This is a genomic window from Cupriavidus sp. D384, from assembly GCF_001652915.1.
Taxonomy (GTDB): domain Bacteria; phylum Pseudomonadota; class Gammaproteobacteria; order Burkholderiales; family Burkholderiaceae; genus Cupriavidus.
On record NZ_BBQI01000039.1, the window covers coordinates 1 to 56,797 of the forward strand.

General features: G+C 65.8%; 52 protein-coding genes and 1 tRNA gene (1 of these 53 cut by a window edge). 32 read left to right on the top strand and 21 right to left on the bottom strand.

Annotation, left to right across the window (positions count from 1 at the left end):
* A partial coding sequence (glpK, locus tag A9J21_RS11980) for a glycerol kinase GlpK (RefSeq protein ID WP_082926371.1) occupies positions 1-1,333 on the bottom strand: 1,333 nt, incomplete at its 3' end.
* Between the two features lie 33 nt (positions 1,334-1,366).
* On the opposite strand from glpK, the gene A9J21_RS11985 reads away from it, so the two are divergent.
* The gene (locus A9J21_RS11985; protein ID WP_156545822.1) at positions 1,367-2,224 is read left to right on the top strand and encodes an NUDIX hydrolase family protein; all 858 of its coding nucleotides are present in this window, start codon (positions 1,367-1,369) and stop codon (positions 2,222-2,224) included.
* A 47-nt stretch (positions 2,225-2,271) separates the two neighbouring features.
* Positions 2,272-3,138, top strand: coding sequence for a formyltetrahydrofolate deformylase (purU, locus tag A9J21_RS11990; RefSeq protein WP_066735811.1), 867 nt, complete (start codon positions 2,272-2,274; stop codon positions 3,136-3,138).
* A 72-nt stretch (positions 3,139-3,210) separates the two neighbouring features.
* On the opposite strand, the gene A9J21_RS11995 is transcribed toward purU, so the two are convergent.
* Complete coding sequence (locus tag A9J21_RS11995; protein ID WP_197497493.1) at positions 3,211-3,981, bottom strand: DeoR/GlpR family DNA-binding transcription regulator; 771 nt, start codon at positions 3,979-3,981, stop codon at positions 3,211-3,213.
* Between the two features lie 158 nt (positions 3,982-4,139).
* Here A9J21_RS11995 and A9J21_RS12000 point away from each other — a divergent pair, with 158 nt between their 5' ends.
* From A9J21_RS12000 to A9J21_RS12030, 7 genes are all read left to right on the top strand, one after another.
* Entirely contained in the window at positions 4,140-5,258 is a 1,119-nt protein-coding gene (locus tag A9J21_RS12000) for an ABC transporter ATP-binding protein (protein ID WP_066735814.1), read from the top strand.
* A gap of 1 nt (position 5,259) precedes the next feature.
* Positions 5,260-6,360: an ABC transporter ATP-binding protein gene (locus tag A9J21_RS12005; RefSeq protein ID WP_066735815.1), complete on the top strand. Its 1,101-nt coding sequence runs from the start codon at positions 5,260-5,262 to the stop codon at positions 6,358-6,360.
* Positions 6,357-7,241 (top strand): carbohydrate ABC transporter permease, encoded by an 885-nt coding sequence (locus A9J21_RS12010; RefSeq protein WP_066735816.1) that lies wholly within the window; start codon positions 6,357-6,359, stop codon positions 7,239-7,241. Before A9J21_RS12005 ends, A9J21_RS12010 begins: the two co-directional genes overlap by 4 nt.
* Positions 7,234-8,064: a carbohydrate ABC transporter permease gene (locus A9J21_RS12015; protein ID WP_066735817.1), complete on the top strand. Its 831-nt coding sequence runs from the start codon at positions 7,234-7,236 to the stop codon at positions 8,062-8,064. The genes A9J21_RS12010 and A9J21_RS12015 overlap by 8 nt, the downstream gene beginning before the upstream one ends.
* Before the next feature lie 9 nt (positions 8,065-8,073).
* On the top strand, positions 8,074-8,382 hold the full coding sequence (locus A9J21_RS12020) for a DUF2160 domain-containing protein (protein WP_066735819.1): 309 nt from the start codon (positions 8,074-8,076) through the stop codon (positions 8,380-8,382).
* Positions 8,383-8,557: 175 nt separating this feature from the next.
* Positions 8,558-10,288, top strand: a complete 1,731-nt coding sequence (locus A9J21_RS12025; protein WP_066735936.1) for an ABC transporter substrate-binding protein — start codon at positions 8,558-8,560, stop codon at positions 10,286-10,288.
* 182 nt (positions 10,289-10,470) lie between these two features.
* A complete protein-coding gene (locus A9J21_RS12030; protein ID WP_066735821.1) occupies positions 10,471-11,751 on the top strand; it encodes an AAA family ATPase in 1,281 nt (426 codons plus the stop codon).
* Here the strand turns inward: A9J21_RS12030 and A9J21_RS12035 are convergent.
* Positions 11,700-13,664, bottom strand: coding sequence for a diguanylate cyclase domain-containing protein (locus tag A9J21_RS12035; protein ID WP_082926364.1), 1,965 nt, complete (start codon positions 13,662-13,664; stop codon positions 11,700-11,702). The two genes, A9J21_RS12030 and A9J21_RS12035, sit on opposite strands and share 52 nt — an antisense overlap.
* A gap of 264 nt (positions 13,665-13,928) precedes the next feature.
* Positions 13,929-14,789 (bottom strand): LysR family transcriptional regulator, encoded by an 861-nt coding sequence (locus tag A9J21_RS12040; RefSeq protein WP_066735825.1) that lies wholly within the window; start codon positions 14,787-14,789, stop codon positions 13,929-13,931.
* Positions 14,790-14,875: 86 nt separating this feature from the next.
* Here A9J21_RS12040 and A9J21_RS12045 point away from each other — a divergent pair, with 86 nt between their 5' ends.
* Positions 14,876-15,490: a cysteine hydrolase family protein gene (locus tag A9J21_RS12045; protein ID WP_066735826.1), complete on the top strand. Its 615-nt coding sequence runs from the start codon at positions 14,876-14,878 to the stop codon at positions 15,488-15,490.
* Positions 15,491-15,657: 167 nt separating this feature from the next.
* Positions 15,658-16,677, top strand: a complete 1,020-nt coding sequence (gene waaC / locus A9J21_RS12050) for a lipopolysaccharide heptosyltransferase I (RefSeq protein ID WP_066735828.1) — start codon at positions 15,658-15,660, stop codon at positions 16,675-16,677.
* Here the strand turns inward: waaC and A9J21_RS12055 are convergent.
* The 6 genes from A9J21_RS12055 to A9J21_RS12080 all read right to left on the bottom strand — a co-directional run bounded on the left by A9J21_RS12055 (position 16,650) and on the right by A9J21_RS12080 (position 22,717).
* Positions 16,650-17,327, bottom strand: a complete 678-nt coding sequence (locus tag A9J21_RS12055; RefSeq protein ID WP_066735830.1) for a hypothetical protein — start codon at positions 17,325-17,327, stop codon at positions 16,650-16,652. The genes waaC and A9J21_RS12055 overlap by 28 nt on opposite strands.
* A gap of 156 nt (positions 17,328-17,483) precedes the next feature.
* Positions 17,484-18,698, bottom strand: a complete 1,215-nt coding sequence (locus A9J21_RS12060; protein WP_066735835.1) for a cytochrome c — start codon at positions 18,696-18,698, stop codon at positions 17,484-17,486.
* 21 nt (positions 18,699-18,719) lie between these two features.
* On the bottom strand, positions 18,720-19,502 hold the full coding sequence (locus A9J21_RS12065) for an ABC transporter ATP-binding protein (RefSeq protein WP_066735836.1): 783 nt from the start codon (positions 19,500-19,502) through the stop codon (positions 18,720-18,722).
* Positions 19,496-20,542 carry an ABC transporter permease gene (locus A9J21_RS12070; RefSeq protein ID WP_066735837.1) on the bottom strand — a complete coding sequence of 349 codons (1,047 nt, stop codon included), beginning with the start codon at positions 20,540-20,542 and terminating at the stop codon, positions 19,496-19,498. The genes A9J21_RS12065 and A9J21_RS12070 overlap by 7 nt, the downstream gene beginning before the upstream one ends.
* Before the next feature lie 15 nt (positions 20,543-20,557).
* A complete protein-coding gene (locus A9J21_RS12075; protein ID WP_066735838.1) occupies positions 20,558-21,589 on the bottom strand; it encodes an ABC transporter substrate-binding protein in 1,032 nt (343 codons plus the stop codon).
* Positions 21,590-21,625: 36 nt separating this feature from the next.
* The gene (locus A9J21_RS12080; protein WP_066735840.1) at positions 21,626-22,717 is read right to left on the bottom strand and encodes an LLM class flavin-dependent oxidoreductase; all 1,092 of its coding nucleotides are present in this window, start codon (positions 22,715-22,717) and stop codon (positions 21,626-21,628) included.
* A gap of 201 nt (positions 22,718-22,918) precedes the next feature.
* Between A9J21_RS12080 and A9J21_RS12085 the strand changes: the two genes are divergently transcribed.
* The 4 genes from A9J21_RS12085 to A9J21_RS12100 all read left to right on the top strand — a co-directional run bounded on the left by A9J21_RS12085 (position 22,919) and on the right by A9J21_RS12100 (position 27,234).
* Positions 22,919-24,127, top strand: a complete 1,209-nt coding sequence (locus A9J21_RS12085; protein ID WP_066735842.1) for an acyl-CoA dehydrogenase family protein — start codon at positions 22,919-22,921, stop codon at positions 24,125-24,127.
* Between the two features lie 87 nt (positions 24,128-24,214).
* Positions 24,215-24,835: a cysteine dioxygenase gene (locus tag A9J21_RS12090; protein ID WP_066735847.1), complete on the top strand. Its 621-nt coding sequence runs from the start codon at positions 24,215-24,217 to the stop codon at positions 24,833-24,835.
* A complete protein-coding gene (locus tag A9J21_RS12095) occupies positions 24,832-26,433 on the top strand; it encodes a rhodanese-related sulfurtransferase (protein ID WP_066735850.1) in 1,602 nt (533 codons plus the stop codon). The genes A9J21_RS12090 and A9J21_RS12095 overlap by 4 nt, the downstream gene beginning before the upstream one ends.
* A gap of 183 nt (positions 26,434-26,616) precedes the next feature.
* Entirely contained in the window at positions 26,617-27,234 is a 618-nt protein-coding gene (locus tag A9J21_RS12100) for a DUF6932 family protein (protein WP_066735851.1), read from the top strand.
* A 154-nt stretch (positions 27,235-27,388) separates the two neighbouring features.
* Here the strand turns inward: A9J21_RS12100 and A9J21_RS12105 are convergent, their stop codons facing one another.
* The 7 genes from A9J21_RS12105 to A9J21_RS12135 form a co-directional block, all read right to left on the bottom strand.
* Positions 27,389-27,847 (bottom strand): MEKHLA domain-containing protein, encoded by a 459-nt coding sequence (locus A9J21_RS12105; protein ID WP_066735852.1) that lies wholly within the window; start codon positions 27,845-27,847, stop codon positions 27,389-27,391.
* A gap of 24 nt (positions 27,848-27,871) precedes the next feature.
* Complete coding sequence (locus A9J21_RS12110; protein WP_082926365.1) at positions 27,872-28,102, bottom strand: hypothetical protein; 231 nt, start codon at positions 28,100-28,102, stop codon at positions 27,872-27,874.
* Between the two features lie 28 nt (positions 28,103-28,130).
* Positions 28,131-28,406, bottom strand: a complete 276-nt coding sequence (locus A9J21_RS12115; protein ID WP_231906895.1) for a DUF3562 domain-containing protein — start codon at positions 28,404-28,406, stop codon at positions 28,131-28,133.
* Between the two features lie 193 nt (positions 28,407-28,599).
* Complete coding sequence (locus A9J21_RS12120; protein WP_066735857.1) at positions 28,600-28,965, bottom strand: response regulator; 366 nt, start codon at positions 28,963-28,965, stop codon at positions 28,600-28,602.
* 45 nt (positions 28,966-29,010) lie between these two features.
* Positions 29,011-29,562, bottom strand: a complete 552-nt coding sequence (locus tag A9J21_RS12125; protein ID WP_231906896.1) for a hypothetical protein — start codon at positions 29,560-29,562, stop codon at positions 29,011-29,013.
* Positions 29,559-30,278, bottom strand: a complete 720-nt coding sequence (locus A9J21_RS12130; RefSeq protein WP_066735859.1) for a methyl-accepting chemotaxis protein — start codon at positions 30,276-30,278, stop codon at positions 29,559-29,561. The genes A9J21_RS12125 and A9J21_RS12130 overlap by 4 nt, the downstream gene beginning before the upstream one ends.
* A 91-nt stretch (positions 30,279-30,369) precedes the next feature.
* A complete protein-coding gene (locus tag A9J21_RS12135; protein ID WP_066735861.1) occupies positions 30,370-32,751 on the bottom strand; it encodes an ATP-binding protein in 2,382 nt (793 codons plus the stop codon).
* A 255-nt stretch (positions 32,752-33,006) separates the two neighbouring features.
* Here A9J21_RS12135 and A9J21_RS12140 point away from each other — a divergent pair, with 255 nt between their 5' ends.
* The gene (locus tag A9J21_RS12140) at positions 33,007-33,789 is read left to right on the top strand and encodes an AadA family aminoglycoside 3''-O-nucleotidyltransferase (protein ID WP_066735938.1); all 783 of its coding nucleotides are present in this window, start codon (positions 33,007-33,009) and stop codon (positions 33,787-33,789) included.
* Between the two features lie 121 nt (positions 33,790-33,910).
* Here A9J21_RS12140 and A9J21_RS12145 read toward each other — a convergent pair.
* The 4 genes from A9J21_RS12145 to A9J21_RS12160 all read right to left on the bottom strand — a co-directional run bounded on the left by A9J21_RS12145 (position 33,911) and on the right by A9J21_RS12160 (position 36,178).
* A tRNA-Val gene (locus A9J21_RS12145) sits at positions 33,911-33,985 on the bottom strand.
* Positions 33,986-34,125: 140 nt separating this feature from the next.
* The gene (gene dnaQ / locus A9J21_RS12150; protein ID WP_066735863.1) at positions 34,126-34,863 is read right to left on the bottom strand and encodes a DNA polymerase III subunit epsilon; all 738 of its coding nucleotides are present in this window, start codon (positions 34,861-34,863) and stop codon (positions 34,126-34,128) included.
* A 49-nt stretch (positions 34,864-34,912) separates the two neighbouring features.
* Positions 34,913-35,350 (bottom strand): ribonuclease HI, encoded by a 438-nt coding sequence (gene rnhA, locus A9J21_RS12155; RefSeq protein ID WP_066735865.1) that lies wholly within the window; start codon positions 35,348-35,350, stop codon positions 34,913-34,915.
* A 27-nt stretch (positions 35,351-35,377) separates the two neighbouring features.
* Positions 35,378-36,178, bottom strand: coding sequence for a class I SAM-dependent methyltransferase (locus A9J21_RS12160; RefSeq protein ID WP_066735867.1), 801 nt, complete (start codon positions 36,176-36,178; stop codon positions 35,378-35,380).
* Positions 36,179-36,188: 10 nt separating this feature from the next.
* Between A9J21_RS12160 and gloB the strand changes: the two genes are divergently transcribed.
* From gloB to A9J21_RS12240, 16 genes are all read left to right on the top strand, one after another.
* Positions 36,189-36,989 (top strand): hydroxyacylglutathione hydrolase, encoded by an 801-nt coding sequence (gene gloB, locus A9J21_RS12165; protein WP_066735869.1) that lies wholly within the window; start codon positions 36,189-36,191, stop codon positions 36,987-36,989.
* A gap of 192 nt (positions 36,990-37,181) precedes the next feature.
* Entirely contained in the window at positions 37,182-38,885 is a 1,704-nt protein-coding gene (locus A9J21_RS12170; protein ID WP_066735871.1) for a transglycosylase SLT domain-containing protein, read from the top strand.
* A 123-nt stretch (positions 38,886-39,008) separates the two neighbouring features.
* The gene (locus tag A9J21_RS12175; protein WP_082926367.1) at positions 39,009-40,007 is read left to right on the top strand and encodes a glycerophosphodiester phosphodiesterase family protein; all 999 of its coding nucleotides are present in this window, start codon (positions 39,009-39,011) and stop codon (positions 40,005-40,007) included.
* A gap of 46 nt (positions 40,008-40,053) precedes the next feature.
* Positions 40,054-41,943 carry a propionate--CoA ligase gene (locus A9J21_RS12180; protein ID WP_066735873.1) on the top strand — a complete coding sequence of 630 codons (1,890 nt, stop codon included), beginning with the start codon at positions 40,054-40,056 and terminating at the stop codon, positions 41,941-41,943.
* Positions 41,944-42,119: 176 nt separating this feature from the next.
* Positions 42,120-44,495: a bifunctional salicylyl-CoA 5-hydroxylase/oxidoreductase gene (locus tag A9J21_RS12185; protein WP_066735875.1), complete on the top strand. Its 2,376-nt coding sequence runs from the start codon at positions 42,120-42,122 to the stop codon at positions 44,493-44,495.
* 2 nt (positions 44,496-44,497) lie between these two features.
* Entirely contained in the window at positions 44,498-45,292 is a 795-nt protein-coding gene (locus A9J21_RS12190; RefSeq protein WP_066735880.1) for an SDR family NAD(P)-dependent oxidoreductase, read from the top strand.
* 229 nt (positions 45,293-45,521) lie between these two features.
* Entirely contained in the window at positions 45,522-46,373 is an 852-nt protein-coding gene (locus tag A9J21_RS12195) for an enoyl-CoA hydratase family protein (RefSeq protein ID WP_066735886.1), read from the top strand.
* Positions 46,374-46,382: 9 nt separating this feature from the next.
* A complete protein-coding gene (locus A9J21_RS12200) occupies positions 46,383-47,555 on the top strand; it encodes an acyl-CoA dehydrogenase family protein (RefSeq protein ID WP_066735888.1) in 1,173 nt (390 codons plus the stop codon).
* A gap of 31 nt (positions 47,556-47,586) precedes the next feature.
* Positions 47,587-49,290, top strand: coding sequence for an AMP-binding protein (locus tag A9J21_RS12205; RefSeq protein WP_066735891.1), 1,704 nt, complete (start codon positions 47,587-47,589; stop codon positions 49,288-49,290).
* 10 nt (positions 49,291-49,300) lie between these two features.
* Positions 49,301-49,732: a thioesterase family protein gene (locus tag A9J21_RS12210; RefSeq protein WP_066735893.1), complete on the top strand. Its 432-nt coding sequence runs from the start codon at positions 49,301-49,303 to the stop codon at positions 49,730-49,732.
* Positions 49,733-49,783: 51 nt separating this feature from the next.
* Positions 49,784-50,197, top strand: coding sequence for a RidA family protein (locus tag A9J21_RS12215; RefSeq protein WP_066735895.1), 414 nt, complete (start codon positions 49,784-49,786; stop codon positions 50,195-50,197).
* A gap of 329 nt (positions 50,198-50,526) precedes the next feature.
* Positions 50,527-51,675 (top strand): glutamine-hydrolyzing carbamoyl-phosphate synthase small subunit, encoded by a 1,149-nt coding sequence (gene carA, locus A9J21_RS12220; RefSeq protein WP_066735897.1) that lies wholly within the window; start codon positions 50,527-50,529, stop codon positions 51,673-51,675.
* 47 nt (positions 51,676-51,722) lie between these two features.
* A complete protein-coding gene (gene leuE, locus A9J21_RS12225; RefSeq protein ID WP_066735899.1) occupies positions 51,723-52,403 on the top strand; it encodes a leucine efflux protein LeuE in 681 nt (226 codons plus the stop codon).
* A gap of 68 nt (positions 52,404-52,471) precedes the next feature.
* Positions 52,472-55,720 carry a carbamoyl-phosphate synthase large subunit gene (gene carB, locus A9J21_RS12230; RefSeq protein ID WP_066735902.1) on the top strand — a complete coding sequence of 1,083 codons (3,249 nt, stop codon included), beginning with the start codon at positions 52,472-52,474 and terminating at the stop codon, positions 55,718-55,720.
* 247 nt (positions 55,721-55,967) lie between these two features.
* Positions 55,968-56,444 carry a transcription elongation factor GreA gene (gene greA / locus A9J21_RS12235; RefSeq protein WP_066735904.1) on the top strand — a complete coding sequence of 159 codons (477 nt, stop codon included), beginning with the start codon at positions 55,968-55,970 and terminating at the stop codon, positions 56,442-56,444.
* A gap of 15 nt (positions 56,445-56,459) precedes the next feature.
* Positions 56,460-56,797: the 5' portion of a DUF4149 domain-containing protein gene (locus tag A9J21_RS12240; RefSeq protein WP_066735906.1), read on the top strand. The gene runs 166 nt beyond the window's last position; the window shows 338 of its 504 coding nt (coding positions 1-338); its start codon is at positions 56,460-56,462; its stop codon lies beyond the right edge, outside the window.

The following is a 56,797-nucleotide window of genomic DNA, read 5'->3' on the forward strand; positions in this document are numbered from 1 at the left end:
TGGTCTCGGTCACGCGCGGCCGCACGACCGGCGTGCCGAGCAGGTCGGCCTGCATCTGCATCAGCAGGTCGCTGCGCGACGCGCCGCCGTCCACGCGCAGTTCGGCCAGCGAGATGCCGGCGTCCTTCTGCATGGCATCGAGCACGTCCACGCTCTGCAGCGCGATCGACTCCAGCGCGGCGCGGGCGATATGCGGGCCGCCGGTGCCGCGCGTGATGCCCACCATCGTGCCGCGTGCAAAGGGGTCCCAGTGCGGCGCGCCCAGGCCGGCGAACGCCGGCACCAGCACCACGCCGCCGGTGTCTTCGCACTGGCGCGCGAGCGGATCCACCTCGGGGGCGCTGTGGATCAGCCTGAGCCCGTCGCGCAGCCACTGGATCGTGGCGCCGCCCATGAACACGCCGCCTTCCAGGCAGTACTGGGTGTCCTGGCCGATCTGCCAGCCGATGGTGGTAATCAGCCGGTTGCGCGACGTCACCGGCTGGTCGCCCGTATTCATCAGGATGAAGCAGCCGGTGCCGTAGGTGTTCTTGGCCATGCCGGGGCGCAGGCAGGCCTGGCCGAACGTGGCTGCCTGCTGGTCGCCGGCGATCCCGGCGATGGGCACTTCCACGCCGAACAGGCGCCCCGACGTGCGCGCCACCTCGCCGCTGGACGGGGCGACCTCGGGCAGCAGGCTGCGCGGGATATCGAGGATGCCAAGCAGCTCGTCGTCCCAGCGGAAATCGTGGATATTGAACAGCAGCGTGCGCGACGCGTTGGACACATCGGTCACATGGCGTGCGCCGTCGGTCAGTTGCCAGATCAGCCAGCTGTCCACCGTGCCGAACGCCAGTTCGCCGCGCTCGGCGCGCTGGCGGGCGCCGTCGTAGTGGTCCAGCATCCAGCGCAGCTTGGTGCCCGAGAAATAGGCGTCGATGATCAGGCCGGTCTTCTGCTGGAAGGTGTCGCCGTGGCCGGCCGCCTGCAGGTCTTCGCACATCGGTGCGGTGCGGCGGTCCTGCCAGACCAGCGCGCGGCCCACGGGCTCGCCGGTCTTGCGGTCCCACAGCACCGTGGTTTCGCGCTGGTTGGTGATGCCGATGGCGCGCAGCTGCGAACCGCTGACGTTGGCATCGCCCAGCACCTCGTGGGCCACGGCCAGCTGCGACTGCCAGATTTCGTAGGGGTCGTGCTCGACGTGTCCGGGATGCGGATAATATTGCCGGAATTCGCGCTGGGCGATCCGAACCACATTGCCGGCGTGATCGAACAGGATGGCGCGCGAGCTGCTGGTACCCTGGTCCAGGGCCAGTACGTACTGCGGCGATTGCGTGGAATGCGTGGGTGTCATGCGGTCCATCCGTAACGGTGAATGTGTTTTCCCATGTCCGATATCGTTAGCGTAGTCGTTGCCGGCGTTGCCGCGCGCAGCCCCTTCGATCCCGCCGCGCACCTGCGGCTGCTGGTGGATGGCGTGCAGGTGGGCTGGTTGCCGCGGCACCATGCCGCCATCCTGCGCGCCATGGGCGATGTGCTGGGGCCGGAAAGCGGGGCGGAAAGCGGGCCGGAAAGCGGGCCGGAAAGCGGGCAGGGCGCCGTGACGCTGCTGCCCGCCTGCACCACGCCGGCCGCGCGCAATGCCGCGCTGGCGACGCTGGCCCGGCAGCTGGCCGATGCGGGCCACGTGCGCGGCTGGCGCAACGAGCTGTTTGCCGTCACGCCGGCGCTCGAGGCGGTGCCGTTCGCGGTGATCGAACGTGCCGCGGCCCGCTTCCTGGGGCTGCTGACCTTTGCGTCGCACATGAACGGCATCGTGGCCGGGCAGCGGGCGCTGTGGATCTCGCGGCGCAGTGCGGCCAAATCGGTGGACCCAGGCATGTGGGACAACCTCGTGGCCGGCGGCATGCCGGCGGGCAGCGACCCGCTGGAGACGCTGGTGCGCGAATGCGACGAGGAATCGGGCATTCCGCCCGCGCTGGCGGGCCAGGCCGAGGCCCACGGAGTGATCGATGTGCTGCGCGAAATCCCCGAAGGCGTGCAGTGGGAACGCGTGTATGCATATGACCTGGTGCTGCCGGCCGGCTTCGTGCCGCATAACCGCGACGGCGAAGTGGCGGAGCATCGCCATATCGACCCGGCGGCATTGCTTGCTATCATGGCGGGCCGTGCCATGACCGTCGACGCCACGCTGGTGACGCTGGATGCCCTCCGCAGACGCGGCTGGGCCGCCGTCCAGCCCTGAACACCAGGCATCGCGGCCAGGGCTTGCCTAACCCCGATTTGCCCAAGATGAGCACCACCGGATTTATCCTGACGCTTTCCTGCCCGGACCAGCCGGGCATCGTGCATGCCGTTTCCGGCCTGCTGTTCCAGCACGGCTGCAATATTGTCGATTCTGACCAGTACGGCGATGCGTTCACCGGCCGCTTCTTCATGCGCGTGCACTTCAGCACCGCCGCCGGCGGCCCGGAACTGGCCGAGCTGCGCGCCGCCTTCGCGCCCGTGGGCGACCAGTTCGGCATGCAGTGGGAAGTGTTCGACGCCACCGTGAAGCCGCGCGTGATGATCATGGTGTCGAAGATCGGCCACTGCCTGAACGACCTGCTGTTCCGCGCCAAGGCTGGCGGCCTGCCGGTCGAGATTGCCGCGATCGTGTCGAACCACCGCGATTTCTACCAGCTGGCCGCGTCGTACGACGTGCCGTTCTTCCACCTGCCGCTGATGAATGCGTCGGCCGAGCAGAAGGCCGCGCAGGAAGCGCGCGTCTTCGAAGTGGTGCGCGACCAGAACATCGACCTCGTGGTGCTGGCGCGCTACATGCAGGTGTTGTCCGACGACCTGTGCCGCAAGCTGCAGGGCCGCGCGATCAACATCCACCACTCGTTCCTGCCCAGCTTCAAGGGCGCCAAGCCTTACTACCAGGCGCATGACCGCGGCGTGAAGCTGATCGGCGCGACCGCGCACTACGTGACGGCCGACCTGGACGAAGGCCCGATCATCGAGCAGGAAATCGAGCGCGTGGATCACAGCATGGACCCCGAGCAGCTGACCGCCGTCGGCCGCGACGTCGAATGCGTGGCGCTGGCCCGTGCGGTCAAGTGGCACGCCGAGCATCGTATCCTGGTGAACGGCCACAAGACGGTGGTCTTCAAGTAAGCCCCGGCGCTGCCATCAGGCAGCCGCCCTCTTCCGCCAGCGGAAGGGGGCGGCGGGCAACCCGGGCGGATCTCACTCCCCATCCGCGACCACACATTTCACTCCGCTTTCCGCCAGCATCGTGTCGAACGGCGCGCGTAGCGGCTCGTCCGTAAACAGCCGGTCGATACTGGTCAGGGGCGCCAGCTCCACCATGGCACGGCGGTTGAACTTGCTGGCATCCGCTGCCAGCCATATCTCGCGCGAGTGTTCCATGATCGTGCGCGCCACCTTCACTTCCCGGAAATCGTAGTCGCGCAGCGTGCCGTCGGTCTCGATGCCCGAGATGCCGATCAGGCCGATATCCACCTTGAACTGGCGGATGAATTCCACCGTGGCCTCGCCGATGATGCCGCGGTCCCGCGAGCGCAGTACTCCGCCCGCCACGATGACTTCGCAATCGGGGTTGTCGGCCAGGATGTTGGCGACGTGCAGGTTGTTGGTGATCACGCGCAGGCCGCGATGATGAATCAGCGCCCGCGCAACTTCTTCCACCGTGGTACCGATGTTCAGGATCAGCGAGCAGCCTTCGGGTACAGCGGCCGCCACGGCGCGCGCGATGCGCACCTTGCCGTCGGCGTTGAGCGCCTGCCGCTGCCGGTAGGCAATGTTCTCGGTGGTCGACCCCTCCATGCGCACCCCGCCATGAAAGCGGGCCAGCATGCCGTTCTCGGCCAGCAGGTTCACGTCCCGCCGCACGGTCTGCAAGGTCACGCCGAACTTGCGCGCGAGTTCGTCGATGGAGGCAAAGCCCTGGGTGCGGACTTCCTCGAGAAGGGCGGTCTGGCGGGGATTAAGCGTCATGTCCGGCATTCTAGTTCAAACAGAAACGAAAACAAATGACGCGCTGCAGTATTGTTTTATGTTCGTTTTTGAGCTAAAACGAGCGGGTTGACTTGAAAAGTGCGCCTTGGCCGCGGTTTTCGGAGTGGCTGAGCAAGCACAGGAACATTGGAGACTGGATGCAGCTGAGCCTGGAAGGCATTGCGCAGCAAGTGGGGTCGCAAGCCTATCTTTACCCGATGACGCTGGCCCCCGTGCCTGGCGCCGTCACCATCCTGCTGGGGACCACCCAGGCCGGCAAGACATCGCTGATGCGGGTCATGGCGGGGCTCGACAAGCCCACGGCCGGCCGCGTGCGGGTCGATGGCGTGGACGTGACCGGCGTGCCGGTGCGCGAACGCAACGTGTCGATGGTGTACCAGCAGTTCATCAACTACCCGTCGCTGACCGTCTTCGACAACATCGCATCGCCGCTGCGGCTGCGGCGCGACGGCCGCGAGGCCATCGACGCCCGCGTGCGCAGCCTGGCGGGCCGCCTGCATATCGACCATTTGCTGGAACGCTACCCGTCGGAACTGTCCGGCGGCCAGCAGCAGCGCGTGGCCCTGGCGCGTGCCCTGGCCAAGAATGCGCCGCTGATGCTGCTGGACGAGCCGCTGGTCAATCTGGACTACAAGCTGCGCGAGGAACTGCGCGAAGAGCTGACTCACCTGTTCGCGCAGGGCGATGCCACGGTGATCTACGCCACCACGGAGCCCGCCGAGGCGCTGCTGCTGGGCGGGCACACTGCCGTGCTCGATGCTGGCGAACTACTGCAGTACGGCCCGACCCCCGAAGTCTTCCACTATCCGGCCTCGCTGCGGGTGGCGCGCGCTTTCAGCGATCCGCCGATGAACCTGGTGGAAGGCGTGCTGGACGCCGGACGCGTGACGCTGCCCGGCCAGATCGTGATTCCGTTGCCCGAGGTCAATGCGCCGGGCGGCCCGGTGACGGTGGGCGTACGCGCCGCCGCGCTGCGCCTGAGGCCGGTGCCGGGCGCGGTGGAAGTGCCAGGCAAGGTCTCCCTGGCCGAGCTGTCGGGCTCCGATACCTTCGTGCACGTCGATACGGCTGCCGGCAACCTCGTGGCCCAGTTCGCCGGGGTGCTCGACCTGCAGCTGGGGGCGCCGTTGTCGCTCCATATCGAACCGGGCCAGCTGTACCTGTTCAATGCCGCCGGCGACCGCATCCACGCGCCGCGCCGCCCGGGCGCCCTGGCCGATGTGGTCAGCACGCCCGTTACCGAGTCGGGAGCCTGACATGGCGCGCATCGATCTCGATCTCGCCCATTCCTATGTGGCCGATCCGCAGAAGGACGAAGACTACGCGCTGCTGCCGCTGAACTTCACCTTCGAGGACGGAGGCGCCTATGCGTTGCTGGGCCCGTCCGGCTGCGGCAAGACCACGCTGCTGAATTGCATCTCGGGGCTGCTGCGGCCGTCGCAGGGCACTATCCGCTTTGACGGCAACGACGTCACCGACGCCTCGCCGCAGGCGCGCAATATCGCGCAGGTGTTCCAGTTTCCGGTGATCTACGACACCATGACGGTCGGCGAGAACCTCGCCTTCCCGTTGCGCAATCGCGGGGTGGGCGCCGCGCAGGTCAAGGAACGCGTCGGCAAAGTGGCCGAAATGCTAGACCTGTCGGCCTCGCTCGACCGCCGCGCCAGCGGGCTGGCCGCCGATGCCAAGCAGAAGATCTCGCTGGGGCGCGGGCTGGTGCGCCAGGACGTGTCGGCCATCCTGTTCGATGAGCCGCTGACCGTGATCGATCCGCACCTGAAATGGCAGCTGCGGCGCAAGCTCAAGGAAATCCATCACGAATTCCGGCTGACGCTGATCTACGTGACGCACGACCAGACCGAGGCGCTGACCTTTGCCGACCAGGTGGTGGTGATGTCGCGCGGCAAGGCCGTGCAGGTGGGATCTGCGGATGCGCTGTTCGAGCGGCCCGCGCACACCTTCGTGGGGCACTTCATCGGCTCGCCGGGCATGAACTTCCTGCCGGGCCAGTGGCGCGATGGCGCGGTGGAGGTGGCGGGGCGCCGCTTCCTGCCGGACCTGCCGCCGCAGACGCTGTCGGCGCTGCAGTCCGCTGGCAACTTCAAGATCGGCGTGCGGCCCGAATACCTGCAACTGGCGCCCGAGGGCGACCCGCAGGCCCTGCCGGTGCGCGTGGAGCGCGCGCAGGACATCGGCACCTACTGGCTGATGACCTCGAAGGTCAATCATGGCGAAGATGCCACGATCCGGGCCCGGCTGGGCACCGAGGCCGCCGCGCTGCGGCCCGGCGAAACCGCGTGGCTGTCGGTGTTCAACCGCCACACCTGCTTCTACATCAACGAGGAACTGGTCCCATGAAGCCCGTCAACCAGAAAGCCTGGCTGCTGGTACTGCCCGTGGTGATCTGCGTGGCGTTTTCGGCCATCCTGCCGCTGATGACCATCGTCAACTATTCGGTGCAGGACATCATCTCGCCCGAACGCCGCGTGTTCGTGGGCACCGAATGGTTTGCCACGGTGCTGCGCGATGGAGAACTGCACGACGCGCTGCTGCGCCAGCTTGGCTTTTCGCTGGCCGTGCTGTGCGTGGAGATCCCGATCGGCATCCTGCTGGCGCTGGCCATGCCGGCCAGGGGCTGGCAGGCATCGGCCGCGCTGGTCATCATCGCGCTGTCGCTGCTGATTCCGTGGAACGTGGTGGGCACGATCTGGCAGATCTTTGGCCGCACCGATATCGGCCTGCTGGGGGCGGCGCTGGACGGCATGGGGTTTGCCTACAACTACACCGGGAGCGCCGTGGATGCCTGGGTGACCGTGCTGGTCATGGACGTCTGGCACTGGACACCGCTTGTGGCGCTGCTCTGCTATGCAGGCCTGCGCGCGATTCCCGATGCCTACTATCAGGCGGCGCAAATCGATGGTGCATCCCGCTTTGCCGTTTTCCGCTTCATCCAGCTGCCCAAACTGCGCGGCGTGCTGATGATTGCGGTGCTGCTGCGCTTCATGGACAGCTTCATGATCTACACCGAACCGTTCGTGCTGACCGGCGGCGGACCCGGCAATGCCACCACGTTCCTGTCGCAGTACCTGACACAGAAGGCGGTGGGGCAGTTCGACCTGGGGCCGGCGGCCGCGTTCTCGATCGTCTACTTCCTGATCATCCTGCTGACCTGTTTCGTGCTCTATAACTGGATGCAGCGCGCCGGCACGGCCGGCACCGAGGAGGTTCCCAATGGCTGACCGCAAGCTTCCCGGCCAGCGTCCGGGCTGGTGGCGTCCGGTCTTCCTGACGCTGTACCTGCTGTTCGCCATCGTGCCGATCTACTGGATGGTGAACATGTCGTTCAAGACCAACGAGGAGATCGTGTCGTCGCTGTCGCTGTGGCCGGCGGCCGTCACGCTGGAACACTACGTGACGATCTTCACCGATGCGTCGTGGTATTCCGGCTATATCAATTCGCTGATCTACGTTGTGCTGAACACGGTGATCTCGATTTCCGTGGCGCTGCCGGCGGCCTATGCGTTCTCGCGCTACCAGTTCATTGGCGACAAGCACGTGTTCTTCTGGCTGCTGACCAACCGCATGACACCCCCGGCCGTGTTCCTGCTGCCGTTTTTTCAGCTTTATACGACGATCGGTCTGATGGACACGCACCTCGGCGTGGCGCTGGCCCACCTGGTGTTCAACGTGCCGCTGGCCGTGTGGATCCTGGAAGGCTTCATGTCCGGCGTGCCGCGCGAGATCGACGAGACGGCCTACGTGGATGGTTACTCGTTTCCGCGCTTCTTCCTGACCATCTTCCTGCCGCTGATCAAGGCGGGCGTGGGCGTGGCCGCGTTCTTCTGCTTCATGTTCAGCTGGGTGGAACTGCTGCTGGCGCGCACGCTGACATCGGTCAATGCCAAGCCGATCGTGGCGACGATGACGCGTACGGTGTCTGCGTCGGGCATGGACTGGGGTGTGCTGGCCGCGGCCGGCGTGCTGACCATCGTGCCGGGCGCGATCGTGATCTGGTTCGTACGGCACTACATCGCGAAGGGCTTTGCGATGGGCCGCGTATAAGGAGCCGCGATGCTGAACTGGATGGTATGGACTACCCCGGTAGCGGTATTTTTTACCCTGGTGGTGGTGATGCTGGTGGGTATGACGATCTGGGAGGTGCGCGCGCCCACCGTGGAGCGCAAGGGCTTTCTGCCGATTGCCACCACGCGGGGCGACCGCCTGTTTATCGGATTGATGTTCGCCGCGTGGATCAACCTGGCATGGGTGGGCCTGGGCGAGAAGATGCAAGCCTGGTTCCAGCTGGCGGAGGAGCCGTCGGTATGGATCAGTGCGGCAATTTCGGCCGTGGTGCTGCTGATCGTCATGCGGCGGGGCTGACGCGTCAGGAAGCGGGGCGCAAAGAGGCTCGCAAGGAAGGTTGCACGGCAGGTCGCAGGAATTTTCAACTGGTGTTGCGGTTCATGGGCTGCGAGATCTTGTCCCTTCCCCGGGGCCGCAACCCTGTGACAGAACCGGGGAAGGGTACCTGAGGAGACAACGAATGAAAGAGCGCGTGAAGTTGGGGATGTCGGCCCTGGCCTTTGCGGCCGCACTGACATGCGGGCATGCCGCGTGGGCCGACGAGGCGGCGGCGAAGAAGTGGATCGACAGCGAATTCCAGCCGTCGTCGCTGGCCAAGGACAAGCAGCAGGCCGAGATGAAGTGGTTCATCGATGCCGCCGCCAGGCTCAAGGCCAAGGGCGTGACGCAGATCAATGTGGTGTCGGAAACGATCACCACGCACGAGTACGAATCGAAGACGCTGGCCAAGGCCTTCGAGGAAATCACCGGCATCAAGGTCAACCATGACCTGATCCAGGAAGGCGACGTCGTAGAAAAGCTGCAGACGTCGATGCAGTCGGGCAAGTCGATCTACGACGGCTGGATCTCGGATTCCGACCTGATCGGCACGCACTATCGCTACGGCGCCATCCTGCCGCTGTCCGACTACATGAACGGCGCCGGCAAGGAATTCACCAACCCGGGCATCGACGTCAAGGACTTTATCGGCACCAAGTTCACCACGGCGCCGGACGGCAAGCTGTACCAGTTGCCCGACCAGCAGTTTGCCAACCTGTACTGGTTCCGCGCCGACTGGTTCGCGCGCAAGGACCTGCAGGACAAGTTCAAGGCCAAGTACGGCTATGACCTGGGCGTGCCGACGAACTGGTCGGCCTACGAGGACATCGCCAACTTCTTCACCAACGACGTGAAGGAACTGGACGGCAAGAAGGTCTTCGGCCATATGGACTACGGCAAGAAGGACCCGTCGCTGGGCTGGCGTTTCACCGATGCCTGGCTGTCGATGGCCGGCTCGGCCGACAAGGGCCTGCCCAATGGCATGCCGGTGGACGAGTGGGGCATCCGCGTGGCGGAAGACAAATGCACGCCGGTGGGCGCCTCGGTGTCGCGCGGTGGCGCCACCAACAGCCCGGCAGCCGTCTATGCGCTGACCAAGTACATCGACTGGATGAAAAAGTACGCGCCGCCGCAGGCCATGGGCATGACGTTCTCCGAAGCCGGGCCGGTGCCCGCGCAGGGCCAGGTCGCGCAGCAGATCTTCTGGTACACGGCCTTCACGGCCGACATGACCAAGAAGGGCCTGCCGGTGGTCAATGCCGATGGATCGCCGAAGTGGCGCATGGCGCCGTCGCCGTATGGCCCGTACTGGAAGCAGGGCATGCAGAACGGCTACCAGGACGTGGGCTCGTGGACGTTCTTCAAGAACACCGACCCGAACCGCCTGGCCGCGGCGTGGCTCTACGCCCAGTTCGTGACGTCGAAGACGGTGTCGCTGAAGAAGTCGCTGACCGGCCTGACCTTTATTCGCGACAGCGATATCCACCACGAGTACCTGACCAAGAATGCGGCCAAGTACGGTGGCCTGATCGAGTTCTACCGCAGCCCGGCCCGCGTGGCCTGGACGCCGACCGGCAACAACGTGCCTGACTATCCGAAGCTGGCACAGCTTTGGTGGAAGAACGTGGCCACGGCGGTGACAGGCGAGAAGACCCCGCAGGCGGCCATGGACAACCTGGCCGAGGAAATGGACCAGGTGATGGGCCGGCTGCAGCGCGCGGGCATGGCCCAGTGCGCGCCGAAGCTGAACCCGAAGAGCGATCCGTCGAAGTGGCTGTCGTCGGAACACGCGCCGTGGAAGAAGCTCGACAACGAAAAGCCGAAGGGCGAAACCATCGCCTACGACAAACTGCTGCAGGCGTGGAAGGAAGGGCGAGTTCGCTGATCCTTCCCTGAACGGGGTGTTCAGCCTGCAGTGTGAAGCGGTGGCGCGTGTTGCGTCACCGCTTCATTTTTTTGTGGATCTGTTAAGGATTGGAACATTGCTGTTGCAGTCGGGGGTGAGGGGTGGACGGCGGGGCTGGGGTCCATAGAATCGTTCGCGGAAATTGATGAACGAGGAGCGATATGGATTTGTCGGATCATTTCGAACGCCCCAGGCTTGCTGCGGATATTGCACAGAAGCTGGTGCATGGGCCGGCCAGCAAGGTCATCGCACTGATGGGGTCGCGTGGCATCGGCAAGAGTACGTTCCTGCGGCAAGAGGTGGTGCCGGCCATCCGCAAGCTCGGCGCCCTGGTGGTGATGGCGGATCTGTGGGGCGAGACGGAAAAGGACCCTGCCGACGTGGTGACCGGTGCAGTCCAGAAAGCGCTGGATGCCAATGAGAGCATCGCGGCAAGGTTTGCGCACGCGGTGGGACTCAAGGGTGTCGGGTTTGGAGGCCTGTCGCTGGCCTTCGATCATGGCGAAGCGCGCGAGAAGCGGGGCGGACTGTGGGTCTACCGCTCAATGGAGGCGCTGTCGGCCCGGATGCGCCGTCCGATCATCCTGATCATCGACGAAGCGCAGCAGATGCTGGCAACCGAGCGAGGGGACAGCATGCTGTACACGCTGAAGGCCACGCGAGACCTGCTCAACAACGAACGGGGACTGTATGGCGTACGGACCGTGTTCACAGGCTCCGATCGCACGAAGCTGCTGATGATGCTGGGCGGACGGCACACGATGTACAGCGCGTCGCAGTTTGCGTTTCCGGAACTCGGCGCGGACTTCCTGCAGTGGGTACGACGCAAGTATGAACTGCCGCCTTCGGCCGACGATGCGCTGCTCGAAAGGATGTTTCAACGTGCGGAAAGTCGTCCCGAAGTCCTGATGGACGCCGCATTGAGGATAGCGCTTTACGGCCAGTTCGAGGGCGTGAGCGTCAGGCACGCATTCGAACGGGCCGTTGACCTGCGGTTGGCCAGAGTCCACCAGCCTTTCCTGAAGGCAATGGATCCGCTGGACCCGATCGACGATGCCGTGCTGCGCGTGGTGGCCGCCAATCCGTCCACGATTGCCGGGTTCGACAGCCGGACGATGGGGCTGTACCGGACGGTCGTCCAGGAACTGGACCCTGAGTGGAACCGGGCGCCGAAGCGGCGCGATATCGAACAGTCCCTGAAGCGGCTGACTGCCCTGAAACTGATGTGGGGCTCGGTACTGGGCATCCATATGCTCGCGGACCCGACGCTGGCAGGCGCCATGCGGCGGGCGGGGCTGCTGGATATCGTGCCCGAGATCCCGGGCAGGCAATGGCCGGATGCCGACGAGGACATGGACGCGTTTATCGTTCCATCGTCCGGGGCGGCGTCTCAGACCTCCGAAGACGCATCCTCCGGGCGCCTGGCCCCTGTCGACGCATAGCAGGCCTTGCCACGCCGCTTGGCATCGTACAGGGCCATGTCGGCGCGCATGAACAGTTCGCTGACCGACGTGCCCTGGTCCGGACGATGCATTGCGCTGCCCACGCTGGCCGTGGAGACCAGCCGGTGGCCGTCAATGTCGAACGGTCGCATGGCCGCGTGTACCACCGTGTGGGCGATGCGTTCGACCGTGTTGGGGTTGCCCACGTTGTCGAGCACGATGGCGAACTCGTCGCCGCCGATCCGCGCCACGGCGTCGCCGGCGCGCACGCATGCACGCAGGCGCTCCGCAAAGGCGACCAGCAGCTGGTCGCCGATGGGGTGCCCGTAGGTGTCGTTGACCGCCTTGAAGTCGTCGAGGTCAACCAGCAGCAGCGCGGTGCGGTAGCCACCAGCATCGGCGCGCGCCATGGTTTCCTGCAGGCGCCGGTCGAAGCCCTTGCGGTTGAGCAGCCCCGTCAGGTGGTCGGACAGCGTCTGGGCTTCCAGCGAGCGCAGCTTCTGGCGTTCGCCGGTAATGTCGCGCGCGAACATATGCAGCCCGGTGACGGCATCCTTGGCGTCGTTCCAGGCCGGCTGGAAGGTCATTTCCCATGCGCGCCCCTCGGCATTCTCGCGGCTGTACGTGACGGATTCTCCGGCACACGCTTGGTCCAGGTAAGGCTTGTTCGCCACGTACTCGGGCGTGCCCCAGAGTTCGCGCAGCGAGAGGCCGGTGATCTGGCTGGCAGGCAGGCCGAAATGGCGCGCGTAGGCGTGGTTGACGAACACGAAGCGCTCGTCGGCGTCGACAAAGGCCACGAGGTCGGGCACGTGATTGGCAATGGCCTCCAGCCGCTTTTCGCTGGCCGCTGCATTGCCGGTGGCAGCTTTCAGCGCGGCTTCGCGTTCGATCAGCTGGGTCATCACTTCCGAGAACGTGCCGGCCAGTTCGCCGATCTCATCGTCGCGGCGCACGGGCAACTCGGCCATGGCGGCCGGCTGCTCGCAAAGGCGGCGCACGGTGCGATGCAGATGCTCAAGCGGTGCCAGCAGGTGCCGGATCACGGCCCACATCAGGAGTGCGGCAGCCAGCAGCGTCACGATGCCCAGGATGACGGCACGGTGGCGCACTTCAACCAGCGGCGCGTAGGCTTCGGCGGCAGGCAGGACAGATATCACCTCCCAGCCATTCGACTCCAGCAGGAAGCGCGCCACGATGGGCTGTTCGGGCCAGATCGATTCGAATTCCGATTCGGGGGCTTCGGCTCCGCACGACTCCCCGATGGCCTGGGCAGGAGTGAGTACCTTTGCCGCATCGGGGTGCAACGCGTAACGCGGATTCGGGCCGGCCGACACCAGGCAATAGAAGCCGGTGACGCCCACCCGGTGTTGCGCCAGTTCGCGCAGGAAATTCTCTGCAGAAAGATTGAGCACGCCGCCCACCACGCCGCGCAGTTGACCGTGGCTGTCATGCATCGGCACGGCCAGGACCACGCCGGGGGCGCTTGTATGCTTGCCTTGCAGCAGGTCGGAGACGGCAAAGTCGGCGCCGTTGACGATGGCCTTGAAGTAGTCGCGGTCGCCTACGGTCATCTTCACGCCATCGGGTACGGCGGTACTGAAGATGAGGGTGCCATCGGTCGAGGCCAGGAAGGTCGCATTGAAGTGCTCGGGCATGTCCACCGTATCGATGGCCATCTGACGCAACTGACCAGCCGGACGATCGAGAACAGGCGCGAGCGTGCGCGCGAGCCGCCGCAGCACGACGGCGCGCGACTCGAGCTTCTCGTCGAGTTGATCGGCAACCAGTCTGACCAGGGTGTCCTGCTGGGCCTGAACGACTTCTTTCAGGCGGGTGTATGCGTAGACCTGGGAAAACCCGACCCGCACCACAAATACCAGCGAGACAACCGTCGCGGCCGCGATTGCCATTCGATACTTCAATGAGTGCCGCATGAATCTCTTTTTGTTCTGCGCACTGACCCGATTCCCCGGTTACCTGGGCTTCAATGCAACGACCCTGCCCATCTGTTGGATGCATCCTGATGATGCAGCGTTGGCAACCGGTTCAAAGCGTAGCAGAACCGCCAATTCTTTCGGCGGGAGCAGCGCTGGAAACACGTGTGCTATCCCACATGAGGTGGCGTATGCGACGCGTCGTGGTGACGACGCGACACTGCGGCGCGTTTGTGTGGCTCAAGGGCAGGCTGTCAGCGCTTCGGCCAGCCAGTCGATAACGGGCCGGAATCGCGATGCGCCCCGGAACTCCGGCGGGTAGGCAAGCCAGATTTCGCGGAGCACTTCGGGAACCGGGCGGACCAGCGAGAGGCCCGGTTCGCCAGCCGCAAGATAGTGCGGCAGCAGGGCAACGCCCAGCCCGGCGCGTACGCCTTCGCGCACGGCCACGAAACTGTTGGACTGGAACGAGAAGCGCCGCCCCTGAAGCTGCGGCCACTCGACCTCCGGCAGCGAAAAGCCTTCGTCGAGCAGGCCGCACAGCGGTGTATCGCGCGATTCCGCCGTGGTGGCTGACATGGCAGCGGGCGCATAGAGCCCGAAGTGGATCGTGCCGGCGCGCTGCGCGACCAGCGATTCTTCCTGCGGGCGGGCCAGGCGTACCGCGATATGGGCCCGGCGCCGGGCCAGGCTGGTGACGCGGTTATCCACTTCGAGCCGTACTTCCACGTCGGGATTGCTTGTGTAGAAGCCGGGAAGTCGCGGTGTGAGGAAATGGCTGCCCAGTGAGGCCGTTGTCGCCACCCGCACCACGCCGGATACGCCCGGGCTGGCGCCTTCGATCTCGCGCAGCAACCTGTCGGCGGACTGTTCCATCTCGCGTGCGGCGGCTAGCGCATTGCGTCCGGCGGCCGTCAGGACGAAGGTGCCGTCGGTGCGCGTTGCCACGGGTTTGCCCAGCGCGGTCTCCAGACGCCGGATACGCCGGATCGCCGTGGCGTGCGTGATGTCGAGTTCCCGGGCGCAGGCCGAATAGCTTCCGACCCGCATCAGCGTGGACAAGGTCAGCAGGTCGTCCCAGGTGATTGTGCTTTTTTGCACAGTTGTTGTGATCTGGTGGCTAATTGGCGTACAGCTTACCGACCTCTAGGATGCCTGTATAGCCACTTTCATCCTATGGAGCGCCCATGACCGCAACGCCCGCCGCCAAGCCCTTCACTCTGCTCGACGCCGCTGGCGCCAGCCGCCAGCCTTCCGCGTGGTCGGATGCCGTACTGGTCCTGGTGGATCACCAGCGCGAATACGTCGACGGCAAGCTGCCGCTGACCGGCATGCCGGCAGCCGTGGCAGAGTGCGCCGCGCTGCTGGCGCTGGCCCGCCGGCACGGCACGCCCGTGATCCACGTGGTCCATCATGGCAAGCCCGGGGGGGCATTCGATCCATCGGGTCCGTTTGCGGAAATCATCGAAGGTGTAACGCCGGTTGACGGCGAGCGGACGGTCATCAAGAACCTGCCGAACAGCTTTGCGGGCACCGACCTCGCAGCGCAACTCGATGCGCTTGGCCGCAAGGAACTGATCGTGGCCGGCTTTCAGACCCATATGTGCATCAGCGCGACCGTGCGCTCGGCGCTCGATCATGGCTATCGCGTCACGCTGGTCGCCGCGGGCTGCGCCACGCGTGACTTGCCGGACCCGCTGGGCGGCGAACCGTTGCGGGCCGCCGAACTGCATCGGGTCACGCTGGCCGCGCTGAATGACCGGTTTGCGACGGTGGTGGCGGACGCTTCCGCGTGGCAATGACGCTGACCGACGCAAAGTGAGCCTTGCCGGGGGGGGCGGGTGGCGAATTTGAGATGTGTGCAATCAATTACATATTGGTCACGCGCTGGGGGCGGCGGTCTGGGGCATACTAGCGCCTTTCCGACGCGGCAAATCCCGCTGCGTCCGCTCAATCAAGCCGCCCCTGCATGAAGCGCATCCTGCTTATCAAGATCACGTCGCTTGGCGACATGGTGCATACCCTGCCGCTGCTGTATGACCTGCGTCGTGCCTATCCGGACGCCAAAATCGACTGGATTGCCGACGCTTCGTGCGCGGATATCCCCAGCTGGGCGGTCGGCGTCGACCGCGTCATCGCGCCGCCCCTGCGTCAGTTCAAGAAAAACGGCCGCAAATGGCGCGACCTGCGCGGCATCATCGGTGCGCTGATGTCGCTGCGCCGCGAACGCTATGACGTGGCAATCGACGTTCACGGCGTCTACAAGAGCGCCATCGCCGCCCGGCTGGCACGGACAAAGCGGCGTCTCGGCTATGCGGCCGAATTTCTCGGCGAAGAAAAGGCCGTGTTCGCCTACACCGAGATTTTTGGCCCCCATGGCGATGCCAACTGCCGCCAGAAAATGCGGATGGTGGTAGCCAACGCACTGGGCTACGACATCGAGCCGCACGAGACGGCCGAACTGCGGGTACCGGCTCCGGCCACGCCGTTGAACACCGATGGTGTGCCGCGTGCGCTGCTGTTCCACGCGACGTCGCTCGATATCAAGAAATGGCCACAGGCCAACTGGGTCGAGATCGGGCACCAGCTGGCCCGGCGCGGCTACCGCGTGCAGTTGCCATGGGGCTCGCAGAAGGAGCAGCAGGAAGCCCAGGCACTGGCAGCGGCCATTCCCGGTGCGGAGGTCCTGCCGCGCATGTCGATCACCGAGTGTGCCCAGCGCGTGGACGCTGCAGCGCTGGTCGTCGGCATGGACACGGGCTTTGTGCATCTTGCGGATGCGCTGGGCAAGCCCACGGTCATGCTGTTCACTGCCACGTCGAGCCCCCATTTTGGTGTCAACAAGCCGGGCCAGTCGGTGTCGGTCGGCGATAACGGCGCACCGCCTTCGGTCGACGAAGTGCAGCGGGCCATCGACTACGTCACCCATGCCAGCCCTGTGCCCGTGGGCGGCGCACCGCTTCAGGCCGCCGGCAGCGCATCGACGTAACGCCAGTATTCGAAATCCACAATCGTCGTATTGCCGTTCATGGTGACCAGGTCAAGCATGAACGGCTGGCGCCGGATCAGCATGCACGTCAGGTAGCGCGACGCGCGGGTCAGCGCCGGCGGCGCGGCCGTGGCTTCGCCGTGACGCATTGCCAGGCGCAGGATATGCACCGGCACAAAGCGCTGCGGATCGTCCATGCGCGCCAGGGCTGCCCCACGATATAGCAGCGACGACTGCGCCAGACGGGCAAACCGGGTGCGCAGCTGCGCCAGCGTGGCCGGCGCCAGCGCCGCGCCGGTTCCCGTCAGCCCCACGGCGGTCAGGCCGCGCACATTGGCGCGCCAGAGTCCGCCTACCACCACCAGCGGGTCACGCTTTTCCGGCGGCGGCAGGCTCGACAGGTCTTCCGAAACGGCGAACATGTCGCCGTTGAGATCGTAAAGATGGCTGCGCAGCCCGAAACGCCGGTGGTACCCGATGATGCAATCGAGATCCTCGTCCAGGATGGGGCGCGCATCGCGCGGCAGATAGCGGGGCCTGACCTCGAACAGGCCGGCCGACACGGCATAGTGGCCCGTCCAGGTTTTCAGCAGGCCCGCATCGGCGCCGTAGTCGTTTTCGGTATTGGCGGGTGACAGTTCCAGCGACATCGTATTCAAGGCGTAGCGTTGGGGGGAAGCTCTCAACGCTACGCGCCGTACGATTCGACGTCGTTAGGACATTTCTAATTGTTGGCGCGGAAACTTCTCGTCCTGGCGGCGGATTGACGCAGCGCAATCCAGTGCGCCTCCTGGACGGCCCGCCAGTCAGTGGATCCATCCGCCTTGCACAAAGCGCACGGGTTCCGCGTCGATCCGCAGCAGCAGGGCGGTCAGGCCATCGGGCGGCTGGCGCTGGCCGGTGCCCATGTCAGTGCCTGAGCCGCCCGAACCGCCCGAGGCTGGCTGTCCCGCCGTGCAGACCAGACTGGCATCGCTCCATCCGTTGTCCCCGGGCGCTGCCAGCGCGCGCAGCCAGCCGTCGCGGTCGGCCAGCCACGTGGTGCCAGACAACCGCGACGGGTCGACCCCGGCAATCTTCGCGAACGCAGGCCAGGCCTGCGCGGATGCGGCCACGCAGCCGGCGCGGAAATCGGGAACCGCCGGCGGCGGTCGGCCATCGCGCGTGACCAGCAGTGTCAGAAAGCGTGGATCGTCGAAAGGCAGCGTTGCCGGCGAACCATCGAATGCCACCACGCGGACGCGCTGGTGCCCGCGCCAGTCGTCCAGCGCGCGCGGGGCGGTCTCGCCGCAGCGGACCATCACGTCGGGCAATCGCAACGGTATCGGCCAGCTTCCCTGCGCGGCGCCGCCGGTGCCGGCGGCCAGCGCCTTCAGGTAGTCGATCACGGCCCATGCCTGCGCGTCGTCAATCTGGTTGCCGAAGGCCGGCATGGTCGCATGCCCGTTGCGGTCGCGCATGCCGGCTACGATGTGCCAGAACAGTTCGCCTTCGGCACGCCGACCCAGCAGCGGACTCAGGAAGGTGGGCGGCCAGCGTGACAGCGTGGCCGCCAGCGGCCCTCCGCCACGGCCGTCGTCGCCATGGCATGCCGCGCAATGCCGGGCGTAGACCTGGGCGCCGGTCGCGATGGCATCCACGGCGAATCGTGTGGGGTTCTGGTGGAAGCTCGTGGGCGCCGCAGGCGTGACCAGCAGCGCTGGCGATGGCCATGGCGCCGCCACCAGCGCCAGGGTGCCGATGCCCAGCCACGCCATGCGCCGCCTGCGCCAGCACAGCGCCACCGCCAGGCAGGCCAGCGCCAGCACGGCGGCCAGCACGGACAAGCCAAGCTGGCGCGCCAGCCCGAGGTCGATCACCAGGGTTTCGCCGGCAATGCGTTGCGACCACGGCCAGGCAGGCTGGCCGTGCAGGTCGCCGGACCAGCCCAGGACGTGCCAGACCTGCAGCAGCCCAAGCTGGATTTCCTGAACCAGGCGCAGCAGGGCATTGAGCCATACCTGTGGCGGCGGCGCGCTCATGGCGCGCGCCGGGAGAGGGTGTTACCAGCTGGCATCGAGACCCAGGTGCCGCAGTGCTTCGTGCCGCAGTTCGGTGAGTCGCGGATCGCCGCGATGCCGGGGGTAGGGCAGGTCGACCGGGATCTCGGCGGTGATGCGGGCCGGCCGCTGACTGAACACGATCACGCGTTGCGCCAGGAACAGCGCTTCTTCCACGTCGTGCGTCACCAGCAACGCCGAGAACCCCGCGCGTTGCCACAACTCCACCAGGTCGCTCTGCATGGCCAGGCGCGTCAGCGAATCGAGCTTGCCGAGCGGCTCGTCGAGCACCAGCAGCCGGGGATCGTTGACCAGCGCACGGGCCAGCGCCACGCGCTGGGCCATGCCGCCCGACAGCTGGTGCGGAAACGCGCGGGCGAAGGCCTCCAGCCCCACGCGCCTGAGCGCGGCATCCACTCGATGGCCTTCGCGGCGCAGCAGCCCGCGGGCCTGCAGGCCCAGTGCGACGTTGTCGCGCACGCGGCGCCACGGGTAGAGCGTGGGGTCCTGGAAGACGACGATGCGCGAAGGGTCGGGGCGGTCGATCGGCGCGCCGTCCTGCAGGATCTGGCCCTGTGACGGGCTGTCGAGCCCCGCCACCAGCCGCAGCAGCGTGGACTTGCCACAGCCGCTGGGGCCGAGCAGCGCTACGAATTCGCCCGGCGCCACCTTCAGGTCGACGCTGTCGAGCACCGGCAGCTGCTTGTCGCCATCGCCAAAGGCATGACTGACGGCGCGGATATCGATCCGGGCACCACGCGTGGATTCCGATGCAGCCACTACCATTTGACGGTTCCTTTCTGCCATGACAGCGCGCGGTCGCGCACGGCAAACAGCAATGTGATGACGCCCGAGAACAGCAGGGCCATGACGATCAGTGCGGCATACATGTTCACGTACGAGGCCCAGCCCTGCGCCCAGGTCAGGTACCAGCCCAGCCCGGACTTCACGCCCATCATCTCGGCCGTGACCAGCACCGAGAACGACGCGCCCAGCCCCATGAACAGCCCTACGAACACCTGGGGCAGTGCCGCCGGAATGGCGACGCGCAATACCAGGAAGGCCTCCGACGCACCCATCGTGCGGGCCACGTCGTAATAGCTCTTGTTGACGCTGGCTACGCCAGACCAGGTCAGCACCGCCACCGGGAATGCCGTCGCCAGCGCGATCAGGAAGACGGCTGCCGAATAGCTTGACGGGAAGAAGTAGAACGTCAGCGGCAGCAGTGCGGTGGAGGGCAGCGGCCCCAGCACGCGCAGCACCGGATGCACCCAGTAGCCGATGCGGCGCGACCATCCGATCGACACGCCGATCAGGAAGCCGGCCACGCCGCCGTAGGCCACGCCGAAGCCGAGCAGCTTCAGCGTGTTCAGCGCGCTGTCGCCCAGGCGGCGCCAGTCGTCGATATAGACCTCGATCAGCGCCTGCGGCGGGGCGAAGAAGGGCGTGGGCAGCAGCGCGGTCTTGGCGGTCAGGATTTCCCACGCGGCGAAGACCAGCGGCAACGCCACCAGCCACGGGCCCGCATGCCGCAGTGTCTGCCGCACCCGGCGCAGCGGAGCTGCGTAGCCGCCCGCCAGCGCCACCACCAGCAGCGCGGCGGCGGCCACCAGCACCGCGATGCCGAGTTCCTCGGTATAGGCCCAGTCCGAAAAGCCGGCCACCTTGTTCGGCCAGCGCCACGTGAGCGCGCCGAAGCCGCCCCATGTCAGCGCGGCAACGATGCCGACGGGCCAGACGCTCGACGGCGTGCGGGCCGCGTCGGCCGATCCGGCCGATCCGGCGAGTGGCAGGGGTGCATCAAGCGTTTGGTGCGAGGTTGCCATGTCGGCTCTCCCGGGTTAGCCCAGTACGTTGGCGTAGACGTGCTGCGCCAGCTTCTTCGTATCGGTCGATTTCTTGAGCACGCCAATGCGCTGGAAATCGCCGGCGTAGAACGCGATCTCCTCCTGCAGGTCCACGCCGGTCGGGTGGTGGTTGTAGGTCAGCGACGCATAGAGCTTGCGCAGGTCCTCGGTGCTGATCTTGGGCGAGTACTTGGCGAAGACCTTGGCCGCCTCGTTCGGGTTCTCGTTGACGTAGTCGGTGGCCTGCACGATCGAGCGTGCCAGCGCGGACGCAGCGGGCCGGTCGTTGCGGACCAGTTCGCCTCGGGCGCCGATCACGCAGCAGACCTTGCGCGCGTACTCGCCGGTCAGGTTGGTCGCCAGTTCCACGTAGGCGCCGTTGGTGCGCTTCTCGAGCAGGTAGAGGTTGGGGTCGCCGTCGGCAATCGCCTGGATCTCGCCCTTGTCCACGGCCACGCCGAGCAGGTCTGCCGGGTACTGGCGCCAGGTGATGTCGCGATCCGGGTCGATCCCGTTCTTTGCCAGCAGGATCGTGAAGAAATGCTTGCCGGGCGCGGCCAGGTCGCTGACGCCCACGGTCTTGCCCTTGAGCGCCTGCAGGTTGGTCACGCCGGCGGCCTTGGCGCCCACCAGCCGCACGCAGCCGCCGTGCGAGCTGCCGATGATCTTGACGTCGAAGCCGGCTTCGAGCGGCTTGAGCCAGCGGTGGATCATGCCCACGGCGGCATCGGCCTTGCCGGTGGCGATGGATTCCAGCAGCTGGTCGGTGGACCCGCTGTAGTTGATCAGGTCCACCTGCAGCCCGTTCTTCTCGAAGAAGCCCTTTTCCTGGGCCACCACGATCGGCGTCAGGCAGAACGAGTTCTGGTTCCACGCAAAGGTCAGCTTGCGCGGCGCGGACCAGGCCTGGCGGCCCAGGATCAGGGCCGGTGCGGCAATGGCCGCCGTGCCGGCGAGCCGCAGGACGCTGCGGCGGCGTGCATCAGGTTGATCAGGTTGATCAGGTTGGAAGGTGTTCTGGCTCATGATTTCCCGCTCCCCGTTGTTGTTGGTGTGGGTGGTTCAGGCGGCGCGGCGGCGCTGTTCGGCATCGCGCTGTGCCACCAGCTCGCGCACGCGCGGAATCAGCTCGCGGCCATAGTCGACGGTGTCTTCGAGCGGATCGAAGCCGCGGATCAGGAAGGTGGTGACGCCCAGGTCGTAGTACGCCAGCAGGGCATCGGCCACCTGTTCCGGCGTGCCGACCAGGCCCGTGGAGTTCGAGCGGCCGCCTGTTTCGCGTGCGATGGCCGTCCACAGGCGCTGGTCGACGCGGTCACCTTGCCCGGCCGCCGCCAGAAGCCGGCGCGCGCCTTCGCTCTGCTGGGGGCCGCCCCGGCTGTAGCCGGCCTGCACGCGCAGTGCGCGGGTGCGTTCGAGGATGTCGTCGGCACGCTGCCACGCCTTTTCTTCGGTATCGGCCAGCACGGGCCGGAACGACACCGAGAAATTGACCTCGCGGCCGTGCTTTGCCGCCTCGGCGCGCACGCGCGTGGTCAGTTCGCGCACCTGGTCGAGCGACTCGCCCCACAGCGCATAGACATCGGCATGCTTGCCGGCGACGGCAATGGCTGCTTCGGACGCGCCGCCGAAGTAGATCGGCACATGGGGCTGCTGCGCCGGCTTGACCTCGGAGAAGCCGCGCTCGAAGCGGAAGAAGGCGCCCGCGTGGTCAAACGGCTGCGGCTCCGTCCAGATGCGCCGCAGGATGCCCAGGTACTCGTCGGTGCGGGCATAGCGCTGGTCGTGGTCCAGATAATCGCCGTCGCGCTTCTGTTCGTCGTCAGAGCCACCGGAGATGAAGTGAACGCCGAGCCGGCCGCCGCTGAACTGGTCCAGCGTGGCGATCTGGCGCGCGGCGAGCGTGGGTGACGTGAAGCCGGGGCGGTGGGCCAGCATGAAGTGGATCCGCTCGGTCACCGCGGCTGCGTACGAGATGGTCAGCGTGGCGGATGGGCCGGTGGAGTGGTGCGGCACCAGGATGCGGTCGAACCCGGCCTGCTCGTGGGCCTGCGCAAACGCGCGCACATAGTCGCGATCGATCACGGGCCCGGCGGGCGGATGGATTTCCGATTGCTTCTGGCTCTGGATCATGCCGATGAAATTGACGCTCATGCGTGGCGCTCCTGGTTTGCCTGGATGGTGTACGGGTATGGACGACAACCGTACGCCCCCGCGCCTGCAGACCCAACGAATAAAAACGCCGCTCCATATGCAGCAAAAACCGCGGCTCGATATGCGATATGCGTCGTTATCAACGCCCGGCATGCGGCGGTACGCTATGTGACGCCTGATCCCATCCCCCGAAGGAAATCCATGTCTTCGTCATCCCTGCATCGCCTGCCGACCCCGGCGGCACGGCTGGACGATGTGCTGGCCGAACTGGCCGCGCGCTTTGCCACTACCGCCACCATCCACGACACCGACGGCACGTTTGCGCACGACAATTTCGCGCTGCTGCACCGCTACAAGCTGATCGCGCAGGTGGTGCCGTCCGCGCATGGCGGGGCGGGTGCGGGGCTGGCCGAAGCGCGGCGCATCATTGCGGCCGTGGCGGGTGGCGATGCGGCCACCGCGCTCGTGCTGACGATGACCTACCTGCAGCATCGGGCCATTGGCCGCGCCGATTCGCGCTGGCCGGACGCGGTGCGCCAGCAGGTGTTCCGCAGCGCCGTGGAGCAGGGCGGCCTGATCAACGCGCTGCGCGTGGAGCCGGAACTTGGCTCGCCGGCACGCGGCGGGCTGCCCGGCACGGTTGCCACGCGCGTGGGTGATCGCTGGCGGGTGCGCGGCCACAAGCTCTACACCACCGGCATCCCGGCCCTGCGCTGGCTGGCGGTATGGGCGCGCACGCACGAGCCGGAGCCGCGCGTGGGCATCTTCCTGGTGCCGAAACCGGACGCCGATACGCCCGGCATCCGCGTGATCGAAAGCTGGAATCATCTGGGGCTGCGCGCGTCAGGCAGCCACGAGACGGTCTTCGAGGATGTCTGGATTCCGTTGGAAAACGCAGTGGACATCCGGCCGCCCGCGGCCTGGGCGCCGGCCGGCGGCAGCCAGGCGGACATCGACGCCAATGCCGACCAGCAGGCGTGGATGGTGACGCTGCTGGGCAGTCTGTACGATGCCGTGGCACGTGCGGGCTTCGACTGGATCCGCCAGTTCGTGCGCGAGCGGGCGCCGGGCAGCCTTGGCAAGCCGCTGGCGAGCCTGCCGCGCGTGCAGGAGTCGATTGGCGAGATCGCTGCGCTGCTGCGCGTGAACGGGGTGCTGCTGGACGACATTGCCGCCCGCAGCGATGCCGGCACGCCACCGCTGCCGGCCGACAGCGGCCTGCTCAAGTACACCGTCACGTCGAACGCGATCCGCGCCGTGGAACTGGCGCTGCAACTGTCGGGCAATCACGGGCTGAGCCGGCACAACCCGCTGGAACGCCACTATCGCGACGTGCTCTGCAGCCGCATCCACACCCCGCAGAACGACGCCATCCTCACCGCCGCCGGACGCGTGGCGCTGGGGGCCTGAACCGGCGTGCCGACAACTGCCCGCCGTGCTATGGTTGTGTGCGATGTGCCGCAGCCTAGACGGCACACGTAAATCTGGAGACAAGCCATGGCTGGGACACTACCTGGCGCGCAGGCGCTGGCGCCGCTACGCGACTTCATCACCGCCTTTTCCGCCTTGCTGGACCAGCAGCCGGACGAGCCCCGCATCCTCGCCGAAGGCGGCCGGCTGCTCGCCAGGCTGGTGGCGCGCGACGACTGGCTGCCCGACAGCTATGCGCAGCCCCATCCCGAGTACTACCAGCAGATGCTGCTGCACTGCGATTCCGCCGAACGGTTCTCGATCGTCAGCTTTGTCTGGGGGCCCGGACAACGCACGCCCATCCACGACCATACGGTGTGGGGCCTGATCGGCATGCTGCGCGGCGCCGAGTACGCGCAGTCGTACGCGATTGGCGGCGGCGGCGTGCCGCGCCCGGAGGGCCAGCCGGTGCGCCTGGAACCGGGTCAGGTGGAGGCCGTGTCGCCCACGGTGGGCGATATCCACCGCGTTCACAATGCCTTCGACGACCGCGTATCGATCAGCATCCATGTCTACGGCGCCAATATTGGCGCGGTAAGCCGCCATGTCTATCCGGAGGCCGGCGGCACCAAGACGTTCATCTCCGGCTACTCGAATACCACCTTGCCCAATCCCTGGGACCGCTCGAAGGAATCCGTCGCATCATGACCGCAGCCAGCCATCCGTTTCCCGTCACCACCAGCCAGGCAGTGCGCCAGGCGTTGCTGGACCGCACCGAGATCGCGCTGGTGGATGTGCGCGAGGAAGATCCGTTCGCGCAAGAGCATCCGCTGTGGGCGGCCAACTTTCCGCTGTCGAAGCTGGAACTGGAAGCGTGGACCCGCATTCCGCGACGCGACACCCGCATCGTGGTCTACGGCGAGCATGACGGCCAGGATCTGGCGCCGCGTGCTGCCGGCGTGCTGCGTTCGCTTGGCTATACCGATGTGTCGCTGCTCGACGGCGGCCTGGGCGCATGGATTGCCGGTGGCGGCGAGGTGTTTCGCGATGTCAACGTGCCCAGCAAGTCATTCGGAGAAGTGGTGGAGGCCAGGCGGCACACGCCTTCGCTGAGCGCCACCGAGGTGCAGGCGCTGATCGATCGCAAGGCCGATGTGGTGATCGTCGACGCGCGCCGCTTCGACGAGTACCAGACCATGAACATTCCCACGTCGACCAGTGTGCCCGGCGCGGAGCTGGTGCTGCGCGTGCGTGAGCTGGCGCCCGACCCTGGCACGCAGGTCATCGTCAATTGCGCGGGCCGTACGCGCAGCATTATCGGGACGCAGTCGCTGATCAATGCCGGCATTCCGAATCCGGTGGCAGCGCTGGGCAACGGCACGATCGGCTGGACCCTGGCGGGACAGACCTTGTCGCACGGTGCCAGCCGCCGTGCACCGGCCCAGGTGGGCGCCGGCAATCTGGAGCATGCCCGCACGGGTGCTCGCGCCATCGCCGACAAGGCAGGCGTGAAACGCATTGCTTTCGGGGCGCTGGCATCGCTGGACGCACCGGGGCGCACTGTGTACCGCTTCGACGTGCGCACGCCCGAGGAATATGCCGATGGTCATCTGCCCGGCTTTGCCAGTGCCCCGGGCGGCCAGCTGGTGCAGGAAACCGATCACAATGCGCCGGTGCGCGGCGCACGCATCGTGCTGGCGGATGACGACGATGTGCGTGCGAACATGAGCGCGTCGTGGCTGGCCCAGATGGGGTGGGATGTCTTCGTCGTGGAACCGGTTGGCGACGCCCAGCGCAGCGAGCGGGGAGCACCCGCGGCGAATCGTCCCGCCACGCCGGACGTGGCCACGGTCTCGCCAGCAACGCTGTCGAGCTGGCTGGAAGCGGGAGACGTCGCAGTGATCGACGTGACGGCCAGCGCCAACTACGTCAAGCGCCATATCCCGGGCGCGTGGTACGCGATCCGGGCGCAACTGGCCCAGGCACTGCGTCAGATTCCGCCGGCCCGCCGCTACGTACTGACATGCGGGTCGAGCCTGCTGGCGCGGTTTGCGGCGGCAGACCTGCGGGCCCTGACAGCAGCGGACGTGTTTGTGCTGGAGGGCGGCAACGCGGCGTGGTTTGACGCAGGCCTGCCGGTGGAGCAAGGCGAGACACGCCTGGCCGTGCCGCGTACGGACCGATACCGCCGCCCCTACGAGGGTACCGACAACGCGGCCGCAGCCATGCAGGCCTATCTCGACTGGGAATTCGGCCTGATCGCGCAACTCGATCGCGACGGCACGCATTTCTTTGCGGTGGCTTGAGCCAGTTCGCATTGCGCCAAGGCAAGGCCCCTGTGCAACGCAGGGTGCCATGCCCAAATGCAACAGGAATGTTCCATTTGGGCACAGAAGTTTACGCCGATACGTGTGAAGATCCCCCCTCGAAAACACGGCACCGCCTTTCTCATCCGAAAGGCAGGGGCCACAGAAACTGGGGGTCAATCCATGAATGTCGTACCGATACCCGCGTGGAATGATGAGCGGGTGCTGCCGCCGGTGAACGGGCTCCATCCGGTGAGCATGGAACGGTCGCCTTACAACGTATCGCTGATTGCGTTGGTGGAGCGATTTGCCACGTCATTGCATCGCTGCAAGCTTTTGCAGGGACTGCTGGCGTTCAGGAAGGCGCTTCATGAAGCCGGCGTCCGCAGCGGTTTCCAATGGATCGACGGCAGTTTTTCCGAGGACATCGAAACGCTGGAGTGGCGCGACCCGCGCGACATCGACGTCGTGACGTTCCTGGACGACCACGATCGGATGCTTGCGAAACGGGTACCCCAGCATCTACTTGACCAGCAGTTCGTGAAAAGGCGATTCATGGTGGACAGCTATTGGGTCGACTCCACCATTTCCATGCGGGACCTGATCTGCCTGTCGACCTATTGGTACAGCCTCTGGTCACATCGTCGAAGCTTGCAGTGGAAAGGCTTCCTGGAGATCGATCTTGATCCCGCCCTGGATGATTCGGCGCATGACGTCCTTGATGCGGCCGCGTGTCGGCTGACGCAGCGCGCGAATTTCGGTACCCCTGAACTGCATTTCAAAGGACTGACAAATGACTGAATATCAGATCAACCGGCTGTATGCAGACCGAAACTTTCTCACGAGGATGATCAAGTCGCTGCCGGAGGGGATTACGCGCCGCAGTCTCGAGTATCGACTCAATCAGGTGCTTGAGGAGCTGGCAGTGGTCCAGGCCCAGGTGCCGGCGCCGCCCTCACAAATCCCGCGTCCGCGGAATGATCACGGCCTGTCCGTGTAGCACGCCGTCGGCATCGAACATCTGCCACAGCGTGGCTTCCTCGATCATGAAGCGGCGCCCCGACCTGGTGATGCGTACGCCCTTGTAGCCCGATTCGTAACCGTGCTGCCGTACGCGTTCGAGAAACCGCTGCCGTTCCTCGCGGTTCGGCGCCTCGGCCGATAGCCGCGAGGGCAGGCGTGTGATCTCGTCCCAGTCGTATTCGAAGCGCTGCTGGGCGGCCTTGTTGCCGTAGATGAAAACCGGGTCGGGCGCGATGTCATGGGCCAGGATGGCGAAGGGCGCCGTCTCATAGAGCCATGCGGCGGCCTCGGCCGTGGGCATTGGCTGTGGCACCAATGGCTTGCCAAGCAGCCGTGCGTAGCTGCTGGCGAGCAGCGCGTAGAACGCGGGGTCGCTGTAACGGGGAAGCAAGGACGACAAACCTCCGGCCAGCTGTCAGGCAGCCCCGGCGGCGCTGCTGAACTCCGCGAACACGCGGGCCTGGACGGTCTCCATGACTTTCAGTTCTTGTGGATTGGCCGCATCGCTGGCGGTTACGCCGGTGGCATCCTTGGGCTTCGCGCCGATCGGATAAAAGACAAAGCTCGACCCGAAATCCTTGCCAGCTTCTTTCTTCAGGCTCCGGTTCAGGGCCTTGAGGTACTTCTTTTTCGTGGTCTTGGACATGGGCATGTTTTCTTGGTCGCTTCCTGGACTAGTGGTGAACGTGTTTGCCGCGGAGTGCCTGAAGGGCCTTGCGCTCCGTCAGCACCAGCAGGTAATCGGGAAACTTCGCATCGATCAGCAAGCCGTCCCAGGCATGCCAGAACTCCCACCGTACCTGTTCCACTGGCAACGCAAGCGAGCTGGCGATGCGGGCAATCGCATCTTCGCCCGCTGCCGGCCTGGCTTTGCGCACAGGGCCTTCGTCGTTTGCCACGCGCTCCTGCATTGGCGGGAATTCCTGGATAACGTCTTCAGAGTGATTCATCGGGCACTCCAGTTGGGATCGGCGTGAAGCTATGGTAGTCGGCCCCTCTCCATCGAATCAACTTCTGATTGGCTTTGTCTCTAATGTTTATCCGAGTAACCCCGCGAGCACGTGCCGCAGCGTCCGACTCTGGAAAGCACGGAGGCCGCAAGGCGGGTAGAAATGACCAAGATAACGCCGGACAAGGGACTGGTCAGATGGCCAGCTTCCTGAGCCCTTCAAGCACCGCGGTGCCCTTGAATGGCTTGACGATCCAGCCCTTGACGCCGGCTGCCTTGCCCCGGTCCTTCATCGCCTGGCTGCTTTCGGTGGTCAGCATCACGACGTTGACACTCTTGTTGGCCAGCTCGCCGCGGATTTTCTCGACCATGGTCAGGCCGTCCATGTTGGGCATGTTGACGTCGCTGATGATAAGGCGGATGCCCGGGTCGGCCTTGAGCCGGGACAGGCCGTCCTTGCCGTCGACGGCGGTTTGTACGTCCAGCCCGTTGGTGCGCAGAAAGCTTGCTACCTCGTCGCGCACCGCGCTCGAATCATCCACTACTAGAATTTTCGCCATTTTCTTTTCCTACCGGTCAATTCATACCTAAAAGCGCTAAAAGCGTCAGAACAATTCGAGTTCGCCTTCGCTGGAGTCTTCCTCGATCTCCTGTCCCAGCTGAAAGTCGACGGATACGCGCGTGAACATGCACATCGTCACGCCGACCCGCACCGTTGTGCCGATCGCAACATCGAAGTTGGCGCGATAGTCGGGGCGGAGGCTGTCCACGTGGCGCAGGCTCTGGCCGCCCAGCAGATAGGGCGTCGACATGCCGAGGTCCGGAAAATGCCGGACGAGGTCCTGGTTGATTGCGCCGCAGCAGAGGTTGCCCAGTTCCAGCAAGGTGTCGCGCAGATTGCTGCCGTTGCCGCGTGCGAAGTAGCTGGCGGACGCGGCGTCGTCGCGGAAGCGCAAGAACAGCATGTACCGGAAGCCCATCGACGAGATCGTGAGCACGACGACCACATCTTCGTCCGCGACCGGGGCCGGCTGCGTTTCCAGGCGGGTGATCTCGCAGGAATCGTCGTCGGTCAGTACCAGCCGGGATTCCACCGCGCGACGCAGCACGCGCTCCAGGCTGTGCCGCGCCTGCACGCTGATCAGGGCGCCGTTCACTGGTATGCCGCCTCGAACTGCTCGGCCAGCAGCGCGACGCTTGCCAGCGATGCCGTCACCATCTTGCCGCCGGCCTGAATGTCCTGGAACGTGGCGGTGGTGGTCAGGTCGCTTTGATGCAGGCTGTCGCCGTAGCTCTTGGATAGCGCCTCGGATCGGGCCGCCAGTGCGCGCACCTCGCTTGCCACCACGCCAAAGCCCCGGCCCGCCGCCCCGGCGCGCGCAGCCTCGATCGACGCATTGAGCGACACAATCACCACGTGGCGAACAATCGACGACAGCTCCATGTTCTGCTCGTGCATCGCCCGGTTACGCGCCATCAGCGAGATCATCTGCTCGTGCCAGCGTTCGAACGTGTCGGCGAGCCCGCGCAAGCGCTTCGTTTCGTCGCCGATCTGGCGAGCCTGGCGTAGCGCATCGGCCTGCAGCTGGCGGCTGGCGGCGAGTTCCGCGCCAAGTTGGTCGATGGAGGCCATCTGTCCGGCCGCAGTTTCCTGCAGACGCTGGATGTCCGAGGCCAGCGCGTCCTTGTCACGCTCGTGTTGCGCGATGCGGTCGCGCAGTTCGGCCTGGGCCTGGTCGCGCGACGCCAGCGCGCTGTCCTGCGTGGCCTGCGCCTGCGCTGCCATACGTCCGGCGTTGTGGCGCCATGCCAGCCAGGCCGGCACCGCCGTTATCGCCGCGCCCAGCAATGCACCTGCAAGATACTCACCCATACTGCCTGTTCCTTATCCGACGCTATCCAGCCATTTTCAAACCTGCCCAACCTGCCCAACCTGCCCGATCCGATGCGGATTTCCGCCCGCGCTACAGCGCCATCGGCGCGGGCGTTTCGGCCAGCACGGCCACGCTGTCCACGGCGAACCGTTCGGGCAGGCTGACCACGGTCTGGAACTGACGGAAGGGGGCGCCCACGTGGTTGTCAGTGAAACGCAGTTCGATGGTGCCGCCGGAGCGCGACAGGAATTCCCGCACCGCATCCATGCCGACGCCGCGGCCCGAGATCGTGGTCACGCTTTCCGCCGTCGAAAAGCCCGGGTGGAATATGAAATGCGCAATGGCGTCGTCGCTGAGCCCGGCATCGGCGTCGATCCAGCCACGCGCGATGGCCGTTGCGCGAATCCTGCCCAATGCCAGGCCACGGCCATCGTCGGCAACGGTCATCTGCAATTGCTGCTGATCGACCCCGGCTTCGATCCGGATCGTGCCCGCCGCCGGCTTGCCAGCGGCCAGGCGCACGTTGACCGGCTCGATGCCATGGTCGATCGCATTGCGCAGCAGGTGCGTGAACACGTTTTCCAGCATGCCCGTGACTTCGGCACGCAGGCGGTAGCCGTTGTCCTGGATGTTGACTTGCGGGGCGGCCTTGCCCAGTTCCGCGGCCAGCGAGGGCAGGGCATCGACCACCGGAGATAGCACTTCCGCCAAACTGGTGGCGTCAAGTACGCGGAGGATGCGATGCACCGCCGCCCGCATCGATAGCAATTCGGCCAGGCTATCGGTGCGCGCGCCTTCAAGCAGGCGCAGGCTTTCGCGGATGCGGGCCATCTCGGCGTCTGTCGGGCGGCCAGCGGCCAGTGCTGCCGGCCCGCGTGCATCGCCATTGCCCCTGCGGCCAAGCTTGTCCTCGCTGATCGTTGCGTAGCGGGCCAGCGTGTCGCGCACCCGCGCAACGTCCTTTAGCAGCGCATCGGGATTCCACTCGCTGGCCTGGCGTTCCAGGTTGCGCAGTAGTTCCAGCCGCTGCTCGGCCTCGTGAACCACATCGGTCAGATGCTGGAGCTTGTAGGTTCGCGCATTGCCCTTGATCGTATGCATGTTGCGGAACAGGGCGGCAATGGCGGCATTGTCGGCTTCGGTGGACTGCCGGATGATGTGCTCGTTCTCGTGGACGAAGCCATGCGCCGTTTCCATGAACTTGTGGAACTTCTCCTCGCTCACGGCCAGGATCTCGCCGATGATCTCCAGGCTGCGGCGCTGCTCGCTGGCCTCGGCCGCCAGTTCGCGCAGCTGGGTCACGTCGCGCACACAGAGCATCAGCCTGATGATCGTGTCGGCATCGTCGGTGATGGCGGACCAGCTCAGGTCCAGCACCTTGATCTGGCCGGCGGGCAGCCGCTTCTCGATTTCGGTGGGCAGCAGGTGTTCGTTGAAGACAAAGTTGATGCCGTCCTGACCCAGGCAGGCGTCGATGGCGGCGTCTACCTGCGCCAGCGCGTCGGCACCCAGGCCGGTGTCGGCGAACACCAGGTCCATGAACCGGCGGCCGGCAATGTCGCCGGTCTCGAAAATCTGTTCCAGATATGCCGAGTATTCCGCATGCACCACGCCCCCATCGACCACCGTCAGAATGCCCTGCTGCATGTTCTGCAGGATCGCCTGGATATCGGTGGTTTTCTGGCGCAACAGCGATGCGTTCTCCTGAATCCGCTCGATCATCTGGTTAAACGCCACGATCGAATGACCAATTTCGTCCATGCGGCCCACCTCGATGCGCCGCGTGAAGTCCTGGCTGGCGGCGATTTCGCTCATGGTGGTCTGCATGCGCGTAAGCGGCCGGGCAATCTGGCGGTGCAGCAGCCAGCCGATCAGCGACAGCAACACCACGGCGGCCGCGCTGACCAGACCGATGGTGCCGGCCGCGCTGGCGAGCTTGCTGTTCAGCGCGGCAATGGCATCGTCCTTCTCGCGATTCTTCTCAACGCGTAGCGTATCGACGATTTTCTCCATCTCGTCGCGGTACCGGGCGACGTTGGCGAACAGGAAGGCCTGCGCGATCTCGTCGCGGCCCGCGGCCTTCATTTCCGCAGTTTCGCGGATGGCGTCGAAATAGTTGGTCAGGCTCTCGTTGGCCTGCGTCAGCAGACCCTTCTGCGCCTGGGTGCCCGCGTTGTTGGCCTGCCTGGACAGCGCGTCGCTCAGCGCGGTCTGCCTGGCCTTGAGGTCTTCCTGCGCCTGGGCCAGCAGGTTGGCGTCCGGTGCGTAGACCAGGGTCATGGTGGCCAGCTGGATATCCTTGACCAGCGACACGATATCGGCCGAGGCCAACGCGCTGGGAACGACCCCCTCGGTCACCTGTTTCACTTCAGAAGCGCTGGAACGTGTCTGCAGTACGGCGTAGCCACCAATCGCGGCCAACGCCAGGCACATCAGGACGATCAGCAGCACAATGCGCTGACGAATGGTCATGGCAAAGCTCCCCGGCATTACGAATGTCAAGCCCTTCAACGAAGGGGATCTGCCTCGTCTTTTGCGAGACATATTTTTCGGGGGTGATTATGGGGATTGCACTGTGACCTTGGGATGACATGTCATGGTGCGGTCGTGCCCCTCAGAGGTAGGGGGAGGCTGGGAGAACGCGTGACCGCTGGCAACCGTTGGCCGTATGCTTGCCGGGTGAATTTGACTTGGAAGAGTCTGTCGATGACCGGGTTGGCGCGCCTGATGGTTCCCGCGGAAATTTCAGAGCAGGCCTTGCTGGCATGCGCAGTGATTGCGCGGCACGTCGGCGGCACGCTGGCTGGCATCCAGTTGTTTGGATCGGCGATCGATGGCGGTTTGAAGCCACACAGCGATATCGATCTGCTGGTGATCGTACGTACGCGGCTTGGAGAATCGGCCAGACGCGCGTTGATGCTCGATTTGCTGACGATCTCCGTGCCGCCCGGCAGTGACGGACGCTGGCGCGCGCTGGAGGTCACCGTGGTGGCGCATGAGGATGTTGTGCCCTGGCGCTACCCGGCACGACGCGAGGTCCAGTTCGGAGAATGGCTGCGTGCGGATTTGCAGGCCGGTATCGTGGAGCCGCCGGTTGTCGACCACGACCTGGCGATCCTGCTGACCAAGGCTCGCCAGCACAGCGTGGCACTGGTGGGCCCGTCGGCGGACACGTTGCTTGATCCCGTCCCCTCGCAAGACTTCAACCGCGCGCTGCGCGATACCGTGACGCAGTGGAATACCGAGGCGGATTGGAAGGGCGATGAACGCAACATCGTATTGGCGCTGGCCCGCATCTGGTACAGCGCGGCAACCGGAAAAATCACGCCGAAAGACGCGGCGTCCGCGTGGGCGCTGGAACGCTTGCCGGATGGATTCCGTCCGGTGCTGATGGCGGCGAGGGCAGGGTATCTGGACGGCGGGCAGCCATCGGCCCTGGCCGATGGCAGGCAGGTGGGGGCATTCATCCGCCTTGTGCGCGCCACGATTGAGGAAATTCTGGTGGCGTAGGCACCGATCCACCGATGGTTTGGCTGACAAGCAGCGCATGACGAGTATCAAGCGCACCGATACGCGCCAATGCGCACCAAAACAAAAAGCCCAGCATTTCTGCTGGGCTTTCTGATGAATCTGGTGGGTGGTACAGGGATTGAACCTGTGACCCCTGCCGTGTGAAGGCAGTGCTCTACCGCTGAGCTAACCACCCCTTGCTGCTTCGTCGCCGTTGTTGCTGGCGTCGTGCAGTGGAGAAACGAGATTATGCCGATGGGCCAGTATCTTGTAAAGCCCTTTTTTGAACTTTCTTTAAAAAAGTTGTGAGGGCTGCGGCACTGGCCGGATTGGGCGCTATTGCACAGTGGCGTCGGCAGGCACTTCGGAGGGGACTTCGATCTTCCAGACGGTCTTGCCGCCGCTGGCCTTGTCCAGTTCCTTGAGCACGCCCTCATGGGCCGAGACTTCGGTCTCGGTCGCCAGCAGCACGGGCAGGGTCAGGGCCGACAGGTCGGCGGTGGCGCGGGTTTCGCCCTGGGCTGCGGCGCCGTCGAGCATGTCGATGACCAGCGAGTTCTGGCCGCGCGTCATGGCAAGGTAGACCTCGGCCAGCAGCTCGGCATCGAGCAATGCGCCGTGCAGCGTGCGGTGCGCGTTGCTGACGCCCAGGCGGTCGCACAGGGCATCCAGCGAGTTACGCTTGCCCGGGAACATCTGGCGCGCTTCGCGCAGGGTGTCGATCACATTGGCCACGTGGTCGCGGAACGGGGGCAGTTTGTGGAGCTTGAACTCCATCTCCAGGAAGCCCATGTCGAACGCGGCGTTGTGAATGATCAGCTCGGCGTCGCGTACGAATTCCTGGATCTCGTGCATGACCTCGGCAAACTTCGGCTTGTCGGCCAGGAAGTCGGCGGTCAGGCCGTGGATGGCCACGGCGTCTTCGGGGACGTCGCGCTCCGGGTTGATATAGAAGTGCAGGTTGCGGCCGGTCAGGCGGCGGTTCACCAGTTCCACGCAGCCGATTTCGATCAGGCGATCGCCGGTGGCGTGGTTCAGGCCGGTGGTTTCGGTATCGAGAACGATCTGTCGCATGGGGCAGGATTGTAATCGCTCGGCGCGGCCGGGCGACGGATTGCGAGGGTCAGGTGCTGATCGATTCCACGCCGCGGTTGGCCAGCCGGTCTGCGCGCTCGTTGCCCGGATGGCCGGCATGGCCGCGTACCCAGTGCCATTCGATCACGTGCGGCTGCCGGGCTTCGTCCAGGATCTGCCACAGGTCGGCGTTCTTGACAGGCTTCTTGTCGGCCGTCATCCAGCCGCGCTTCTTCCAGCCGGTGATCCATTCGCTGATGCCCTTCTGCACATACTGCGAATCGGTATAGATGTTGATGACGCAGGGCCGCTTGAGCGCGCGCAGCGCCTCGATCACGGCCATCAGCTCCATGCGGTTGTTGGTGGTGGGGCTTTCGCCGCCGAACAGCTCTTTCTCGTGGCCGCCGGAGACCAGCACGGCGCCCCAGCCGCCGGGGCCGGGGTTGCCCTTGCAGGCGCCGTCGGAATAAATCGTGACTTCTTGCATGGATGGAATTCAGGATGGCCCGGCGCTTCAGGCGCCAGGCGTGGTCTTGTGATGTTTGCCGTGCGTGCCCGTGGGCGTGGCCACCGGGGCAGACACCGGTGCCAGGGCGGGTTTGGCTGTTTTCCAGGCCGGGCCCACCAGGCGGATGTTCTTGACGCGCTTGACCGCCGAAATCATGTAGACCGAACCGAAGATCGGCCACCAGCGGTCGCCGGCTTTCTCCATGAAGGCGGCGCGCTGCAGCCAGCGGTCGGTGCGGTAGGGCGGGCAATAGCAGCCAAAGCGCCCGCGGATGATCTCGAAGCCCAGCAGCTTGAGCCAGTCCTTGATCCGCACAAAGCCGATGGTCTGCGCGTCGCTGGGCAGGAAGGGCGTGGCGCCCAGCCGGTTCAGGCCCTGGCGCGCGCCCCACAGGCTCATCGGGTTGAAGCAGGTCACAACCACGCGGCCCTCGGGCATCAGCACGCGCGATACCTCGCGCAGCACTTCATGCGGGTCCTCGGAAAACTCCAGGATGTGGGGCAGCGTGAGCAGGTCGATGCTCTGCGTGTCGAATGGCAATTCGTCGAACCGGCATAGCAGCTGGCGCGCGTCGGGGTGCGTCTCGCGCGGGCCGTGGGGGCCGGCGCGGTCATCGAGCGCCAGCGCCGAGAACGGCATGCGGTTCTCGCGCAGCGTGTCGATATGGGGCAGCCCCAGCTGCACCGCGTGGTAGCCGAAGATATCCGTTACCGTCCGGTCATATTGCTGGGCCTCCCACCGGAGCATGTACTGCCCGGGCGGCGACGCCAGCCATTCTTCCCAATCTATAATCGGTCGGTTGGACATAGGAGCACACATGTTGAAAGTGGAGCCAATCCCCGCCTTTCAGGACAACTATATCTGGGCCATCCACGACGGCAAAAGTGCCGCAGTGGTGGATCCAGGCGAGGCCGGGCCGGTCGAGCGCTTTCTGGCGCAACGCGGGCTGGCACTGGGCGCTATTGTAATCACCCATCACCATGGCGATCATCAGGGAGGCGTATCGGATTTGCTGGAACGCCATCCGGCCGGCCCTGACGGCGCCCCGATACCGGTGATCGGACCCGCCGGCGAACGCATCGGACATCGCACCCAGGCCGTGCGCGAGGGCGATACGGTGACGCTGGCGCATCTGGCCGCTACCTTCCGCGTGCTGGACGTGCCGGGTCACACCGCCGGACACGTGGCCTATGTGGGCGACCTGCCCGGCGCAGGCCATGTGGTGTTCTGCGGCGACACCCTGTTCGCCAGCGGGTGCGGGCGCCTGTTCGAGGGGTCGCCGGCGCAGATGCTGGCGTCGCTGGACAAGCTGGCCGCCTTGCCTGGCGATACCCGCGTGTACTGCGCCCACGAATACACGCGCAGCAATGTCCGCTTTGCGCAGGCCGTGGAGCCGGGCAACGCCGACCTGTCCGCGTGGTCGTCCCGGGTGGACGCTTTGCGCCAGGCCGATACCCCGACGGTGCCCACCACCGTGGCCCATGAGCGGGCGGTCAATCCGTTCCTGCGGTCGCGCGAGCCGGCCGTGCGCCGGGCCGTGCAGGGGCAGGGCGGCGACGTCAGCAGCGATGCCGCGGCGTTCGGTGCGCTGCGCGGATGGAAGGACAACTTTCGCTAGTCACGGATCGCCAATACATTCCAGACGTTTGCAGGCAGGGCGGCGGCCTGCAGGGCCGGGGAACGCGGGCCCTGCCACCATTTGGGGTATCGCAAGATGTCCAAATTGCATCTTCGGGAAAATCTCATTGACGCCAACCGGCCTTTTCCATAGGATCAGGCGAAATTTTTGGCGTCACTTTCAGAGAACTTAATGCGATTTGGTCGATTTCTGGCGGTAGTTGCGTGTGCCGCGCTGCTTGCAGCCTGCGCCAGCACACCCACTCCGCCTGCCGGCGAGATGGCCGGCACGCCGACCGCCCTGGAATCCGGTCCACCCAAGGACCCGCTCAACACGCTGAACAGCACCGGCCGCGCCGGCTCGCTTTCCCGATCCAACGTCGCCAATGTCGACCAGTCCAGCGTGGACTGGCTGCGCGGGCCGTCCTCCGATATCTGGGGCCGAATCCGCAAGGGTTTTGCGATGCCGGACCTGGAGGGCACGCTGGTCGATGACCGCACGCAGTGGTACGCCGCCCGCCCCGACTACATGGAGCGGATGGTGGGCCGGTCGAGCCGCTACCTCTACCACATCGTGGAAGAGCTGGAGCGCCGCAACATGCCGACCGAGCTGGCGTTGCTGCCGTTCGTGGAAAGCGCGTTCAATCCCCAGGCGGAATCCACGGCCAAGGCGGCCGGGATGTGGCAGTTCATCCCCAGCACGGGCAAGTCGTACAACCTCAAGCAGAACATGTTCCGCGACGAGCGGCGCGATGTGCTGGCGTCCACCGACGCCGCGCTCGACTACCTGTCGCGGCTCTATGACATGTTCGGCGACTGGCACCTGGCGCTGGCCGCGTACAACTGGGGCGAGGGTGCCGTGTCGCGGGCCATCGCCCGCAACCAGGCGCGCGGGCTGCCCACGGACTACGCCAGCCTGACCATGCCGAACGAGACGCGCTACTACGTGCCGAAGCTGCAGGCGGTGAAGAACATCATCGCCAACCCGGCCGCGTATGGCGTGAAGCTGCCCGATATTCCCGATCATCCGTACTTCGTGACGGTGACCACGTCGCGCGATATCGATGTGGCGCTGGCGGCCAAGCTGGCCAACATGCCGCTGGACGAATTCAAGGCGCTGAATCCGTCGTTCAACCGTCCGGTGATCCTGGGGGCCGCCAACCCGCAGATCCTGCTGCCGTTCGATAACGCCGAGCGCTTCCAGTACAACCTCAATACCTACCGGGGTGGCCTGTCCACATGGACGGCCATGACGGTGGACAGCCGCGAGCGCGTGGAAGCGCTGGCCGCGCGGCTCAACGTCGATGTCGACACGCTGCGCGAGATCAACCGCATTCCCAAGGGCATGCGCCTGAAGGCGGGGTCGACGGTGATGATTCCGCGTACCGATCGCCACGACCAGGACATCAGCGCGTCGCTGGTGGACACCGCGATGCTGGCCGTCGAGCCCGATGTGCCCGATGCGCGGCGCGTGGTGGTCAAGGCGGGCCGCAAGGACACGGTGTCGTCGGTGGCGCACCGCTATGGCGTGTCGGTGCGGCAGGTGCAGTCCTGGAACAAGCTGTCGGGCAGCAAGCTCGTGGCCGGCCAGAGCCTGGTGCTGATGCTGCGTGCCAATTCGCCGGCGGCGGCACGGGCCGAGCGCGGCGACGATGGCGACGAAACCCCGGTGCGTGGCAAGGCGGTACACGGCAAGACCGTTGCGGCCAAATCGGAAAAAGCCGAGAAGGCATCGGTCTCCAAGTCATCGAAAGCTGAAAAGGCTGAGCCGCGCAAGCGCGTGGTGGTCGAGGCTGCGCCGCGCAAGGGCGCCAGCAAGTCGACCAGCAAGCCGGTGCCGGCCGCGCCCGCCAAGCCGACGACATCGGCCAAGTCCGCCAAGGGCCATTCTCGCTGATCGGCGACCGGGCTCCGCGGATGCGGCGGGGCCCTGTTGTCGACGGGCTGCCTGATTGACAGCCATCAACGACCCCTCGGGTTCGGGGCGACCAAAGTGACGCTTTCCCTGTCACTTTCGCCCATGACTCTCCTCCGAACCCTCTCCATCCTGCCGCTGGCCGCGGCCTGCCTTGGCGCCGCATGCGATGCCGGGCATTCCAGCTCGGATCCTGAATACCCCGCTCCAAAACTGATGGCCCATCGCGCCGGCACTGCGGATCGTCCGGAAAACACGCTGGTCGCCATCGAGTCGTCGCTGGCGCAGCGGGTGGACATGATCTGGCTGTCGGTCCAGGCAAGCGCCGATGGCGTGCCCGTGCTGTACCGTCCGGCCTCGCTAGGCGCGCTGACCAACGGCACCGGAAAGGTGGCCGACTGGACTGCGGCCGAGCTTGCCCGGCTCAACGCTGGATGGCAATTTGTCCAGAACGCGTCCGATGGCAGCAAGCGATATCCCTATCGCGACCAGCCGGTGGGTATTCCGACGTTGCGCGATGCCCTGCGCGTCATTCCCGCCGGCGTGCCGGTCGTGCTCGACATGAAATCGATGCCGGCGGCGCCGCTGACCTTTGCTGTGGCCCAGGTGCTGACATCGGAAAATGCCTGGGATCGCGCGTTGATCTATTCGACCGAGGCGGATTTCCAGCAGACCTTTGCCCAGTGGCCCAGGGCGCGTCTGTTCGAGTCGCGCGATGCGACGCGCAATCGGCTAGTGACCGCCACGCTAGGCCAGGCTTGCGGCACACCGCCGGCTTCCGGCACGTGGGCCGGATTCGAGTTGCGCCGGAACGTGGAACTGGTTGAGACATTCACCCTGGGGGAAGGGCGTTCGCCCGTAAGCGCCGTATTCTGGACCCGGGAATCGGTGAACTGCTACCGCGCCAGGGCGCAGGCCAACCTTGTGGCGTTCGGCGTCAACGATACGGCCGCCTACTGCGAGGCCAAACGGTTGGGCCTCGACGCCGTCATGGTAGATTCTCCAGAAAAGATGGCCGGTATCCGTGCCCAGGTGGTGCAGGACCCCACGCGGTGCAAGCAGCAGGCGCCGCGCGGCAGCCCATCCACCCCTGGCCGGCCGTAGCCATCCGCACCGCATTACGACAAACGACAAGCGGAGGAGACACATCATGACGGCAAGCCGTGCCCTGCACGCGCGTTCCCTGTCCGACAAGGCGGGATTCTGGGCCGAACAGGCCGCGCGCATCGACTGGGAAACCCCGTTCGAGCGCGTGCTCGACGACAGCCATCCGCCATTCGCGCGCTGGTTTGTCGGTGGGCGGACCAATCTCTGCCACAACGCCATCGATCGCCATCTGGCCGAGCGGGCCGACCAGCGCGCGCTGGTCTATGTGTCGACCGAGACCGATACGGAGCAGGTCTACACGTATCGCCAGCTGCACGACGAGGTGAACCGCATGGCCGCCACGCTGCAGGCGCTGGGCGTGCAGCGCGGCGACCGGGTGCTGGTCTATATGCCGATGATCCCCGAGGCGATGTTCGCGATGCTGGCATGTACCCGCATCGGGGCCGTGCACTCCGTGGTGTTCGGCGGGTTTGCATCGGTCAGCCTGGCGGCGCGTATCGACGACGCGAAGCCCAAGGTGATCGTCAGCGCCGACGCCGGATCGCGCGCGGGCAAGGTAGTGCCGTACAAGCCGCTGCTGGACGAGGCGATCCGGCTGGCCGGCCATCATCCGGACAAGGTGCTGCTGGTGGACCGCAGGCTGGCCGACATGCCGCGCACGCCCGGCCGCGACGAAGACTACGCCGCCTGGCGCGACAGGATGGCCGGTCAGCAGGTGCCCTGCGTATGGCTGGAGTCCAGCGAGCCGTCGTACGTGCTGTACACCTCGGGTACCACGGGCAAGCCCAAGGGCGTGCAGCGCGATACCGGCGGCTATGCGGTGGCGCTGGCAACGTCGATGGAATACATCTTCTGCGGCAAGCCCGGTGACACGATGTTCACGGCGTCAGACGTGGGCTGGGTCGTGGGGCACAGCTATATCGTCTACGCGCCGCTGCTGGCCGGCATGACGACGGTGATGTACGAAGGCACGCCGATCCGCCCGGACGGCGGCATTCTCTGGAAGATCGTGGAGCGGCATGGCGTGAATATCATGTTCAGCGCGCCCACCGCCATCCGCGTGCTCAAGAAGCAGGACCCGGCGCTGCTGCGCCAGTACGACCTGTCCAGCCTGCGGCTGCTGTTCCTGGCGGGCGAGCCGCTCGATGAACCCACGGCACGCTGGATCCAGGACGGCATCGGCAAGCCCGTGGTGGACAACTACTGGCAGACCGAATCGGGCTGGCCGATCATCGCGATCCAGCGCGGTGTCGAGGCCTTGCCCGCCAAGCTGGGATCGCCCGGGGTGCCGGCCTATGGCTATGACCTGCGGATCGTGGACGAGGGGACCGGCGAGGAGTGCCCGCCGAACCAGAAAGGCGTGGTGGCCATCGACTACCCGCTGCCGCCCGGCTGCATGACCACGGTGTGGGGCGATAACGACCGGTTCGTGCGCACCTACTGGTCGGCGGTGCCGAACCGGCAGAGCTATTCGACGTTCGACTGGGGCGTGCGCGACGAGGACGGCTACGTTTTCATCCTTGGCCGGACGGACGATGTGATCAACGTTGCCGGGCATCGGCTGGGCACGCGCGAGATCGAGGAAAGCCTGTCGTCGCACCCGGGCGTGGCCGAGGTGGCCGTGGTGGGCGTGCAGGACGCGCTGAAAGGGCAGGTGGCGCTGGGCTTCTGCATTGCCCGAGATGCCAGCCGCACCGGTTCGGACGCCGATCGCCTGATCTTCGAGGGTGAACTGATGAAGACCGTGGAACAGCAACTGGGCGCGGTGGCGCGGCCGGCACGCGTGTTCTTTGTCAACGCGCTGCCGAAGACCCGCTCGGGCAAGCTGCTGCGCCGCGCCATCCAGGCCGTGGCCGAAGGGCGCGATCCGGGCGACCTGACGACGATCGAGGATCCGACCGCGCTGGATCAGGTGAAAGACGCCTTGGGCTGACTGATGTGATGGAGGCTCCCCTTTTCTGCGTGAGCAGAAGAGGGGGCCGCATCGGCCGCCGCCTAAAATTGTTCTTGCCAGTCATCGTCGAGCGCCCTAATATTTTAAGCATAAAATATTTAACCCTGATGTAGAACGCCTCCGGCCCGTGCCGCAGGCGTGCAGGAGACTGACAGATGCGTGTGCTCTGTATTGGTGGCGGCCCGGCAGGGCTGTACTTTGGCCTGCTGATGAAACTGCAGGATCCGTCCAACGAGGTGGTGGTGGTCGAGCGCAACCGACCCTACGACACGTTTGGCTGGGGCGTGGTGTTTTCCGATGCCACGCTCGAAAACCTGAAGCTGGCCGATCCGGCCAGCGCGGCCGAGATCAACGCGGCGTTCAACCACTGGGACGATATCGACATCCATATTGGTGGCCGCACGATCCGCTCGGGCGGGCACGGCTTCATCGGCATTGGCCGCAAGCGGCTGCTGAACATCCTGCAGGCCCGCTGCGAGGCGCTGGGCGTGAAGCTGGTATTCGAGACCGATGCCACCGACGACCAGGCGCTGGCACAGCAGTACAACGCCGACCTGTTGATTGCCTCCGATGGCATCAACAGCCGCATTCGCACGCGCTACGCCGGCACCTTTGCACCCGACATCGACACGCGCCAGTGCCGCTTTGTCTGGCTGGGCACGCACAAGCTGTTCGACGCGTTCACGTTCGCGTTCGAGAAGACCGAGCATGGCTGGTTCCAGGCCCATGCCTATCGCTTCGACGACGACACGTCGACGTTTATCGTCGAGGCCCCGGAGTCCGTGTGGCGCGCCGCCGGCATCGAGCAGATGAGCCAGGAAGAGGGCGTGGCCTACTGCGAGCGGCTGTTCGCCCGCCACCTGGATGGCCACCGGCTGATCAGCAATGCCACGCACCTGCGCGGCTCGGCAAACTGGATCCGCTTCCCGCGCGTGATCTGTCACCGCTGGGTGCACTGGAACACGCTGGCCGACGGCCGCCGCGTGCCGGTTGTGCTGATGGGTGACGCCGCGCACACCGCGCACTTCTCTATCGGATCGGGCACCAAGCTGGCCCTGGAAGATGCGATCGACCTGGCGAACGAGATCGGCGCGCAACGCGGCGCCGGTGTGGATGGGTTGCCCGAGGCGCTGACGCGCTACGAGGCCACGCGCAGCGTCGAGGTGCTGAAAATCCAGAATGCCGCGCGCAATTCCACCGAGTGGTTCGAGAATGTCGAGCGCTATGCGGGCATGGCGCCCGAGCAGTTTGCGTATTCGCTGCTGACGCGCTCGCAGCGGATCTCTCACGAAAACCTGCGCGTGCGCGACGCGGGCTATGTCGACGGTTTCGAGCAATGGCTGGCCGCGCAGGCCGGCGTGCCGCAGGAGACGCTGAAGCTGCGCGCTGCCGATGGCGATGCGGGCCTGCCGCCGATGTTCACGCCGTTCACGGTGCGCGGCGTCACGCTGAAAAACCGCGTGGTCGTCAGCCCGATGGCGATGTACTCGTCTGTCGATGGCGTGCCGGGGGACTTTCACCTGGTGCATCTGGGCTCGCGGGCCATGGGCGGCGCCGGCATGGTGGTGGCCGAGATGACTTGCGTGTCGCCGGACGCCCGCATCACGCCGGGATGCCCGGGCCTGTGGAACGACGCGCAGCGTGATGCGTGGAAGCGCATCGTCGACTTTGTGCATGCCAACAGCGACGCCCGCATCGCCATGCAGCTGGGCCATGCCGGGCGCAAGGGGTCCACGCAGCTGGGCTGGGAGAAGATGGACCATCCGCTGGCCCAGGGCAACTGGCCGCTGGAGTCGGCATCGCCGCTGCCGTACATGCCCGGTGTGTCGCAGGTGCCGCGCGAAATGACGCGCGCCGACATGGACCGCGTGCGCGACGACTTCGTCGCCAACGCCCGCCGTGCGGCGCAGGCCGGCTTCGACTGGCTGGAACTGCACTGCGCGCACGGCTACCTGCTGTCGAGCTTTATCTCGCCGCTGACCAACGTGCGCACCGATGACTACGGCGGCTCGCTTGCCAATCGGCTGCGTTTTCCGCTGGAAGTCTTTACGGCGGTGCGTGCGGTCTGGCCGCAGGACAAGCCGATGTCGGTGCGGATCTCGGCCCACGACTGGGTCGAAGGCGGCATCACCGCCGACGATGCCGTGCAGATCGCCCGGGCCTTCAAGGCGGCCGGCGCCGACATGATCGATTGCTCGTCCGGGCAGGTCAGCCCCGACCAGGCACCGGTCTATGGCCGGATGTACCAGACGCCGTTCGCCGACCGCATCCGCAACGAGGCCGGCATCCCGACGATTGCCGTCGGCGCCATCTTCGAGGCCGACCACGTCGACAGCATCGTGGCGGCGGGTCGCGCCGACCTGTGCGCGATCGCGCGCCCGCACCTGGCCGACCCGGCGTGGACACTGCACGAAGCGGCGCGGCTGGGCTACCGCGATGTCGCATGGCCGAAGCAGTACGTAGCCGGCAAGCGGCAGCTCGAAACCAACCTGGCGCGTGCGGCCGCGTACGCGCAGCAACCGGGGAAGTAATCATGGCGATGGCTTTGCAAGGCCACCATGCGCTGGTCACCGGAGGAGGGCGCGGCATTGGTGCCGCGATTGCCCGCAGGCTGCTGGAAGAAGGCGCCAGCGTGACGCTGGTGGGCCGCGACTGCACGGTGCTGGATGCGGCCATGCAGGCGCTGGAGCCACTGGCCGTGGACGGCGCGGCGCTGGGCGCGGCGGCGGCCGATATTACCGATGCCGACGAGGTGACCGCGGCCTTTGCACAAGCCACCAGCGAGCGCGGCCCGATCACGCTGCTCGTCAACAACGCGGGCCAGGCCCATAGCGCACCGTTCGCCAAGACCGACCTGGCGCTGTGGCAGCGCATGCTCGACGTCAACCTGACCGGCACCTTCCTGTGCACCCAGGCGGTGCTGCCCGCGATGCTGGAGCAGGGCTGGGGTCGCATTGTCAATGTGGCGAGCACGGCAGGGCTGATCGGCTACGGCTATGTCAGCGCCTATTGTGCAGCCAAGCACGGCGTGATCGGCCTGACCCGCGCGCTGGCGCTGGAACTGGCGCCCAAGGGCATCACCGTGAACGCGGTGTGCCCCGGCTATACCGAGACCGACATCGTGCGCGATGCGGTCGCCAATATCGTCGGCAAGACCGGCCGCACCGAAGAACAGGCCCGCGCCGAGCTGGCCGCCCGCAATCCGCAGCGCCGGCTGGTGCAGCCCGACGAGGTAGCCGACGCCGTGGCCTGGCTGTGCCGCCCATCGGCATCCGCGATCACCGGGCAGGCCGTGCCGGTGGCGGGCGGCGAGGTGATGGCGGGGTGATTGCGTGGTGATTGCGTGGTGATTGCGTGGTGATGGCGTGGTGATGGCGTGGTGATGGCGTGGTGAAGCACCGAATGTTTGCTCCCCTCTCCCGCTAGCGGGAGAGGGGCTGGGGGAGAGGGCGGGCCGTTCACGATACGACCGTCATGGTTCGAACTGCGGTGCCCTCTCTCCCCACCCCTCTCGCGCCGCGGGGAAGCGGAGAACACAGACTGGAGACAGAAAAGAGATGACCGAGATTGCACTGGACATGCGTCACCACAAGCGCGCATTTGCCGACTACCAGCCCAAGCACTTCCTGTGGTCGGTGTCGGCCGACGGCAAGGTGGCGACGATCACGCTGAACCGGCCGGAGCGCAAGAATCCGCTGACCTTCGATTCCTATGCGGAGCTGCGCGACCTGTTCCGCGGGCTGTGCTACGCCACCGACATCAAGGCCGTGGTGATTACCGGCGCGGGCGGCAACTACTGCTCGGGCGGTGACGTGCACGAGATCATCGGCCCGCTGACGCGCATGTCGATGCCCGAGTTGCTCGACTTCACGCGCATGACCGGCGATCTGGTCAAGGCCATGCGCGCCTGCCCGCAGCCGGTGATCAGTGCCGTGGACGGCATCTGCGCCGGCGCGGGCGCCATGATGGCACTGGCGTCGGACCTGCGGCTGGGGACGCCGCAGGCCAAGACGGCTTTCCTGTTCGTCCGCGTGGGCCTGGCCGGCGCGGACATGGGCGCGTGTACGTTACTGCCGCGCATGATCGGGCAGGGCCGCGCCAGCGAACTGCTCTATACAGGCCGCTCGATGACGGCCGAGGAAGGGCTCCAATGGGGCTTCTTCAATGCGCTGCATGCATCGGACGCCGTACTGGCCCAAGCGCAGGCGCTGGCCGCCCAGATCGCTGCGGGCCCCACCTTCGCGCATGGCGTGACCAAGAAGCTGCTGCACCAGGAATGGAACATGGGCGTGGACGAGGCCATCGAGGCCGAAGCCGAGGCGCAGGCCATCTGCATGCAGACGCGCGACTTCCGGCGCGCCTACGATGCTTTCGTAGCGAAGCAGAAGCCCGTGTTCGAAGGCGACTGAGGAGCAGGCATGAGCGACAAGACCTATCTCGACCTGCCGTTCTTCGACGACGCGCACCGGCAGCTTGAACGCGACCTGGATGGCTGGTGTGGCGAGCACCTGCGCGATATCGATCATCACGACGCCGATGCCGCGTGCCGGGCGCTGGTGCGCCAGCTGGGCCACGCTGGCTGGCTGCGCTACTGCGTGCCGGCAGCCTTCGGCGGCGCCTTGCCGGCGCTGGACTCGCGCGCACTGTGCCTGCTGCGCGAAACGCTGGCCCGTCACGACGGCCTGGCCGATTTCGCCTTTGCGATGCAGGGCCTGGGTTCGGGCGCCATCACGCTGGCCGGCAGCGACGCGGTGCGCGAACGCTACCTGCCGCGCGTGGCCCGGGGCGAGGCGATTGCGGCCTTTGCGCTGTCGGAGCCCGAGGCCGGGTCCGATGTGGCGGCCATGCAATGCAGCGCGCGGCTGTCCGACGACGGCAGCCACTATGTGCTGGACGGCGCCAAGACCTGGATCTCGAACGGCGGCATTGCCGATTTCTACTGTGTGTTCGCGCGAACGGGCGAGGCGCCCGGCGCGCGTGGCATTACGGCCTTCGTGGTTGATGCCGACGCGCCGGGGCTGACCATCGCCGAACGGATCGACGTGATTGCCCCGCATCCGCTTGCCACGCTGCGTTTCGACAACTGCCGCGTGCCGGTGGGCAACCGGCTGGGCGACGCGGGCCAGGGCTTCAAGGTGGCAATGATGACGCTGGACATCTTCCGCGCATCGGTGGCGGCGGCCGCGCTGGGCTTTGGCCGCGCCGCGCTGGACGATGCGCTGGCACGGGCCACGTCGCGGCCGATGTTCGGCGGCGTGCTGGCCGATCTGCAACTGACGCAGGCAGCCATTGGCGAAATGGCGACGGCCATCGACTCGGCAGCGTTGCTGACCTACCGCGCTGCCTGGCTGCGCGACGTGCGCCAGCAGCGCACCACGCGCGAGGCGGCCATGGCCAAGATGGTGGCTACCGAGAATGCGCAGCAGGTGATCGACCGCGCCGTGCAGATCTTTGGCGGCCTGGGCGTGAAGGTGGGCACGCGCGTGGAGAGCCTGTACCGCGAGATCCGCTCGCTGCGCATCTACGAAGGCGCCACCGAAGTGCAGAAGCTGATCATCGCGCGCGAGACGCTTGCGGCGCGCCAGGCCTGACGCATCGAACCGAATCCAACAGGAGACAAGCATGGCCGCCCCCACCATCGTCCCGAATGCCGGCGCCAGTACCGCCCCGGGCGCAGCGACGGCGCACGTCGACACCTTTGCCCGGGACCGCCTGCCGCCGGCGGGCACGTGGCCGGTATTCCAGTTCAACGACGACACGCGCTACCCGGCGCGGCTGAACGCGGCCGTGGAACTGGTGGATCGTCATGTGTCGGAAGGCAACGGCCAGCGCGTGGCCGTGCGCCACGAGCGCGACGGAAGCATTGAAACGGTGACCTACGCGCAGCTGGCGGCGCTGGTCAGCCGCATCGCCCATGTGCTGGTGGAGGACATGAGGCTGGTGCCAGGTAACCGCGTGCTGCTGCGCGGGCCGAACAACCTGATGATGGCGGCCAGCTGGCTGGCAACGGTCAAGTCCGGGCTGATCGCGGTGCCGACGATGCCGCTGCTGCGGGCCAAGGAACTGCGCCAGATCATCGACAAGGCGCAGGTCTCGGCTGCGCTGTGCGACGCACGGTTGCGCGAGGAGCTGGATGCCAACCAGCGCGCCGACGGCGAGCATTACTGCCCGACGCTGACCACGGTGCGCTACTTCAACGGCACCGGCGCAGGGTCGCTGGAAGCCGCGATGGACGGCAAGCCGGATACCTTCGCGCCCTGCGACACCGCTGCCGACGACATCTGCCTGATCGCGTTCACGAGCGGCACCACGGGCCAGCCCAAGGGTACCGTGCACTTCCATCGCGATGTACTGGCGATGTGCGACCTGTTTCCGCGCCACGTGCTCAAGCCCACGCCGGACGATGTGTTCTGCGGCACGCCGCCGATCGCGTTCACGTTCGGGCTGGGCGGCATGCTGTGTTTCCCGCTGCGCATCGGCGCGAGTACGGCGCTGGCGGAGAAGCTCACGCCCGAGACGCTGCTCAAGCTGATCCAGGACCATCGCGCCACGGTGGTGTTCACGGCGCCAACCTTCTACCGCCAGATGTCGACGCTGGCGAAGAACTTCGATATCGGCAGCCTGAAGAAGAGCGTGTCGGCCGGCGAGGCGCTGCCCGACGCCACGCGCCAGGCGTGGAAGGCGGCCACCGGCATCGAGATGACCGACGGGCTCGGCGGCACCGAGATGATGCACATCTTCGTTTCCAGCGCCGGCGCCGATGTGCGGCCCGGTGCGGTGGGCCGCGTGGTGCCGGGCTACGAGGCGCGCATCGTGGACGACAACATGCAGCCGGTGCCGCCCGGCACCGTGGGCAAGCTGGCCGTGCGCGGCCCCACCGGTTGCCGGTATCTCGATGACCCGCGCCAGGAAGCCTATGTACGCGACGGCTGGAACCTGCCCGGCGACACCTTCATGGCCGACGCGGACGGCTACTACTTCTATCAGGCCCGCTCCGACGACATGATCATTTCGGCCGGGTACAACATCGCCGGACCCGAGGTGGAGGGCACGCTGATGAAGCACGAATTCGTGGCCGAGTGCGGCGTGGTGGGCGCGGCCGACGCCGAGCGCGGCCAGGTGGTGACGGCCTACGTGGTGCTGCGCCCCGGTGTGGAGGCCGGCGAGACCACGCGTACGACCCTGCAGGACTACTGCAAGCGCGAGATCGCGCCCTACAAGTATCCGCGCCGCATCGAGTTCGTGGCCGCGCTGCCACGCACCGAGACCGGCAAGCTGCAGCGCTTCAGGCTGCGGCAGATGGCGAACGAAGGCGGCCAGCCGTGAGCAACCTGTCATGAGCGAGGTATTCCGCAACCACGTGCGCATCCGCTTCAAGCATTGCGACGCTGCCGGCATCGTGTTCTATCCGCGCTACTTCGAGATGCTGAACGACTTTGTCGAGGACTGGTTCGCCGATGCGCTGGACTGGCCGTTCGGCGTCATGCACGGGGCGGCGCACGCCGGCATTCCCACGGCCGAACTGCAGTGCCGCTTCGAGGCGCCGAGCCGCCTGGGCGAACTGCTGACCCGCGAACTGCGCGTCACGCATATCGGCCGCAGCAGCTTTGCCGTGGAGATCCGCTTTGCCGGCCCCGATGGCGGCACGCGCATGGCCATCGCCCAGCGGCTGGTCTGCGTGGATACGCGCGAGATGACCTCGCAGCCGCTGCCGGACCCCGTACGCACCGCGATGGGGCGCTACCTGGCGCCCGCCGCACGGCCCTGAACAAACCGAACGATCGGAACGAACTGACTGGCATCACCGAGAGGACAGAACATGCTGAAGACATTGCAACCGCCCGACTGGGCAGCGCCCAGGGGCTACGCCAACGGCATCATGGCCGAGATGCAGGTGGGCAGCCGCCTGATCTTCGTGGGCGGGCAGATTGGCTGGAACGGCCAGTGTGAATTCGAGACCGACGATTTCGCGCTGCAGGTGGCGCAGGCGCTGCGCAATATCGTGGCGGTGCTGGAGCAGGGTGGGGCGCGGCCGGAGCACATCGCGCGCATGACCTGGTATGTGAAGGACAAGGCCGAATATGTGGGCGCCTACAAGGCCATCGGCCAGCACTATCGCGATATCGTCGGCCGGCATTTCCCGGCGATGACCGCCGTGGAAGTGGCCGATCTGGTGGAGCCGCGCGCCAAGGTGGAAATCGAGGTCACGGCGGTGGTGCCGCCGACGGTGTAAATCACCCGGCGAACCTGTGAAGCCCGGCCGTGCGGCACCATGTCATTCCCATGACAGGTAAGCCGCACGCCGCTTCTGTCCATCGTAAGTTGTTGAATACTTGAGAAATTGGGTGCGACGGGATATAATTCGAAAGTTTCGCTTTCAGAACCCTTCACCCTAGCGCCTACCGTATTCCACCTTCCGCCGCCCCGATTGCGCGCGTTTTTCATGCACTGCAAAAAAGTGATGAAAAAGCCATGCGCCAGCCGGTCCCTTCAATGGGCCGCCCACGGGGCACGAGGCGTTGAGCAGGTCGGTCACGGGGTGAGTCCAGCAGGAGCCTACCCGTGTTACCGTCTTTTCCGTCCGCCATCCTCGCGCTTGCAGACGGCACGGTCTTTCGTGGCTATTCCATCGGCGCTTCCGGCCATACGATCGGCGAAGTGGTGTTCAACACCGCCATCACCGGTTATCAGGAAATCCTCACCGACCCGAGCTATTCCCGGCAGATCGTCACGCTGACGTATCCGCATATCGGCAATTACGGCGTCAATCCTGAGGATGTAGAAGCCACGAAAGTCCATGCCGCCGGCCTGATCATCAAGGATCTGCCGCTTCTGGCCTCCAACTTCCGCAAGGAACACACGCTCGCCCATTACCTGAAGCAGGAAAAGGTCGTGGCGATCGCCGGTATCGATACCCGCAAGCTGACCCGTATCCTCCGCGAAAAGGGCGCCCAGAACGGCTGCATCCTGGCAGGCGAGGACAACGTGCAGAAGGCCATCGACCTGGCGCGCTCGTTCCCGGGCCTGTCGGGCATGGACCTGGCGAAGGTCGTGTCCGTCAAGGAACCGTACGAGTGGACCCAGACCGAATGGAAGCTGGGCGAAGGCTACGGCAAGCAGGACAAGCCGCAGTTCCACGTGGTGGCCTATGACTACGGCGTCAAGTTCAACATCCTGCGCATGCTGGCCGAGCGCGGCTGCAAGGTGACGGTGCTGCCGGCGCAAGCCAGCGCGGCCGATGCCCTGGCGCTGAATCCGGACGGCATCTTCCTGTCGAACGGCCCTGGCGACCCCGAGCCGTGCGACTACGCCATCGCCGCCACGCGCGAGTTCATCGCCCGCGGCATCCCCACGTTCGGCATCTGCCTGGGTCACCAGATCATGGCACTGGCCGTGGGCGCGAAGACGCTCAAGATGAGCACGGGCCACCATGGCGCGAACCATCCGGTCAAGGATCACGACGATGGCCGTGTGGTGATTACGTCGCAGAACCACGGTTTCGCCGTCGATGCGTCGACGCTGCCGGCCAACGCACGTGTGACGCACACGTCGCTGTTCGACGGCACGCTGCAAGGCTTCGCGCTGACCGACAAGCCTGCCTTCTGCTTCCAGGGTCACCCGGAAGCGTCGCCGGGTCCGCATGACATCGCGTACCTGTTCGACCGCTTCACGAAGCTGATGCAGGACGCCCGCGCCAAGGCGGCTGCCTGACGCGGCGAGATGACGCTTTCGAGAGACCTGAACAGGACCTGCCCGACATGACTGCTTTCATGCACGCCAGCTTCGGCATCACCGACTTCTGGACCTATGTGCTCGGCACGATCTTCATCGTGCTGCTGCCGGGGCCGAACTCGATGTATGTGTTGTCGGTGGCCGCCCAGCGCGGCGTGCGTGCCGGCTACAAGGGCGCGTGCGGCGTGTTCGTGGGCGATGCCATCCTGATGGTGCTGTCGGCCGCGGGCGTGGCCTCGCTGCTCAAGGCCAGCCCGGCGCTGTTCCACGTGATCAAGTACGTGGGCGCCGGCTACCTGGGCTGGATCGGCTTCCAGATGCTGCGCGGGGCAGTGCGCAACTGGTCGAAGCCGGCAAGCCCGGACAGCGCTGCGGCGCAGGCGGCCGTGCCCGTGGACAGGTCTGCGAACCCGTTCACCAAGGCGCTGGTCATCAGCCTGCTGAACCCGAAGGCCATCCTGTTCTTTATCTCGTTCTTCATCCAGTTCGTGGATCCGCAGTTCGCGTATCCGGCGCTGTCGTTCGTGGCGCTGGGGCTGGTCTGCCAGATCTGCAGCTTCGCGTACCTGACGACGATCATCTTCGTGGGCGCGCGGCTGGCCGATGCGTTCCGCCGCCGCCGGCGCCTGTCCGCAGGCATGTCGAGCGGGGTCGGCGCGATGTTCATCGGCTTCGGTGCCAAGCTGGCCACGGCCACCCTGGGCTGACGATCCAAAACCTGATATCCGGTACGGGCCGCGGGAACTTGCGGGCCGGCCAACAAAGAGAGCGTGCAATGCCAAAGCGCACAGACATCAAGAGCATCCTAATCATCGGCGCAGGCCCGATCATCATCGGCCAGGCGTGCGAATTCGACTACTCCGGCGCACAGGCCTGCAAGGCGCTGCGCGAAGAGGGCTTCAAGGTCATCCTGGTCAACTCGAACCCGGCGACCATCATGACGGACCCGAACACGGCCGACGTGACGTACATCGAGCCCATCACGTGGGAAGTGGTCGAGCGCATCATCGAGAAAGAGCGCCCGGACGCCATCCTGCCGACCATGGGCGGCCAGACCGCGCTGAACTGCGCGCTGGACCTGCATCGCCATGGCGTGCTGGACAAGTACAAGGTGGAGCTGATCGGCGCCTCGCCGGAAGCCATCGACAAGGCCGAAGACCGCCAGAAGTTCAAGGATGCGATGACCAAGATTGGCCTGGGTTCGGCCAAGTCGGGTATCGCCCATTCGATGGACGAGGCCGTGGCCGTGCAGTCGCGCATCGCCCAGGAAACCGGCACTGCCGGCTACCCGATCGTGATCCGCCCGTCGTTCACGCTGGGCGGCACCGGCGGCGGCATCGCCTACAACCGCGAAGAGTTCGAAGAGATCTGCAAGCGCGGCCTGGACCTGTCGCCCACGCGCGAGCTGCTGATCGAGGAATCGCTGCTCGGCTGGAAGGAATACGAGATGGAAGTGGTCCGCGACAAGGCGGACAACTGCATCATCATCTGCTCGATCGAAAACCTGGACCCGATGGGCATCCACACCGGTGACTCGATCACCGTGGCCCCGGCCCAGACGCTGACCGACAAGGAATACCAGATCCTGCGTAACGCCTCGCTGGCCGTGCTGCGCGAGATCGGCGTGGACACCGGCGGTTCCAACGTGCAGTTCTCGATCAATCCGAAGGATGGCCGGATGATCGTGATCGAGATGAACCCGCGTGTGTCGCGTTCGTCGGCACTGGCCTCGAAGGCCACGGGCTTCCCGATCGCCAAGGTCGCGGCCAAGCTGGCCGTGGGCTACACGCTGGACGAGCTGAAGAACGAAATCACCGGCGGCCAGACCCCGGCGTCGTTCGAGCCGTCGATCGACTACGTGGTCACCAAGGTGCCGCGTTTCGCGTTCGAAAAATTCCCGGCTGCCGACAGCCACCTGACCACCCAGATGAAGTCGGTGGGCGAAGTGATGGCCATGGGCCGTACCTTCCAGGAATCGTTCCAGAAGGCCCTGCGCGGCCTGGAAGTGGGCGTGGACGGCCTGGACGAGAAGTCGACCGACCGCGACGAAGTGGTCGAGGAAATCGGCGAAGCCGGCCCGGATCGTATCTGGTACGTGGGCGACGCGTTCCGCCTGGGCATGTCGCTGGAAGAGGTCTACGCCGAGACCGACATCGATCCGTGGTTCCTGGCCCAGATCGAAGACATCGTCAAGACCGAAGGCCTGGTACGCAACCGCACGCTGGAAAGCCTGTCGGCTGTCGAGCTGCGCTTCCTGAAGCAGAAGGGCTTTTCTGACCGCCGCCTGGCCAGGCTGCTCAAGACCAACGCCAAGGCCGTGCGCGAGGCGCGCCTGGCGCAGAACGTGCGCCCGGTCTACAAGCGCGTGGACACCTGCGCGGCCGAGTTCGCCACCAACACCGCCTACATGTACGGCACGTACGAAGCCGAGCATGGCGAGTGCGAGGCGGACCCGACCACCAACAAGAAGATCATGGTGCTGGGCGGTGGCCCGAACCGGATCGGCCAGGGTATCGAGTTCGACTACTGCTGCGTGCATGCCGCGCTGGCACTGCGCGAAGACGGGTACGAGACCATCATGGTCAACTGCAACCCGGAAACCGTGTCGACCGACTATGACACCTCGGATCGCCTGTACTTCGAGCCGCTGACGCTTGAAGACGTGCTGGAAATCGTCGACAAGGAAAAGCCGGTTGGCGTGATCGTCCAGTACGGCGGCCAGACCCCGCTGAAGCTTGCGCTGGACCTGGAAGCCAACGGCGTGCCCATCATCGGCACGAGCCCGGACATGATCGACGCCGCGGAAGACCGCGAGCGTTTCCAGAAGCTGCTGCAGGACCTGGGCCTGCGCCAGCCGCCGAACCGCACGGCCCGTGCCGAGGACGAAGCGCTGCGCCTGGCCGAGGAAATCGGCTATCCGCTGGTGGTGCGTCCGTCGTACGTGCTGGGTGGCCGCGCCATGGAAATCGTGCACGAGCCGCGCGACCTCGAGCGCTACATGCGCGAGGCCGTGAAGGTGTCGAACGATTCGCCGGTGCTGCTGGACCGCTTCCTGAACGACGCGATCGAATGCGATGTGGACGCCCTGTGCGACGGCCAGCGCGTGTTCATCGGCGGCGTGATGGAGCACATCGAACAGGCTGGCGTCCACTCGGGCGACTCGGCCTGCTCGCTGCCGCCGTACTCGCTGTCGCAGGCGACCGTCGACGAACTGAAGCGCCAGACCGCCGCGATGGCCAAGGCGCTGAACGTGATTGGCCTGATGAACGTGCAGTTCGCCATCCAGCAGAAGAACGGCGAAGACATCGTCTACGTGCTGGAAGTGAACCCGCGTGCGTCGCGCACGGTGCCGTACGTGTCGAAGGCTACCGGCCTGTCGCTGGCGAAGATCGCCGCGCGCTGCATGGCCGGCCAGTCGCTGGACTCGCAAGGCATTGGCGCGGAAGTCGTGCCGCCGTACTTCAGCGTCAAGGAAGCCGTGTTCCCGTTCAACAAGTTCCCGGGCGTGGATCCGGTCCTCGGACCTGAAATGCGTTCCACCGGCGAAGTGATGGGCGTGGGCAAGGTGTTCGGCGAAGCGCTGTTCAAGAGCCAGCTGGCTGCCGGTTCGCGTCTGCCCGAGAAGGGCACCGTGCTGATCACGGTGAAGGACAGCGACAAGCCGCGCGCCGTGACCGTGGCCCGCATGCTGCACGACCTGGGCTACCCGATCGTTGCCACGCGCGGTACGGCTTCGGCCATCGAGGCTGCCGGCATCCCGGTCCGCGTGGTCAACAAGGTCAAGGACGGCCGTCCGCACATCGTGGACATGATCAAGAACGGCGAACTGGCCCTGGTCTTCACGACCGTGGACGAGACGCGCACGGCAATCGCCGATTCGCGTTCGATCCGTATCGCCGCGCTGGCTGCCCGCGTGCCGTACTACACCACCATCGCCGGCGCCAACGCCGCCGTGGAAGGCCTGAAGCACATGCAAAGCCTGGAGGTCTACGACCTGCAAGGCCTGCACAAGCAACTGGCCTGATCCAGGCCGGTCGAGTGCCGCCTATGCTGCGGTGCGGGGAAACGCCCCCGTGCCGCAGCGCTGCCGCCGGGTTGATACCGGCGGCGGTTCTGGCCTAAACTACGTCGAATTCGCTGATCGATCCGTGCCCCGGTGCCGGTTCGATCCCATCTGAAAGCCGCGGTCGAGCGGAAGTGCTGACCGGCAGAATTGCTGCCGGAGCATGGTTCCAGCTCCGCTGCGGCTCATTTTTTTGTTGAACGAGACAATGAGCACCATTCCGATTACCAAGCGCGGCGCCGAACTCCTGAAGGAAGAGCTGCAGCGCCTCAAGGCCGTCGAACGTCCTGCGGTGATCAATGCCATCTCCGAGGCACGTGCCCAGGGCGACCTGTCGGAAAACGCCGAGTACGACGCTGCCAAGGAAAAGCAGGCATTCATCGAAGGCCGTATTCAGGAAGTGGAGGCCAAGCTCTCCGCCGCCCAGGTTATCGACCCGACCCAGCTCGACACCGACGGCCGCATCGTGTTCGGTGCCACCGTGGACCTGGAAGACCTGGAATCGGGCAGCGCCGTGAGCTACCAGATCGTCGGCGACGACGAAGCCGATCTGGACAGTGGCAAGATTTCGGTCAGCTCGCCGATCGCGCGCGCCCTGATCGGCAAGTTCGAGGGCGATGTCGCCATCGTGCTGGCTCCGGGCGGTGAACGCGAATACGAAGTCATCACCGTCCGCTACATCTGACGCGGCGGGGCACGGGTGTTCTCGTCTTCGTACTCGAATCTGCCGCCGCTGCCGCACCGTATCTTCCTGCTGCTGACCGTGGTCTGGGCGGGGAGCCTGTGGACTGTCGGTTACATGGTGGCACCGACGCTGTTCGCCGTGCTGCCCAGCCGCGAGACGGCCGGCATGATTGCGGGACACCTGTTCCGCTATGAGGCTATCCTCGGCGTGACGATCGGTGTGCTGCAGCTGGTGTTGTGTAATGTGCTGATTCGCCGCGGCGCCGCGCGTTATCGGGCCCTGCGCTGGATCGTGCTGTCGATGCTGGTGTGCGTGCTGGCGGGTTATTTCGGCCTGCAGCCGTTCATGGAAGG

Excerpts from the sequence above, each read along its gene's own strand:
- A9J21_RS11985 (WP_156545822.1), top strand. The coding sequence starts at position 1,367 with ATGTCCGATATCGTTAGCGTAGTCGTTGCCGGCGTTGCCGCGCGCAGC.
- purU (WP_066735811.1), top strand. The coding sequence starts at position 2,272 with ATGAGCACCACCGGATTTATCCTGACGCTTTCCTGCCCGGACCAGCCG.
- A9J21_RS11995 (WP_197497493.1), bottom strand. The coding sequence starts at position 3,981 with ATGACGCTTAATCCCCGCCAGACCGCCCTTCTCGAGGAAGTCCGCACC.
- A9J21_RS12000 (WP_066735814.1), top strand. The coding sequence starts at position 4,140 with ATGCAGCTGAGCCTGGAAGGCATTGCGCAGCAAGTGGGGTCGCAAGCC.
- A9J21_RS12005 (WP_066735815.1), top strand. The coding sequence starts at position 5,260 with ATGGCGCGCATCGATCTCGATCTCGCCCATTCCTATGTGGCCGATCCG.
- A9J21_RS12010 (WP_066735816.1), top strand. The coding sequence starts at position 6,357 with ATGAAGCCCGTCAACCAGAAAGCCTGGCTGCTGGTACTGCCCGTGGTG.
- A9J21_RS12015 (WP_066735817.1), top strand. The coding sequence starts at position 7,234 with ATGGCTGACCGCAAGCTTCCCGGCCAGCGTCCGGGCTGGTGGCGTCCG.
- A9J21_RS12020 (WP_066735819.1), top strand. The coding sequence starts at position 8,074 with ATGCTGAACTGGATGGTATGGACTACCCCGGTAGCGGTATTTTTTACC.
- A9J21_RS12030 (WP_066735821.1), top strand. The coding sequence starts at position 10,471 with ATGGATTTGTCGGATCATTTCGAACGCCCCAGGCTTGCTGCGGATATT.
- A9J21_RS12035 (WP_082926364.1), bottom strand. The coding sequence starts at position 13,664 with ATGGCAATCGCGGCCGCGACGGTTGTCTCGCTGGTATTTGTGGTGCGG.
- A9J21_RS12045 (WP_066735826.1), top strand. The coding sequence starts at position 14,876 with ATGACCGCAACGCCCGCCGCCAAGCCCTTCACTCTGCTCGACGCCGCT.
- waaC (WP_066735828.1), top strand. The coding sequence starts at position 15,658 with ATGAAGCGCATCCTGCTTATCAAGATCACGTCGCTTGGCGACATGGTG.
- A9J21_RS12055 (WP_066735830.1), bottom strand. The coding sequence starts at position 17,327 with ATGTCGCTGGAACTGTCACCCGCCAATACCGAAAACGACTACGGCGCC.
- A9J21_RS12060 (WP_066735835.1), bottom strand. The coding sequence starts at position 18,698 with ATGAGCGCGCCGCCGCCACAGGTATGGCTCAATGCCCTGCTGCGCCTG.
- A9J21_RS12065 (WP_066735836.1), bottom strand. The coding sequence starts at position 19,502 with ATGGTAGTGGCTGCATCGGAATCCACGCGTGGTGCCCGGATCGATATC.
- A9J21_RS12070 (WP_066735837.1), bottom strand. The coding sequence starts at position 20,542 with ATGGCAACCTCGCACCAAACGCTTGATGCACCCCTGCCACTCGCCGGA.
- A9J21_RS12075 (WP_066735838.1), bottom strand. The coding sequence starts at position 21,589 with ATGAGCCAGAACACCTTCCAACCTGATCAACCTGATCAACCTGATGCA.
- A9J21_RS12080 (WP_066735840.1), bottom strand. The coding sequence starts at position 22,717 with ATGAGCGTCAATTTCATCGGCATGATCCAGAGCCAGAAGCAATCGGAA.
- A9J21_RS12085 (WP_066735842.1), top strand. The coding sequence starts at position 22,919 with ATGTCTTCGTCATCCCTGCATCGCCTGCCGACCCCGGCGGCACGGCTG.
- A9J21_RS12090 (WP_066735847.1), top strand. The coding sequence starts at position 24,215 with ATGGCTGGGACACTACCTGGCGCGCAGGCGCTGGCGCCGCTACGCGAC.
- A9J21_RS12095 (WP_066735850.1), top strand. The coding sequence starts at position 24,832 with ATGACCGCAGCCAGCCATCCGTTTCCCGTCACCACCAGCCAGGCAGTG.
- A9J21_RS12100 (WP_066735851.1), top strand. The coding sequence starts at position 26,617 with ATGAATGTCGTACCGATACCCGCGTGGAATGATGAGCGGGTGCTGCCG.
- A9J21_RS12110 (WP_082926365.1), bottom strand. The coding sequence starts at position 28,102 with ATGTCCAAGACCACGAAAAAGAAGTACCTCAAGGCCCTGAACCGGAGC.
- A9J21_RS12115 (WP_231906895.1), bottom strand. The coding sequence starts at position 28,406 with ATGAATCACTCTGAAGACGTTATCCAGGAATTCCCGCCAATGCAGGAG.
- A9J21_RS12120 (WP_066735857.1), bottom strand. The coding sequence starts at position 28,965 with ATGGCGAAAATTCTAGTAGTGGATGATTCGAGCGCGGTGCGCGACGAG.
- A9J21_RS12130 (WP_066735859.1), bottom strand. The coding sequence starts at position 30,278 with ATGGGTGAGTATCTTGCAGGTGCATTGCTGGGCGCGGCGATAACGGCG.
- A9J21_RS12135 (WP_066735861.1), bottom strand. The coding sequence starts at position 32,751 with ATGACCATTCGTCAGCGCATTGTGCTGCTGATCGTCCTGATGTGCCTG.
- A9J21_RS12140 (WP_066735938.1), top strand. The coding sequence starts at position 33,007 with ATGGTTCCCGCGGAAATTTCAGAGCAGGCCTTGCTGGCATGCGCAGTG.
- dnaQ (WP_066735863.1), bottom strand. The coding sequence starts at position 34,863 with ATGCGACAGATCGTTCTCGATACCGAAACCACCGGCCTGAACCACGCC.
- rnhA (WP_066735865.1), bottom strand. The coding sequence starts at position 35,350 with ATGCAAGAAGTCACGATTTATTCCGACGGCGCCTGCAAGGGCAACCCC.
- A9J21_RS12160 (WP_066735867.1), bottom strand. The coding sequence starts at position 36,178 with ATGTCCAACCGACCGATTATAGATTGGGAAGAATGGCTGGCGTCGCCG.
- gloB (WP_066735869.1), top strand. The coding sequence starts at position 36,189 with ATGTTGAAAGTGGAGCCAATCCCCGCCTTTCAGGACAACTATATCTGG.
- A9J21_RS12170 (WP_066735871.1), top strand. The coding sequence starts at position 37,182 with ATGCGATTTGGTCGATTTCTGGCGGTAGTTGCGTGTGCCGCGCTGCTT.
- A9J21_RS12175 (WP_082926367.1), top strand. The coding sequence starts at position 39,009 with ATGACTCTCCTCCGAACCCTCTCCATCCTGCCGCTGGCCGCGGCCTGC.
- A9J21_RS12180 (WP_066735873.1), top strand. The coding sequence starts at position 40,054 with ATGACGGCAAGCCGTGCCCTGCACGCGCGTTCCCTGTCCGACAAGGCG.
- A9J21_RS12185 (WP_066735875.1), top strand. The coding sequence starts at position 42,120 with ATGCGTGTGCTCTGTATTGGTGGCGGCCCGGCAGGGCTGTACTTTGGC.
- A9J21_RS12190 (WP_066735880.1), top strand. The coding sequence starts at position 44,498 with ATGGCGATGGCTTTGCAAGGCCACCATGCGCTGGTCACCGGAGGAGGG.
- A9J21_RS12195 (WP_066735886.1), top strand. The coding sequence starts at position 45,522 with ATGACCGAGATTGCACTGGACATGCGTCACCACAAGCGCGCATTTGCC.
- A9J21_RS12200 (WP_066735888.1), top strand. The coding sequence starts at position 46,383 with ATGAGCGACAAGACCTATCTCGACCTGCCGTTCTTCGACGACGCGCAC.
- A9J21_RS12205 (WP_066735891.1), top strand. The coding sequence starts at position 47,587 with ATGGCCGCCCCCACCATCGTCCCGAATGCCGGCGCCAGTACCGCCCCG.
- A9J21_RS12210 (WP_066735893.1), top strand. The coding sequence starts at position 49,301 with ATGAGCGAGGTATTCCGCAACCACGTGCGCATCCGCTTCAAGCATTGC.
- A9J21_RS12215 (WP_066735895.1), top strand. The coding sequence starts at position 49,784 with ATGCTGAAGACATTGCAACCGCCCGACTGGGCAGCGCCCAGGGGCTAC.
- leuE (WP_066735899.1), top strand. The coding sequence starts at position 51,723 with ATGACTGCTTTCATGCACGCCAGCTTCGGCATCACCGACTTCTGGACC.
- carB (WP_066735902.1), top strand. The coding sequence starts at position 52,472 with ATGCCAAAGCGCACAGACATCAAGAGCATCCTAATCATCGGCGCAGGC.
- greA (WP_066735904.1), top strand. The coding sequence starts at position 55,968 with ATGAGCACCATTCCGATTACCAAGCGCGGCGCCGAACTCCTGAAGGAA.